Annotated in this window: 47 protein-coding genes (1 of these 47 running past the window's edge); 22 read left to right on the plus strand and 25 right to left on the minus strand. The window is 56.4% G+C overall.

The genetic code is table 11. From position 1 onward, the window contains the following. From R6U41_RS12670 to R6U41_RS12680, 3 genes are all read left to right on the plus strand, one after another. Positions 1-182: hypothetical protein (locus R6U41_RS12670; RefSeq protein ID WP_410270204.1), on the plus strand; the 182-nt coding region annotated here is incomplete at its 5' end. Between the two features lie 117 nt (positions 183-299). Then, complete coding sequence (locus R6U41_RS12675) at positions 300-1007, plus strand: TrmH family RNA methyltransferase (protein WP_410270205.1); 708 nt, start codon at positions 300-302, stop codon at positions 1005-1007. 128 nt (positions 1008-1135) lie between these two features. Further along, entirely contained in the window at positions 1136-2971 is a 1836-nt protein-coding gene (locus R6U41_RS12680) for a cation:proton antiporter (protein ID WP_410270252.1), read from the plus strand. Between the two features lie 15 nt (positions 2972-2986). Here the strand turns inward: R6U41_RS12680 and larB are convergent, their stop codons facing one another. From larB to guaA, 3 genes are read right to left on the minus strand one after another with little or no spacing between them, the layout of a single operon-like run. Beyond that, positions 2987-3736: a nickel pincer cofactor biosynthesis protein LarB gene (gene larB / locus R6U41_RS12685; RefSeq protein ID WP_410270206.1), complete on the minus strand. Its 750-nt coding sequence runs from the start codon at positions 3734-3736 to the stop codon at positions 2987-2989. Positions 3737-3742: 6 nt separating this feature from the next. Beyond that, positions 3743-4642, minus strand: coding sequence for a hypothetical protein (locus R6U41_RS12690; RefSeq protein WP_410270207.1), 900 nt, complete (start codon positions 4640-4642; stop codon positions 3743-3745). A gap of 7 nt (positions 4643-4649) precedes the next feature. Next, positions 4650-6179: a glutamine-hydrolyzing GMP synthase gene (guaA, locus tag R6U41_RS12695; protein WP_410270208.1), complete on the minus strand. Its 1530-nt coding sequence runs from the start codon at positions 6177-6179 to the stop codon at positions 4650-4652. 155 nt (positions 6180-6334) lie between these two features. On the opposite strand from guaA, the gene R6U41_RS12700 reads away from it, so the two are divergent. The 7 genes from R6U41_RS12700 to R6U41_RS12730 all read left to right on the plus strand — a co-directional run bounded on the left by R6U41_RS12700 (position 6335) and on the right by R6U41_RS12730 (position 14817). Beyond that, positions 6335-7096, plus strand: a complete 762-nt coding sequence (locus tag R6U41_RS12700) for a phosphoribosylanthranilate isomerase (protein ID WP_410270209.1) — start codon at positions 6335-6337, stop codon at positions 7094-7096. 138 nt (positions 7097-7234) lie between these two features. Further along, positions 7235-7798: an elongation factor P gene (gene efp / locus R6U41_RS12705; RefSeq protein ID WP_410270210.1), complete on the plus strand. Its 564-nt coding sequence runs from the start codon at positions 7235-7237 to the stop codon at positions 7796-7798. Between the two features lie 307 nt (positions 7799-8105). Continuing rightward, a complete protein-coding gene (locus R6U41_RS12710; RefSeq protein ID WP_410270211.1) occupies positions 8106-8729 on the plus strand; it encodes a TetR/AcrR family transcriptional regulator in 624 nt (207 codons plus the stop codon). Between the two features lie 98 nt (positions 8730-8827). Further along, a complete protein-coding gene (locus R6U41_RS12715; RefSeq protein ID WP_410270212.1) occupies positions 8828-10639 on the plus strand; it encodes an acyl-CoA dehydrogenase in 1812 nt (603 codons plus the stop codon). Between the two features lie 247 nt (positions 10640-10886). Then, complete coding sequence (locus R6U41_RS12720) at positions 10887-12965, plus strand: heterodisulfide reductase-related iron-sulfur binding cluster (protein ID WP_410270213.1); 2079 nt, start codon at positions 10887-10889, stop codon at positions 12963-12965. A 107-nt stretch (positions 12966-13072) separates the two neighbouring features. Beyond that, a complete protein-coding gene (locus tag R6U41_RS12725; RefSeq protein ID WP_410270214.1) occupies positions 13073-13861 on the plus strand; it encodes an electron transfer flavoprotein subunit beta/FixA family protein in 789 nt (262 codons plus the stop codon). Continuing rightward, positions 13861-14817, plus strand: coding sequence for an electron transfer flavoprotein subunit alpha/FixB family protein (locus R6U41_RS12730; protein WP_410270215.1), 957 nt, complete (start codon positions 13861-13863; stop codon positions 14815-14817). The genes R6U41_RS12725 and R6U41_RS12730 overlap by 1 nt, the downstream gene beginning before the upstream one ends. A gap of 105 nt (positions 14818-14922) precedes the next feature. On the opposite strand, the gene R6U41_RS12735 is transcribed toward R6U41_RS12730, so the two are convergent. The 4 genes from R6U41_RS12735 to R6U41_RS12750 form a co-directional block, all read right to left on the minus strand. Next, positions 14923-15132, minus strand: a complete 210-nt coding sequence (locus tag R6U41_RS12735) for a hypothetical protein (protein WP_410270216.1) — start codon at positions 15130-15132, stop codon at positions 14923-14925. Between the two features lie 661 nt (positions 15133-15793). Continuing rightward, a complete protein-coding gene (locus R6U41_RS12740) occupies positions 15794-17761 on the minus strand; it encodes a DUF3488 and DUF4129 domain-containing transglutaminase family protein (RefSeq protein WP_410270217.1) in 1968 nt (655 codons plus the stop codon). After that, entirely contained in the window at positions 17758-18720 is a 963-nt protein-coding gene (locus R6U41_RS12745) for a DUF58 domain-containing protein (RefSeq protein WP_410270218.1), read from the minus strand. The genes R6U41_RS12740 and R6U41_RS12745 overlap by 4 nt, the downstream gene beginning before the upstream one ends. Then, a complete protein-coding gene (locus R6U41_RS12750) occupies positions 18717-19667 on the minus strand; it encodes an AAA family ATPase (RefSeq protein WP_410270219.1) in 951 nt (316 codons plus the stop codon). The genes R6U41_RS12745 and R6U41_RS12750 overlap by 4 nt, the downstream gene beginning before the upstream one ends. Positions 19668-20172: 505 nt before the next feature. Between R6U41_RS12750 and R6U41_RS12755 the strand changes: the two genes are divergently transcribed. Beyond that, positions 20173-20769: a flavodoxin family protein gene (locus R6U41_RS12755; protein ID WP_410270220.1), complete on the plus strand. Its 597-nt coding sequence runs from the start codon at positions 20173-20175 to the stop codon at positions 20767-20769. A 161-nt stretch (positions 20770-20930) separates the two neighbouring features. After that, positions 20931-21635, plus strand: coding sequence for an AAA family ATPase (locus tag R6U41_RS12760; protein WP_410270221.1), 705 nt, complete (start codon positions 20931-20933; stop codon positions 21633-21635). Here R6U41_RS12760 and cobS read toward each other — a convergent pair. Both cobS and R6U41_RS12770 read right to left on the minus strand, forming a co-directional pair. Further along, on the minus strand, positions 21632-22396 hold the full coding sequence (cobS, locus tag R6U41_RS12765; protein ID WP_410270222.1) for an adenosylcobinamide-GDP ribazoletransferase: 765 nt from the start codon (positions 22394-22396) through the stop codon (positions 21632-21634). The two genes, R6U41_RS12760 and cobS, sit on opposite strands and share 4 nt — an antisense overlap. Positions 22397-22399: 3 nt before the next feature. Further along, positions 22400-22828, minus strand: coding sequence for a secondary thiamine-phosphate synthase enzyme YjbQ (locus R6U41_RS12770; RefSeq protein WP_410270223.1), 429 nt, complete (start codon positions 22826-22828; stop codon positions 22400-22402). 190 nt (positions 22829-23018) lie between these two features. Between R6U41_RS12770 and R6U41_RS12775 the strand changes: the two genes are divergently transcribed. From R6U41_RS12775 to R6U41_RS12795, 5 genes are read left to right on the plus strand one after another with little or no spacing between them, the layout of a single operon-like run. Then, positions 23019-23801: an AAA family ATPase gene (locus R6U41_RS12775; protein WP_410270224.1), complete on the plus strand. Its 783-nt coding sequence runs from the start codon at positions 23019-23021 to the stop codon at positions 23799-23801. Then, positions 23785-24603, plus strand: a complete 819-nt coding sequence (locus R6U41_RS12780) for a 50S ribosomal protein L11 methyltransferase (RefSeq protein WP_410270225.1) — start codon at positions 23785-23787, stop codon at positions 24601-24603. Before R6U41_RS12775 ends, R6U41_RS12780 begins: the two co-directional genes overlap by 17 nt. A gap of 20 nt (positions 24604-24623) precedes the next feature. Beyond that, entirely contained in the window at positions 24624-25463 is an 840-nt protein-coding gene (locus R6U41_RS12785) for an MBL fold metallo-hydrolase (protein WP_410270226.1), read from the plus strand. 17 nt (positions 25464-25480) lie between these two features. After that, positions 25481-26230: an SIR2 family NAD-dependent protein deacylase gene (locus R6U41_RS12790; RefSeq protein WP_410270227.1), complete on the plus strand. Its 750-nt coding sequence runs from the start codon at positions 25481-25483 to the stop codon at positions 26228-26230. Between the two features lie 34 nt (positions 26231-26264). After that, complete coding sequence (locus tag R6U41_RS12795; protein WP_410270228.1) at positions 26265-27812, plus strand: ASKHA domain-containing protein; 1548 nt, start codon at positions 26265-26267, stop codon at positions 27810-27812. A 22-nt stretch (positions 27813-27834) separates the two neighbouring features. Here the strand turns inward: R6U41_RS12795 and R6U41_RS12800 are convergent, their stop codons facing one another. Further along, positions 27835-27942 (minus strand): 30S ribosomal protein THX, encoded by a 108-nt coding sequence (locus R6U41_RS12800; RefSeq protein WP_410270229.1) that lies wholly within the window; start codon positions 27940-27942, stop codon positions 27835-27837. Between the two features lie 30 nt (positions 27943-27972). Further along, the gene (locus R6U41_RS12805; protein ID WP_410270230.1) at positions 27973-28587 is read right to left on the minus strand and encodes a hypothetical protein; all 615 of its coding nucleotides are present in this window, start codon (positions 28585-28587) and stop codon (positions 27973-27975) included. A gap of 272 nt (positions 28588-28859) precedes the next feature. Between R6U41_RS12805 and nuoE the strand changes: the two genes are divergently transcribed. Both nuoE and nuoF read left to right on the plus strand, forming a co-directional pair. Further along, positions 28860-29354, plus strand: coding sequence for an NADH-quinone oxidoreductase subunit NuoE (gene nuoE / locus R6U41_RS12810; RefSeq protein WP_410270231.1), 495 nt, complete (start codon positions 28860-28862; stop codon positions 29352-29354). Between the two features lie 87 nt (positions 29355-29441). Further along, entirely contained in the window at positions 29442-31229 is a 1788-nt protein-coding gene (nuoF, locus tag R6U41_RS12815; RefSeq protein WP_410270232.1) for an NADH-quinone oxidoreductase subunit NuoF, read from the plus strand. Between the two features lie 65 nt (positions 31230-31294). On the opposite strand, the gene cobA is transcribed toward nuoF, so the two are convergent. The 6 genes from cobA to ahcY all read right to left on the minus strand — a co-directional run bounded on the left by cobA (position 31295) and on the right by ahcY (position 38298). Beyond that, positions 31295-32824 carry a uroporphyrinogen-III C-methyltransferase gene (gene cobA, locus R6U41_RS12820; RefSeq protein WP_410270233.1) on the minus strand — a complete coding sequence of 510 codons (1530 nt, stop codon included), beginning with the start codon at positions 32822-32824 and terminating at the stop codon, positions 31295-31297. Next, the gene (hemC, locus tag R6U41_RS12825) at positions 32821-33762 is read right to left on the minus strand and encodes a hydroxymethylbilane synthase (RefSeq protein ID WP_410270234.1); all 942 of its coding nucleotides are present in this window, start codon (positions 33760-33762) and stop codon (positions 32821-32823) included. The genes cobA and hemC overlap by 4 nt, the downstream gene beginning before the upstream one ends. After that, positions 33759-33986 (minus strand): FmdB family zinc ribbon protein, encoded by a 228-nt coding sequence (locus R6U41_RS12830; protein ID WP_410270235.1) that lies wholly within the window; start codon positions 33984-33986, stop codon positions 33759-33761. Before R6U41_RS12830 ends, hemC begins: the two co-directional genes overlap by 4 nt. A 102-nt stretch (positions 33987-34088) precedes the next feature. Then, positions 34089-35447 carry a tetratricopeptide repeat protein gene (locus R6U41_RS12835; RefSeq protein WP_410270236.1) on the minus strand — a complete coding sequence of 453 codons (1359 nt, stop codon included), beginning with the start codon at positions 35445-35447 and terminating at the stop codon, positions 34089-34091. After that, positions 35444-36889, minus strand: coding sequence for an L-seryl-tRNA(Sec) selenium transferase (selA, locus tag R6U41_RS12840; RefSeq protein ID WP_410270237.1), 1446 nt, complete (start codon positions 36887-36889; stop codon positions 35444-35446). The genes R6U41_RS12835 and selA overlap by 4 nt, the downstream gene beginning before the upstream one ends. 146 nt (positions 36890-37035) lie before the next feature. Next, positions 37036-38298 carry an adenosylhomocysteinase gene (gene ahcY / locus R6U41_RS12845; protein ID WP_410270238.1) on the minus strand — a complete coding sequence of 421 codons (1263 nt, stop codon included), beginning with the start codon at positions 38296-38298 and terminating at the stop codon, positions 37036-37038. 1099 nt (positions 38299-39397) lie between these two features. Between ahcY and uvrA the strand changes: the two genes are divergently transcribed. Continuing rightward, entirely contained in the window at positions 39398-44695 is a 5298-nt protein-coding gene (uvrA, locus tag R6U41_RS12850) for an excinuclease ABC subunit UvrA (protein WP_410270239.1), read from the plus strand. Positions 44696-44760: 65 nt separating this feature from the next. Here the strand turns inward: uvrA and R6U41_RS12855 are convergent, their stop codons facing one another. From R6U41_RS12855 to R6U41_RS12865, 3 genes are all read right to left on the minus strand, one after another. Then, positions 44761-45063, minus strand: coding sequence for an Lpp/OprI family alanine-zipper lipoprotein (locus tag R6U41_RS12855; RefSeq protein WP_410270240.1), 303 nt, complete (start codon positions 45061-45063; stop codon positions 44761-44763). Positions 45064-45080: 17 nt separating this feature from the next. Then, a complete protein-coding gene (locus tag R6U41_RS12860) occupies positions 45081-45908 on the minus strand; it encodes a L,D-transpeptidase family protein (RefSeq protein ID WP_410270241.1) in 828 nt (275 codons plus the stop codon). A gap of 110 nt (positions 45909-46018) precedes the next feature. Further along, positions 46019-46513 (minus strand): metallophosphoesterase, encoded by a 495-nt coding sequence (locus tag R6U41_RS12865; RefSeq protein ID WP_410270242.1) that lies wholly within the window; start codon positions 46511-46513, stop codon positions 46019-46021. 151 nt (positions 46514-46664) lie between these two features. On the opposite strand from R6U41_RS12865, the gene R6U41_RS12870 reads away from it, so the two are divergent. After that, on the plus strand, positions 46665-47639 hold the full coding sequence (locus R6U41_RS12870; RefSeq protein ID WP_410270243.1) for a DMT family transporter: 975 nt from the start codon (positions 46665-46667) through the stop codon (positions 47637-47639). A 1-nt stretch (position 47640) separates the two neighbouring features. Beyond that, entirely contained in the window at positions 47641-50619 is a 2979-nt protein-coding gene (locus R6U41_RS12875) for a DEAD/DEAH box helicase (protein ID WP_410270244.1), read from the plus strand. Between the two features lie 488 nt (positions 50620-51107). Here the strand turns inward: R6U41_RS12875 and R6U41_RS12880 are convergent, their stop codons facing one another. The 5 genes from R6U41_RS12880 to R6U41_RS12900 all read right to left on the minus strand — a co-directional run. Continuing rightward, entirely contained in the window at positions 51108-51386 is a 279-nt protein-coding gene (locus R6U41_RS12880; RefSeq protein ID WP_410270245.1) for a type II toxin-antitoxin system YafQ family toxin, read from the minus strand. Continuing rightward, a complete protein-coding gene (locus tag R6U41_RS12885) occupies positions 51386-51643 on the minus strand; it encodes a CopG family ribbon-helix-helix protein (RefSeq protein ID WP_410270246.1) in 258 nt (85 codons plus the stop codon). The genes R6U41_RS12880 and R6U41_RS12885 overlap by 1 nt, the downstream gene beginning before the upstream one ends. Before the next feature lie 105 nt (positions 51644-51748). Next, complete coding sequence (locus tag R6U41_RS12890; protein ID WP_410270247.1) at positions 51749-52444, minus strand: lysoplasmalogenase; 696 nt, start codon at positions 52442-52444, stop codon at positions 51749-51751. Between the two features lie 16 nt (positions 52445-52460). Then, positions 52461-55220, minus strand: a complete 2760-nt coding sequence (gene bamA / locus R6U41_RS12895) for an outer membrane protein assembly factor BamA (protein WP_410270248.1) — start codon at positions 55218-55220, stop codon at positions 52461-52463. 85 nt (positions 55221-55305) lie between these two features. Beyond that, on the minus strand, positions 55306-57671 hold the 3' portion of the coding sequence (locus R6U41_RS12900; protein WP_410270249.1) for a translocation/assembly module TamB domain-containing protein. The gene runs 1549 nt beyond the window's last position; only the last 2366 of its 3915 coding nucleotides appear in the window; the start codon falls outside the window, past its right edge; it ends in the stop codon at positions 55306-55308.

The following is a 57671-nucleotide window of genomic DNA, read 5'->3' on the forward strand; positions in this document are numbered from 1 at the left end:
CTTCGTCGTGCAACGGGGCCGATCGACACCGCACTGTGGTCGCCGGAGGGATAGACGACCTTCACGGAAGGTTCAGGTTTACCGGAATAATTGTGACCCATGAGATTCACAGGGTCTTTGAGATAGTCGACCGGGTGGCCTTCCAAAATCCGAATATTGAATGTTCACAACCCGAACTGTGACGTGCTAATGTGTTTTGAAAATTCGAGTTTGGCTGGTTCGATATTGTTTCGCATTTCGGATTTCGTGCTTCGGATTTATGCTTGAATTTTTTTGGTCTCTGACGGATATCGAAGGTTGTGAATAGAAAGCACAAAAAGCAGCTGATCCAGTATCTCTCCGGATTTGCCACCCAAAGGCGCCTGGATACTTTCGAGCGGGTCCTGGCAAGCCGCACCCGGTACCTGGCTGTGGCCCTGGAAAATGTTTTTCAGGGCCACAACGCCAGTGCCGTGCTGCGGAGCATGGATTGCTTCGGCATCCAGGACGCCCATATTATTGAAAATGATTATGAATACCGGGTCAACCCGGATGTGGCCCTTGGCGCCTCCAAGTGGCTGACCCTGATTCGCCACAATGCCCGGGCCCATAACACCCTTGCGGCGGTATCGGCCCTGCGCGGGCGCGGATACCGGATCATTGCCACCACGCCCCACAGCCGTGATGTGGCCCTGCCGGATTTTGACATTTACCGCGGAAAAGCCGCCCTTTTTTTCGGCACCGAGCTGGAAGGCCTTTCTGATGTTTTGATGGAAAATGCTGATGAATTCCTGCGTATTCCCATGTACGGGTTTACGGAAAGTTTCAACATTTCTGTGTCTGCTGGCTTGGTCTTTTACGAGCTTGTGCGCCGTCTCCGGGCCTCGGAGATCAACTGGGGGCTTGCAGAAGAGCAAAAGCAGGATTTGCGCCTGGAATGGCTCAAACAGAGCGTCCGGCATTCGGATCTTTTGATTGCGCGCTTTATGAAAGAAAATGCCAAGAGTGTTGAACCGGCCGGCAAATAACCATGTGTCCGGGGGCGGTTTCGTGTTTATAATAGTGCCTGAACGAAAACCAGGATTTTTCGTTCGGGCACTATGTATCTGTCCAATGATTTGTTTTCATACCCGGAGGTGATGGTTACGTGGAACTCATGGCTGGCGTCACCCTTCTGCTTTTCCTTGGCGTGCTGGCCCAATGGCTGGCTTGGCGGCTTCAGCTGCCCTCGATCATGCTCTTGCTGGTCTTTGGTCTGCTGGCCGGGCCGGTGACCGGGCTGATGGACCCGGATGCCCTGTTTGGGGATATGCTGCCGGTGTTTGTGTCTTTGGGCGTGGCCGTGATTCTGTTTGAAGGCGGGATCAACCTGCGCCTTGAGGAGCTGAAATACACCGGGGATGTGGTGCGCAACCTCATTACCGCGGGCGTGCTGGTGACCTGGGTGGGCGGAAGCATCCTGGCTTTTATGTTTCTGGACCTGCCCTTGATGCTAAGCGTGCTGCTGGGCGCCATCATCGTGGTCAGCGGGCCCACGGTCATCGGCCCCCTGCTGCGGCACGTGCGGCTGCCCCACAATACCGATGCTACCCTGGAGTGGGAAAGCATCCTCATCGATCCCATCGGCGCCCTGCTGGCGGTGCTGGTTTTTGAGGTGATTGTCACCACTTCAAGCCCTGCTGCCGGCACCACCATTTTTCTGCTGGGCATGATCCGGATGATCATCGCCGGAGCAGTGCTGGGCCTGGCAGGCGCTTATTTTCTGATCCGCATGATCCGCAGGTTCTGGATTCCCGATTTTCTGCAAAATCCCTTTTCCCTTGCCCTTGTGATTACGGTTTTCACCCTTTCCAATTATATTGCCGAGGAATCCGGCCTGCTGGCGGTAACGGTTATGGGTATCGTGCTGGGCAATCAGAGGTCCGTTGCCCTGCGCGATATTATCGAATTCAAGGAAGACCTGCGGGTTTTGATCATCTCGCTGTTGTTTATCATTCTGACAGCAAGGCTGCGGATCTCAGATCTGACGGTTATTGATCCGGGAGCCGTAATCTTTATTGTTCTGCTCATTGTCCTGGTCCGGCCGGCTGCGGTGATGCTGTCGGCCATGGGCTCCAGGCTGCATCTCCGGGAAAAGCTGTTTATCGCCTTTATGGCCCCCCGGGGGATTGTGGCTGCGGCAGTGTCTTCGATTTTCGCCCTGCGCCTGTCCCAGAGCGGATACCCCATGGCTGACAAACTGGTGCCTTTGACCTTTTTTGTCATCATTGTCACAGTGTTTTTCTACAGCGCCCTGGCAGCGCCCATGGCAAGGATATTAAAAATCGCAGAACCCCGGCCGAGCGGGTTTCTCATCGTGGGCGCCCACCTGCTGGCCAGAAAAATCGGCATTGCCCTCCATGATGCCGGATGCCGCATTCTGCTGGTGGACAACCAGCGGGCCAATATCAAGGCCGCCCGCATGGCCGGGCTGCCCTGCAGATACACCAACGTGTTTACAGACAGTATCCGGCTCTGTGGTATCGGCCGGCTGCTGGCCCTGTCGCCCAATGATGAGTTAAACGCCCTGGCCGTGCTGCATTACCGCAAGATTTTCGATCACATGGAAGTGTTTCAGCTGCCGCCGGATGTTGAAGAGGTGCATGCCGAAGAAGTACTGCCGGGTCATCTGCGGGGGCGCTATCTGTTTGACAAGCGGGCGAGCTTTTCTTATCTCTACGGACGGATGCTGGGCACCGGGATTGTCAAAACCGTGAAACTCACGGAGAATTTCAAATACGAGGATTTTTCCAGGTATTATGACAACACCGATATTCCCTTGTTTGTCATTGACAGCAAGGGCTTGGTCACACCCGTGACCCTGGATGCATCCGTGAGCCTTTCCCCGGGCCATACCCTGATTGCCCTGGTGGCGGCAAAGGACAACGAGCAATCCCCGGCCACAGTCTCCCGGCCCCAGCAGCCGGATTACGAGTGCAAAAGCCCGTCGTAAGCCGGGGGCAAGTGTTTACGGGCGGTTGATCATGGCGGCCATGTAACCGGCTCCGAATCCATTGTCAATGTTGACCACAGCCACGTTGGAGCTGCAGGAGTTTAACATGGCAAACAGGGCGGTCATCCCGCCCAGGCTGGTGCCGTAGCCCACGCTGGTGGGCACCGCGATTATCGGCCGGTTGACCAGGCCGGCCACCACGCTTGGCAGGGCGCCTTCCATACCTGCTGCCACAATCAGAACGGATGCGCGTTCAATGGCTTCCTTATGGGAAAACAGCCGGTGGATGCCGGCCACGCCCACATCATAGACCGTTTCAACCTCGTTTCCCATGGCCCGGGCGGTCAGGCAGGCCTCTTTGGCCACCGGTATATCCGAGGTGCCCGCAGACATGACCAGAACAGGGCCTCTGCCGCAGATGGGGGGCGGGGTTTTTTCCAGCAGCAGAACCCGGGCGTCAGCATGATACACAGACTGTGGAAAAAGTGCCTGAATATGGGCGGCCTTTTGTTCAGAGAGCCGGGTGATCAGCACTCTGTCGTCCTGGGCGCTCATTTTCTCCATGATCCCGGCAATTTGTTCTGCAGTCTTGCCCTGGCCGAAAATGACTTCCGGAAACCCCTTTCTTAGGGTCCTGTGATGATCCACATGCGCGTATTCAATGTCTTCCACGAAAATATGCTGCAGGGAATCGGCGGCCGAGGCCACCGAGGTCTGCCCGCTGGCAACAGCCTGGAGAAGACGTTTTAAGGTATCGTTGTTCATGGGCGGCTACTGCAGTTCCTGTTCAATCATTTCTCCTGCGCCGGAACCGGTATTTTCCCCGGAGGTCTGCACCCTTTCCAGGGTTCGGATAATGGCTTCCAGGGACTGGATCTGTTGCTGCAAGTCCTGAATTTGTTTTCGCAGCCCGGCTCTATTATCGTTTATTTTGCGGTTCAGGGTGTTTTTAAGATCTGTCAACTGTTTTTCAAGCTCAGCCGTATCAGCTCCTGTTCGGGCTTGTTTTTGCACGGCATTGATTTTTTCTTCCAGGTTGGCAAACCGGTCGCTGAAAGCCGCAATGCGCTTTTCTGCTTCATTGATGCGCGGGCCGAATTTCCCGGCTTCGCCAAGGGTTTGTTCCAGGGCGGTGGTTGTTTCACGAAGCTTTTCCAGCTCCGCAGTGAGCCGGGACTCCAGGTCGCTGATCCCGGATTGTGAGGATTTTTTCTGGGCGGACACCTGCTTTTCCACTCCGGCGATCCTGTTTTTCGATTCCCGGCGGAATTCGGCAAGGGTTTTTTCAAGCTCGGAGTTGGCCGATGACAGGTTCTTTACCTGTTTTTCCAGTTCCAGAACCCGGGCCTTGAGTTGTCGGGTGGGTTCGCTGACCAGATCCGAGAGGGCGGAAAAGCGTTTCGCCGCCACCTCTTCGATGTTTTCTTCCACCTGCCGGGATTGGCGGTCCTGTTGGGCCTCTATTTGCCGGATTCTGTCGTCGAGAATAAAATAACCGAAAAACAGGAGGCCGGCCAGCAACCCGAAGAGCAGAAGTGAAATGATGCCGGCCTTGAGACCCGGGGCAGAGGACGGCTTTTTTTTGGGTGGCACGGCGGTTTTTTTTGCCCGCGGCTCGGTCTCATCTTCTGTAAAATCGATTTTAAAGCCCTTTGGATCCTGTTCTTCCATATTCTTCCTACTCCCATTCTATTGTGCTGGGGGGTTTGGAGCTGATGTCATAGACCACCCGGTTCACCCCGTTGACCTCGTTGATGATCCGGTTGGAGATGGTGCCCAGCAGCTTGTGGGGCAGTTTGGCCCAGTCGGCTGTCATGGCGTCCACGCTGGTTACCGCCCGCAGGGCCACGATGTTTTCATAGGTGCGTTTGTCGCCCATGACGCCCACGCTTTTGATGGGCAACAGGACCGCAAAGGATTGCCAGACTTTTTTGTAATAGCCCGCAGCCCGGATTTCTTCGAGCAGGATCGCATCCACCTTGCGAAGCACGCTCAGACGCTTGCGGGTGACTTCGCCAATGATCCGTATGGCCAGGCCCGGGCCTGGAAAAGGCTGGCGCCACACCAGTTCCTCGGGCAGTCCCAGGGTTTTGCCTAGTTTGCGCACTTCATCCTTGAACAGAAATTTCAAGGGCTCGATGAGTTTGAGCTTCATTTTTTTGGGAAGGCCGCCCACGTTGTGGTGGGACTTGATAATGGAAGTGGGCCCCCCAAAGGCGGACTGGGATTCGATGATGTCCGGATAAAGGGTTCCCTGGGCCAGAAATTCTGCGTCCTTGATTTTGCGGGCCTCTGCTTCAAACACGTCCATGAAGATTCTGCCGATGATCTTGCGTTTTTTTTCCGGGTCTGTCACCCCCTTGAGCGCATCTGTAAACTGCTTGCCGGCATTGACATAGTCAATGTTCATTTTGAGATGCTGGCTGAAGAGTTTTTTCAGGCGGGTGCCTTCATCCTGCCGCAGCAGCCCGTTGTCCACAAAAATGCAAGTGAGCTGCCTGCCGATAGCCTTGTGGATGAGCATGGCCGCCACAGATGAGTCCACGCCGCCGCTTAATCCAAGGATTACCTGTTTATCGCCTACTGCATCTCGGATTTGTTTTACCGCATCTTTTGCAAAGCTCTTCATGGTCCAGACGGCTTTGCACCCGCAAACGGAAAACAGGAAATTTTTGAGCATCTGTTTGCCCCCGGGTGTGTGCTCGACTTCCGGATGAAACTGCAGGCCGTAAAATTGCCGTTTATAATCTGCCACGGCGGCCATTGGGGTGTTTTCTGTCAGCGCAGTGGTGACAAAACCTTCCGGCAGTCCGGTGATGGCGTCTCCGTGACTCATCCAGCACCGGGCGGATTCTTCGATCCCGGCCATCAGGGGGTCCGGATTTTGAATATGGAGCCGGGCAAATCCGTATTCCCTTTTGTGTGCTTTTGAAACGTTTCCGCCCAGGGCGTGGACCATAAACTGCATGCCATAGCAAATGCCCAGGACAGGGATGCCGAGGTCAAAAATGGCCTCTGATACCCTTGGGCTGTTTTTTTCATATATGCTCGCCGGTCCTCCGGAAAGAATGATGCCTTCGGGATTCAATCCTTGCAGCCGCTCGATTTCAATATCCGGGGGTTCAATCTGGCAATAGACTTTCTGTTCCCGCACGCGTCTTGCAATCAGCTGATTGTACTGGGAGCCAAAATCAATGACAACTATCATTTGTGCCTCAAATCGGGGGTTTTTGTTGGCTGATCCGGCGGAAAAAGGGCTGCGGCATCCGCGCAAACCATTTGCTTAAACAAAATGAATATGTTAAAGCAACCCGCAAATGTCAACGCTATTTTTTCTATTCATGCGCAAAACGGAGCTTTTGGTTGATCGTCCAGATATATGAAATCCAGACGCCCCGGGAAGCCGCAGCAATGGCGGCCCTTGGGGTGGATCACATCGGCTCGGTTCTCACGGCCGCAGATGACTGGAAGCAGCCGCAGCTTTGGCAGACCATTCGGGAGGTGGCCGCTGCAGGGGCCAAAAGCAGCCTGATTTCGCTGTTTGACGATATGGATGCCATCAGCGCGGCCCTTGATTATTATCAGCCGGACATGATCCATTTCTGTCACACGGTGCTCGATGCCCTCGAAGGTTGGGAACCCTGGTGCGGGCGGCTGATGTCCATGCAGGCCACGGTAAAGCAGCGTTTCCCCCAGATTGCCGTCATCCGTTCCATCCCTGTACCGCCTCCGGGTATGGGCAGGGATTTTCCGGTTCTGGAACTGGCCAGGCATTTTGAGCCATTGTCTGATTTTTTCCTTACCGATACCCTGCTGCTGGAAAACAATGCCGTGCAACACCAGCCGGAAAATGGCTATGTGGGCATCACCGGCAGCATTTGCGACTGGGACACGGCCGCACACTTGGTTGCCCAGAGCGCCATTCCGGTAATTGCCGCCGGAGGGCTGTCGCCGGACAATGTCGGCGATGCGGTTAAAGCCATCCGGCCGGCTGGGGTGGACAGCTGCACCCAGACCAATGCCCGGGACGCATCCGGCCGGCCCATCCGTTTTTGCAAGGACCCGGAAAAAGTGGCCCGGTTTGTGACAGAAGCCAGAAAAGCCGCCGCTCAATTTGGTGTTTAATCCCCTGTCAAATAATAAAAAAATAACATCTTGATTTTACTTAACACTTAAAACTTAACACTGCCTGTAAAAAAGACTTTTTGCAGGCTTATCAATTTTAAAAAAACAAAAGATTTTTCAAATAGGAGAACAACAGTTATGTATGAAAGCGGAGATCTGCGCAAAGGGCTGAAAATTGAAATCGACGGTGACCCCTATGAGATCGTGGATTTTGAATTTGTCAAGCCCGGCAAGGGCCAGGCCCTTTACAAGTGCAAGCTTAAAAATATGATCACCGGGGTTCAGTTTGACAAAACCTACCGGTCCGGGGAAAAAATCAACAAGGCCGATCTCGAGGAACAGGAAATGGAATACCTGTATACGGACGGAGATCATTACCACTTCATGAACACCTCCACCTTTGAGCAGGATTCCATGTCAGCTGAGCAGCTCGGCGACTCGGTAAAGTTTTTAAAGGAAAACACGGTTTGCAATGTCTTGTTTTTCCAGGGCCGGCCCATCGGGCTTTCGCTGCCCAATTTTATCGAGCTGCGGGTGGTGCGCTCTGATCCCTGGGTCAAGGGGGATACGGCTTCGGGCAGTTATAAGCCGGCTGAACTGGAAACCGGACTGACCGTGCAGGTCCCCCCGTTTGTGGAAGAAGGCCAGAAACTGCGCATCGATACCCGCACAGGCCAGTACGTGGAACGGGTAAAGGAATGATGGCGCCGTAAAAGTCCAATATCTGCGTTACGCGCAATTTCTCAGAATTTCACGTACGGCTAAGTACGCTGCATTCTTCGAAATTGCGCAAGCCTTGATCTTGAACTTTTTACAGCGCCATCTGAAATCAGAATTTTTCCGGTGCCATCAAGGAATAACCGTCCTGATTTTTTGCCTGTCTGACCTGGAATCGTAATTTCCGCAAAAGAATTTTCCTTGACAGGTTTGTTTTTGTTTTGGTAATGAATGAATCTTCATTCAGTGAATGAGGGTTCATTCAATTTTTTGAGTCAAAACAAAGGCGGACATGGACAGGGAACAAGCAAGAACCGGGGCCATCAACTCCAAATACCATCTTATTCTGGATGCGGCAATCAAGGTGTTTGCCGAACAAGGCTTTCATCAGGCCACCATATCCCAGGTGGCCAGGGAAGCCGGCGTGGCCGACGGGACCATATACCTGTATTTCAAAAATAAGGCCGATATTCTGTCGAATTTTTTCAGCTACCGCAGTCGCCAGGTGTTTGACCGATTCCGCCAGGTGGTGGATCAAGCCGATAGTGCCGAAGAAAAGCTGAGAAATCTCATCCGGCTGCATTTAAGCGAGTTTCAGCGTGACCGGAACATGGCCGTGGTCTTCCAGCGCGAAGCCCTGCTGGCCAGGTATGTCAAGGATGAATACATCACCGAGGTCACCCGGATGTACATGGATATTTTAACCGAGATCATCCGCCTTGGCCAGGCGGAAGGCACCATTCGCAAGCAGCTGCCCCTGGGCCTGGCAAAGCGTTTTATTCTCGGGGCGGTCAACGAGGTGATCAATACCTGGGTGGTCACCGGCGGGGACAAGGACATGGTGAAAATGGCTGATCCGCTGGTGGATTTTTATTTTGACGGCATCGGCACCCGGAACAAGTCCGAAATGCGATAATACCGGGGCCGCCGATGCCGCAGATCATGTGTAGGGAAAACCGCATTGCCGGTTTGCCGGCAAATACAAATTAATATGTTAAAAAAGGGAGAAAACAGATGGCACAACAAATTTCGGATCGCCGGGACATAGATTTTGTCCTGCATGAACAATTGAAGGTCGGGGAGCTGAGCAAGAAGGAAAAATATGCAGAGTTCAACAAAAAAACCGTTGATCTGGTGATCAACGAGGCCCGTAATCTTGCTGTAAAGGAAATCCTGCCCACACGCCAGGAGGGCGATGAAAAGGGATGTGTGTTTGAAAAAGGCAAGGTGACCACTCCTGAGATTTTCAAACGTCCCTTTGAACTGCTCAAGGAAGGCGAGTGGGTGGCCATGACCGAAGATCCCGACTGGGGCGGCCAGGGCATGCCCAGAAGCGTTTCCATGGCTGCGGCCGAGTATTTCAACGGCGCCAACTATGCCTTTATGATGTATGCCGGTCTCACCCACGGCGCCGGCCGCTTGGTGGAAACCTTTGGCACGGACCGCCAGAAAAATCTTTTTCTCAAAAATATGTATACCGGTAAATGGACCGGTACCATGCTGTTGACCGAGCCGGTGGCCGGATCAGACGTGGGCCGCCTGGAAACCAAGGCCATTGCCCAGGGCGACGGCACTTACAAGATTGAAGGCCAGAAGATTTTTATCTCCAGCGGGGAGCATGACCTGGCTGAAAACATTGTCCATCCCGTGCTTGCCCGCATTGAGGGGGCCCCTGCCGGAACCAAGGGCATTTCCCTGTTTCTGGTGCCCAAGTACCGGGTCAAGGAAGACGGCAGCCTGGATCAGTTCAACGATGTCAATTGCGTGGGCATCGAAGAGAAAATGGGCATTCACGGAAACGCCACCTGTACCCTGAGCCTGGGAGACAAGGGCGAATGCGTGGGCGAACTGCTGGGCGAGGAAAACAAGGGCATGCGCGCGATGTTTCTGATGATGAATGAAGCGCGCCTCCTGGTGGGCATGCAGGGTTTTGCCTGCTCCACGGCCTCTTATATCAACTCGGTCAATTACGCCAAGGAACGCATCCAGGGCCGGCATCTCACCCAGATGCTGGAAAAGGATGCCCCTGCGGTCCCCATTATTCAGCATCCGGATGTTCGGCGCATGCTCATGACCATGAAAACCTATGTTGAAGGCATGCGCAGTCTTCTCTATTACGTGGGCTGGTGTGAGGACACGGCCGACGTGATCGACAGCGAGGAGGAAAAGGAAAAATACAAGGGCCTGGTGGATCTTCTGATTCCCATTGCCAAGGGTTATGTCACCGATCGCGCCTATGACGTGTGCAATCTGGGCATGCAGGTATACGGCGGCTACGGCTATACCAAGGAATACCCCCAGGAGCAGCTGGTGCGCGATTGCCGGATCACCATGATTTATGAGGGAACTAACGGAATCCAGGCCATGGACCTGATGGGCCGCAAGCTCGGCATGAAAAAGGGCAAGCTGGTCATGGATCTCATGGGTGAAATCACAGCCACCATCAATACCGCCAAGGGCCAGCAAAGGGTCCAGCCTCATGCCGAGACCCTGGAGCAGGTATTGAACAAGCTGGGCGAGGCGGCCATGCACCTTGGCAAAAGCGCCATGTCCGAGAAAATCCTGGACGCATTTGCCTATGCCTATCCGTTCATGGATGTGTGCGGGGATGTGTGCATGGCATGGATGCTGCTGTGGCGGGCCTCCATTGCGGAAAAAGCCCTGGAAAAAGCCAAGAAAAAAGATGTGGCCTTCTACGAGGGCCAGATCAAGAGCGCCCAGTTTTTCTGCAACACCGTGCTGCCCACAACCCTGGGCAAAATTCAGGCCATTCTGGCCACTGACGGCGCTGCCGTGGAAATGGAGGAAGCCTCCTTTAACGGATGATTCCGGGATTCGGTGATACCTGAACCATTTCGTTTTCATATGCAGGCACAAAAGCAGGGGGGCTTTAAGGTTGCAAGCCCCCCTGCTTTTGATGCAGGGAAATTTTTCTTGACTCCAACCCATTAATTAACTATTTATAAACGTTCATCTATAATATATCAAATGGCTTATGAGCAGATAACCTGCTGCTGCTATTGTAATAAGCAAATGCTCGAAATCACAAGATGAAAGGAGCAAGCGGCAAATCATGGAACATGTGCTGATCTCACCAGCAGCCTATACATTTTTCGGGATCCCCACGGTGATTTTCTCCGTGCTGATCCCCATTGTTGCGGTTGCCCTGTTTGCCTATATTATTGCCAAGCGCCTGGCACCCATTGTCAAGGCAAAACCCGACTTTCGATTTGACCGGCCCAAAGACCGCATTCTCAATGTGCTCAAAATCTGGCTGGCCCAGTGGAAGCACCCCCGGTACATGACTGCGGGCGTGATTCATATCGTGATTTTTTTCGGATTTCTCATCCTCTCGGTTCGATCCACGGAACTGGTGATCAAGGGGATATCCGCGGATTTCGTGTTTCCCGGGCTCAATACCTGGGTGGGCGATATTTATTATCTGCTCAAGGATTACGCGGCCACGGCCGTGTTTATCGCAGTGGTGGCCGCATTTGTCCGGCGGGTGTATTTCAAGCCCGAGCGCTATGCCTATCCTGAATCCTATGGTGAGGATCATACCTGGGAGGCGCTGCTGGTTCTGGGCTTTATTGCCACCCTGATGGTTACCGAGAGCCTGTTTGAAGCCGCCGAGGTGGCCGCCCAGGTCCAGGCCGGCGTTGATCCGGATTTCCTGGCTCCGGTGACGCTGGGATGGCTGTTTAAAAACATGCTGCTCAACGCCTCCCAGGAAACTCTTCAGGGCGCCCATGTGATTTCCTATTACATCCATGACATCGTGTTTTTTACCTTTCTGTGCTTTTTGCCCCTGGGAAAGCATTTCCATGTGCTCACATCGATTTTCAATGTTTATTTCATGCGCCTGGAGCGGGGCAATATCCGGCCTGTGAAATACGGGGTTGAAGATGATGATCTCGATTCCCTGGAATCCTTTGGCGTCAAGCGCTACGAGGATTTCACCTGGAAGGACATCCTGGATTTCTACACATGCGCCGACTGCGGCCGATGTTCGGACAACTGCCCGGCAAATGCTGTGGGCCGGCCGCTTTCGCCCCGTTTCATATCCCTGAAGGGCCGGGATTATGCATTTGAGCATTATCCCCTGCGGGGCGATTTCATCAAGACCGATGACAATATCATGGGCAGGATTTATTCCGAGGATGAGATCTGGTCGTGTACCACCTGCGGCGCCTGCGAGCAGGAATGTCCCATCGGCATCGAGTATATCAACAAGATCGTGGACCTGCGCCGGGGCATGGTTGATGAGGGCAATGTTCCCCAGTCCCTGCAAAAACCTCTGCAGTCCCTGGAAAAACGAGGCAATCCCTACGGCAAGATGGAAAAGAAGCGTGCCGAGTGGACCAAGGAACTGGCAGAAGAATTTGAGGTCAATGTCCTTGAGAAAAAAGGCGCTACTGCAGATACCCTGTATTTTGTCGACAGTGTGACTTCTTTTGATGAGCGCATGCAGGCCGTGGCCCGGGCAACAGCCCGGATCCTGCACAAGGCCGGGGTGAATTTCGGAGTGCTGGGCAAGGCGGAAAAAGATGCCGGAAACGAGGTCCGCCGCTTTGGCGAGGAAATGCTGTTTCAGGAATTGAAGAATCAGAACATCGACGCCATTGTCAATGCCGGGGCCAGACAGATTGTCACCGCAGACCCGCATGCCTACAATGTCATGAAAAACGATTATAACAGCAAGGACCTGCCGCCTGTGGAGCATATTGTCCATTTTCTGCTGCGCAGTATCCGAAACGGTCAAATAAAGCTCGGCAGCCTGTCCGAGGATCTGGCAGGCAAGACCTTTGTCTATCATGATCCCTGTTATCTGGGGCGGCACAATGATATCTATGATGAACCCAGGGCGGTGCTGGATGCCATTGCCGGCCTGCGGCGGGTGGAAATGGAAAGAAGCCGGGACCGCTCTTTCTGCTGCGGCGGCGGCGGCCTGATGCTGTTTTATGAACCGGAAGAAGATGAGCGCATGGGCGTGCGCCGGGTGAGAATGGCCCGGGATGCCGGCGCAAGCGTGATTGTTACGGCATGCCCCTTCTGCCTGACCAACATTGAAGACGGCATCAAGGTGGCCGGACTCGAAGGCCAGCTGGAAGCCATTGATCTGTGCGAACTGGTTGCCATGCACATGCAGTAGGAGAAATTCAGGTGTCATGGCTGCCTTCGGGAGGTCGGGCCCGGGATGGCAGCCGTTTATGGATTAAATAAATAGCGGAGTCTAACGAACAAGGTAGGGAGGAACATATGGAAATTTTGGTGTGTGTCAAACGCGTTCCTGATACCGCGGAAAACGAGATCGAGATCAACAGCGATGGAAACGACATTGAAAGAGACGATTTGGTTTACTCGGTAAATGAATGGGACAATTATGCAGTGGAGGAAGCCATCCAGCTCGTTGACGAGCACGGCGGTTCCGTGACCGTGATCACCGTGGGCGATGAGGAGTCCGAGGAAGTCCTGCGCCGGGAAATGGCCATGGGCGCTGAAAAAGGCATCCTGCTCGACGATGACGCCTTTGAGGGCTCAGACGGCCGGGGTATTGCCGCGATTCTGAAGGGGGCCGTAGCAAAGGGCAACTACGATCTGATTCTCACCGGCGCCCAGGCAGATGAAGGCTATGCCCAGGTGGGCGGCATGCTGGCAGCCATGCTGGATTATCCCTATGCATCCCTGGTCAACATGATTGAGCCCGGCGACGGCAAGCTCAAGGTCGGCCGGGAGATCGAGGGCGGCAACCAGGAAGTCAACGAGATCGAACTTCCCTGCGTGCTTTCAATCCAGACGGGTATCAATGAACCCCGATACGTGGGCATCCGCGGTATTCGCAAGGTGGCTTCAGTGGATATTCCCACCATGGGAGCCTCTGATCTGGGACTGGATGCCGGCTCCGTGGGCGCGGGCGCAGCCAAGGTCAAGCGCATCGACTACTTCGTGCCTGAAATGGGCGAAGGCGCTGAAATGCTTGAAGGCAGCACCGAAGAGATCATCGACAAACTCATTGAACTCTTAAAGTCCAAAGGAGGGATAAAGTAATGGCCCAGATTTTTGCCTATATTCTGCATTCAGACGGTGCGTTGGATGATACGGCCCTGGAACTGCTGGCAGCAGCCAAAAAAATCGATGCCAATGCCGATGTGACCGCTATTGTCACCGGCAGCGGTATTGACGACGCCTGCAGCAAAGCGGCCCAGGCCTACAAAACCGTATGGAAAATGGACAATGAAGCGCTTTCCTATCCCAACGCGGAAGTGGTGCGCAAAGCCCTGATCAACACCCTGCCCGCAGACGCCATTGTTTTAATGGCCCATGACACATTCGGCATGGACATGGGGCCCGGGCTTTCCATCAAGCTGGATTCGGCCTTTGCTGCCGACGTGGTGGATATCGAAGGCGTTGAGGGAAGCACCTTAAAACTTATCCGCCAGGAATTTTCCGGCCAGGTCAGCGCCCATGTGGATTGCGACATTTCCTCCGGTGCTGTGATCAACGTCCGGCCCGGGGTTTTCCAGGCCGCCGAGGGCCAGGCCGGTGAAGTGGTGGACAAATCCGGTGAAATCGGCGATGTTTCGGCCAAACGCAAGTTCATCGAGGTGCTGGAAGCAGAGGCCGGTGAAGTCGATATCACCAAGTCTGACGTGCTGGTATCGGTTGGCCGCGGCATCGAGGATGAAGACAATCTCGAGATCGTATTCGAACTCGCCGAGGCCATGGGCGCAGACGTTTCCTGCTCCCGGCCCATCGTGGACGCCAAGTGGCTGGAAAAAGCCCGTCAGGTGGGAACTTCCGGCAAGACCGTAAAACCCAAGGTTTACATGGCCATGGGCATCAGCGGCTCGTTCCAGCACCTGGGCGGCATCAAGGGCAATCCCTTTATCATTGCCGTGAACAAAAACCCCAAGGCCCCGATTTTCCAGGTGGCAGACGTGGGCGTGGAAGCCGATATTCTGGAGTTCATCCCCGAACTCACGGAAAAAATCCAGGAACTCTAGTTTCTGCTGCGGCTTTTCGCCAAAAGAGAAATAAAAACCGGCTGGTGCAGCATTTTTTGCACCAGCCGGTTTTTTTGTCTGAAACGCAGTTGAGATAACAGAAAATTACAGTTCTTCGGGCTCGCAGAGGTATTCTGCGCTGTTTGCCGCACGGCCGCAATTTTTGCAGACAAACTGCGGGTCGCGGACATATTTCTTGTAGTCTTCTGTATTGTTTTTCACAAACCCTACCGCACTTGCCACGCAAAGGTGGGATTCATGTCCGTAGTGCATGTCCGGGATCTCAAAGGGCAGCGGAAAAATATCCTTTGCCATTGTTGCCTCTCCTTTCTGGTTTTTGTCATCATCAGTGTGTAATTGCTGATTTCCACACTCAAAAACTATGTCTGATCCCGGGCAAAGTCAAATTCCGGTATCTTCTTGCGTTGCAGTCTTCGCATGCGGCAGGCCCGGGGCGGGTTGCTCCCTGCTGACCGCTTGCGCGCTCAATGCGACTCGCAACCCGCCCCGGACCTGCCGCATGGCCGGTCGCCGAAGAGTCGCGCAGGGACGTGGAAAACCAATGGCTTTCATCCTTGTTTTGGATTGGTTATTTAGTGCCTGAACGAAAACCGTTTTTTCCGCCAATCTCTGCGTCCGGCTCAAATTTTAATCCTCAAAATACGTCGAGTATTCCTGCGGTTAAAATTTTCGCCGTCCTTGACCTTGACGAAAAATCCTGGTTTTCGTTCGGGCACTATTTACAAGCATCAAAGAGGTTCCATGGGCTATGGGGTGGTGCCGCCCTGGCGGGCGCATTGCACGTTGGGCCGGCCAGCAGTTCTTGGCGAAGCGGAGCGGCCGCGGCCGAATTACTTCGGCCGCAGCGAAGCAAGCCTTAGAACTGCCCGGCCCGAGTGCGCGAACGCCAGGGCGGCACCACCCCATAGCCCACGCGCAAACGGTTGTTTTGGATTTTCGGGATTCGGACAAAACTTCAAACAGAAGGCCTGTCTTTTGCCGGGTCAAAGGCCCGGACTTTGGCGATAAACCGTTTGCGGGTGTTTTCTCCTGCTGTCTGTCGGTAACGAAGGGCGATATAAAGGCGGGTGATTTCATGCACGGGTTTTTCCAGATCCGAGCGTTTTTCCGCAACATAGCCGGCAAATTCCAGGGGGCCCATGTGGGCCGGCCGGACAATGCCGGCCCGGGCCATTTTTGTGCAGAATTTTTCATAATACCGGGCTTCGGGCGCTGTTTTCATCCCTGCAACCTGCTTGTGGAACCGGGTGTAGAGCAAAAACAGGCCTGCTGCCCCGGCTGCGCCTGCCAGAAGCATCAGCAGGGGGCCTTTCCAGGTCTGGGTGTCAATTCCCAGGGCTTTTAGCAGGGTCTGCTGCTGCTGTTTGGAATAAGCCGAAAACCAAGCCTCCCATTGAAGGCTCAGGGCGTCCCAGCCGAGCCGGACCTGGTCAATAAACGAGGTAATGGGTCTTAAGTATTTGCGGGCAAAATTTCCCCCCAGTTCTCCTTGCTGAAGCGAGCCGGCAGCTCCCTGGTCCAGGCGCTCCGGGGCCACTTCAAGGGTGGGATCAACCCGGGTCCATCCTTTCTCCGGATACCAGACCTCCACCCAGACATGGGCGTCAGACTGCCGGATGATCAGGTATTGCGCCCAGGGATTGATCTTCCCGCCCAAATATCCGCCCACAATGCGCGCCGGCACCCCGGCGGCCCGCATCACAAAAGCAAAGGCGGATGCATAATGCTCGCAATAGCCCTTGCGGGATTCAAACAGGAAATCGTCAACCGGGGCATCTCCCAAAAGCGGGGGCTGCAGGGTGTAGACAAAGTCGTTGTCCCTGAGATAAGAAAGCGCGCTGGCCACAATTTCCTGAAATCCCGTGGAATTTTCCGCCAGGTTTACGGCCAGATCCCGGGCCCGCGGGTTGGTTTTTTGCGGCAGCTGCAGGGCGTCTTGGACCCCGTAATCCACCACGGCGGTGTTATACCGGGTATAGGAGCGCATCTGGTATCTGCGCTTGCGGGTGATGCTGCGCCCGGACACAACCGTGAAATCCCGCTTCAGCGTTGTCCGGCGCGAAGGGGCCTTTGCGGGCAGATCCAGGGCAAATATCCATTGCTGGTTGTGGGGCTCAAGGGAAATGGTGTATTCCACCGCATCGGCGCCCTGGATGGATTGATCCAGTTCCGGGATTCGGTCGGCACTGTGCCAGGCCCGGCCGTCAAACCGCGAAAACACAACCCCTCGCCAGTATCTCTGCTCCGGGGGGGGCACAGGGCCGTCAAACTGCGCGCGAAAGGCCGCCTCGTTGTTTTGCACCAGGTTTGCCACTGATCCCGGGCTGAGCTGATCGGAAAATCCGGTTTGGCCCATATTGGTTTGTGAAAACCCCACCAGACTGCCTTCCAGGCGGGGAAAAAGCACAAACAGGAGGATCATCAGGGGCAATGCCTGGGCCATGACCACCCCTGCGCGCCGGGCGCTTGTTTTATACGTGCCAAGCGGATCATTGATGCGCACCAGGGCGGCTGTGGTCAGCAGCACAGAAAAAAACATGTACAGGGTAATGGCAAATGTCTCGGATCGCAGCAGGCTGCTGATGATGATAAAGTAAGCGATAAATACGGTGATCATCCGGTCCCGGTGGGTGCTGATTTCAAATGGCTTCAACGCTGCCATCACCGCCAGCAGGCCTACGAACGCATCAGATCCGAACCCGATGCCGTAGGTGGCCACAAGACCGGCAATGCCGGCCACAGAAAGCAGAATCCGCACCCTGCGCCCGGGCCGGGGCCAGCCGTATCTCATGCTCGCCAGCAGATATCCCCACATGACAGCGCACCACGCGGTTATCCAGGGGGCCATCTGCAGGGTGTGGGGCAGTGTGGCCGCGGCCACTGCGGCTATCAATGCAGGGAGGTATTTTTTTTCCGGATTCATTTGTCCCCGGGCTCCTGATTGATCCCAAACTGGGCAAGGGTTTTTAGGCACCTGTGGCGGTGTTCCCTGCCGCGGTCCGGTGCGATAAAGTAACCGGGCAGATTCAGGCCGTATTCCATGTTAGCGGCCGCGGCCCTGCGCACCAGGTCGCAGAGCTGAGACAATCGTGTTTCCGTGTCCCGGCCGGTCATTTGCTCATAGTCAAACACCGGGCGGTTGCCGCCGCGGCCGGCAAACTCCTTGGAAAACAGGCCCTGGCCCCGGGACAGGGTCTTCCATGAAATCCGGCGGACCGGATCACCCGGCTGATAGACTTTCAGGCCCAGAAAATCGTCTGTTCCGGACAGTACCGGTGCGGTATCCTGGTTTGTTCCCCCTTCGGTGATTTCATTGAATTCAAACGGCGCGGCAATGGGTTTGGGATAGACTGTGCAGAAACAGTTGAGCCCAACCCGGGTCCATGCGTAAAAAAGACCCAGGGGAAAGCAGGTGGACACAGTCAGGGGATCCGGGGCAAGCAGGCCCCGCTTTGGGGCGGCCGCCCTGACCAAAATGCGGGCCTCAGCATCCCCGGTGAGGTTTTCAATGGCGGAGCGCGGCCTTTCAAAAAAAAATTCCAGGCCGTTTCGCCGGTATCCTTCCGGCGATATCAGAAAAATAAACACGGCTGTTTCCCCCGCAAAAACTGGGCGGGCGGAAACGGATAAAATTTTTAACCCCATCAGGTTGCGGTGGGTGTGGACCATGGACACAACTGCCATGGACCCGAGCAGAAACACCAGCAAAAAACCCAGGTTGTTGTTATAATTAATGGAGCCGGCCAGCATGGCCGCCAACACCAGCAGAAACATCAGCCCGTGTCGGGTGGGCAGAATATAGGTGTTTTTCCGGGTCACGGTCCAGGGCAGGTGCCGGATGGAAGTGGGGTTTAAAAATTTTTCAAAAAAAGCCAATTTCAAAGCGGCACCGGGATTTCAGCCAGAATATCCATTAACCGGTTTCTGCCGATTTCCGTGCGGTCCTGTCCGGATCGCAGCCGGTGGCCGGCCACCCAGGGCAGGATCTGCTGGAGATCTTCGGGCAGGGCATAATCCCGGCCGTGCAGCCAGGCCCAGGAGCATGCAGCCCGGATCATGGCCAGCCCGGCCCGGGGTGAAAGACCCACATGAAAATGGTCGCTGGTGCGGGTGAAATGCAGGATTTCCCGGACGTAGTCCACAAAGGTGTCAGAGGTGTGCACGTTTCGGATTTTTTTCTGGATGGCCCGCACATCGTCTTTGTCCATACTTGCTTCGATGGTTTCCAGCATGTCCTGTGCGCCCTGGCCCTTGAGGATCTGTTTTTCCGCGGCCCGGTCGGGATATCCGATTTCAATCCGCATCAGGAATCGGTCGAGCTGGGATTCGGGCAGGGGGAACGTGCCCGCGTATTCCAGGGGATTCTGGGTGGCAATGACGAAAAAGGGCGGCTCCAGGCGCCGGGTTTTTCCCTCAAAGGAGACCTGGCCTTCTTCCATGGCTTCGAGCAGTGCGCTCTGGGTTTTCGGCGTGGTCCGGTTGATTTCGTCTGCCAGCAGCACCTGGGTGAAAACCGGGCCCCGGTGAAAATGAAACAGCCCGGTTTTCTGGTCGAATATGGATACCCCCAGGATGTCGCCGGGCAGCATGTCGCTTGTAAACTGCAGGCGCTGGAACTCCAGGCCCAGGCATTTGGCCAGGACCTTGGCCAGGGTGGTTTTGCCGATGCCCGGAAGGTCTTCTATCAAAAGGTGTCCTTCGGCAAAAAGGCAGGTCAGGGCCAGGCGCACCTGGGCTTCTTTGCCGAGCACCACCTGGCTGATTTGCGCCACAATGGCTTCAAACTGCTCATTCATCTGCCGGTGCTGTGCCGTTAATGGGTTTTTCATGCTGCAATCCTTGAAGGTTTCGTAAAAGTCGATTTTTCGCTCTGAGATCATTTGAGCGTAATTAAATCTAACAGAAACCATTTGCCAATGCCAGAACAGGTTGGACAAGCCCGCAATCTTTCAGCGTTGTTTTGCATCCGCCCCGGCGGTTTCCGGTGCAGCCAGGGCTTTTCAGCAGTCAGATGACTTCAGCAATTCCGGGGAAAGCGGGATTTTGTATTGAAAGGCGGGCGAGTTTCATTTTAGATAAGAAAGAACGGATGGAATAAGCTTTGATAAAAATGCAAAAAGCTTCTAAGTAACATCAAAAAAGTTGCTGATCGTGCTTGGTTCTGCAATTTTCGCATGATGCCGACCCGGTGGCGGTTTGCTCCCTGCTGACCGCTTGCGCGCTCAATGCGACTCGCAAACCACCCCCGGGCCGGCATCATGGCCGACTGTGTGCAAAGTTTCAAGGGGGGGCCGGAGCAACCCATCCGAACATTTAAAAGCAAGGGGCAAGCTTATGGGTCGAATTGTTGCCATTTACGGCAGCCCGCGGCGTGCGGGAAACACAGCAACCCTGCTGGCAGAAGCAGTGGCCGGGGCCAAAAGCCGGGGGGCGCTGGTGGACGAAATCGTTTTGCGGGACCGGAAGATATCGCCCTGCCTGGAGATTTACGGATGCAAAAAAACGGGCGAATGCGTGATCAAAGATGATTTTCAGGCCGTGCGCGACGCCATACTGGCAGCAGACGGGCTGATGCTGGCCACGCCCATTTTTTTCTATACGGTCAGCGCCCATGTCAAGGCGCTCATGGACCGATGCCAGTCCCTGTGGGTGAAAAAATACTGGATTGACAAGACCGAGCCCGGCCAACGGCTGCTCAGGCGTGAGGGCTTGTTGATCTCCGCGGGTGCAACAAAGGGAAAACGCCTGTTTGACGGGACTCTGCTGACGGTGAAGTATTTTTTCGACGTTCTCGACACCCGCTTGTGGGATAGTCTGCTGTACCGGGAACTGGAATTTGAAGGTGATGTTGAAAAACATCCCCTCTACCTTCAACAGGCCCGGGATGCCGGTTGCCGCTTGGCAGGCGCAATCTGCGCAGACAATGCATAAAAGCGCCGCGCCCCTTTGTATCCCGAAGCTGCAAACTCCGGCATATCCAGGTAGCCGGATTGACACGGCAGGGTTTCAAAATTATATAAAAACAAGGCAGTGTTAAAATCATTTTCGCAAGTGTTTGCCCATGTACTGTAATCCAATGGTAAGGAGGCTGAATGAAAATTCATCGGGGACGTTCTGTGGACAAGATAGTCGAGGAGCAGATTCAGCAGTGGCAGGCATCCAGGGGGGCTGCAAAAAAAGAGGAGCCCCTCAAAAGCTCCGTGATCACCGTTTCCCGGCAGCCCGGCAGCCGGGGCAACGAGATTGCCGTAAAACTGGCCAGGGCCTTTGAGTATGAGCTATTTGACCGGGAGATCATTCAGCAGATGGCACGGGATTCCAATATGAGCGCCAAGGTGCTGGAAACCCTGGACGAAAAGGGCTTGAACATGCTCGAGGACGTAATCGCCACAATTGTGGAACAGCGGCATCTGTGGCCGGATCAGTACATGAAGCATCTCATGAAGATCATCGGCACCATCGGCCGGCACGGAAAGGCTGTGATTGTGGGCCGGGGGGCAACCTTTATCATCCCCCGGGAGGAAAACATCCGGCTTCGCTTCATTGCTTCTCTGGAAAACCGGATCCAAAAGGTGGCAGAGGACTTAAATGTGTCATCAGAAGAGGCCCGCCGGCAGATTTATGACGTGGAGGCCCAACGCCGCTCCTTTACCCGCAGGTATTTTTATACCAATGTGGATGAGCCCACACATTACGATATGATCATCAACACCGATGACATCAGTGATGATCAGGCCGTGTCCATGATCCAGGCCCTGGTGGAAAACGGCTTCAAGCGCGGGCCGGCCCGGGGTTAAAGCCGGATTGCCGCGCAGAGCAGCAAAAGCGCCTCGGTGATTTCACACATGGCCCCGAGCATGTCACCGGTGATCCCGCCAATGCGCCGGCGGTAAAACCGGATAAGCCATGCGCATACGGCGAAAAACACGATGGTCAGCAGCAGGCCCTGCCAGCCCAGCAGCAGGCTGAGGACCACGCAGACCCCTATTCCCCAGAAATCGGCCGATGAAAGGGGCCGGCCGAACAGGTCTGCTGCCGTGCCCCCGCCGGGGCGGGCATAGGGCAAAAATCGTACCCCCAGCAGCATGGCGGATCTGGCATAGGCGGGCACGAGCATCAGGATCAAAAACCGTTCAAAGCCGGCCGTGCCATTGTCCGGCATCCCGCAAATCCCTCCGTACTTGGCCAGCAGCACGCAGATCAGCACTACGGCGCCCATGACCCCGATGCGGCTGTCTTTCATGATCGAAAGCGTGGCTTCCCGGTCCCTGTGGGAGAAAAAACCGTCAGCCGAGTCTGCCAGCCCGTCCAAGTGCAGGGCACCTGTGAGTACCACCAGGACAATAACGTCTGCCGCCCCGGCCGCAGACGGGGAAAAAAGGCGGAAAAAAAGCGCATCCGCCGCTGCCAGGATCAGGCCCAGGATCAGGCCCACGGCCGGGAAAAAAGGGATCATGGCCCTGGGGTGATAGGCATCTGCCGCTCCGGCCGGCAGGATGGTGATAAAGCGCAGGGCCGCGGCCAGGTGGGTCAGGTGGGTTTTTATCGCCGGTTTCATGGATTATTTTTCACCCATGAGGGTGACGGCCACGGTTCGGGTCCGGTCCCGGTTGTCATGGTTGATGGCCACCACCTGCTGCCAGGTGCCGCACTGCATTCTGCCGCTGCGCACGGGCATGGAGACCGACGGCCCGATGATTGCCGCCTGGACATGGCTGTGGCCGTTTCCGTCGTGCCAGGCCTTTTCATGCTCATATTCCATTTCCCTGGGGGCCATGCGGTCAATGGCCCGGCGCAGATCCTCAATAACCCCGGGTTCGTATTCAATTGTGGTCAACGAGCCGGTAGAGCCGATGATGGTGGCCGAAAGCCGGCCGTTTTGGATCCCCGATTCTTTGACCATGGCTTCGAGCGGCCCGGTGATATCCGCCATGCCCGTGTGCGCCCCGAGTTTGACTTCAATGTCTTTGCAATACACAGTTGTGCTCATGATGATGCCATTTTTCTGATTTTTGTGAATTTTTCCGCATCTGCCGCTTTTTGGGTAGCATATTCCGGGTGAAGAATCAAATCCAATGGGCTTGACCGGGAGTGCCGTGGCCAAAAGATACTTGACTGTTTTGGGTATGTGGCCTAATTTGTTTTCAATAATCGAAATTCTGGAGAAAGGATCTTTTTATATGGCTTATTCCATTGCACTGGCCGGCAAGGGCGGCACCGGCAAGACCACAACCGCCGGCCTGCTGATTAAATATTTGTTAAAAACCGATCGCAAACCTGTTCTGGCTGTTGATGCCGATTCCAATGCCAATTTAAACGAGGTGCTCGGTCTGGAGATCACCGATACACTGGGACAGGCCAGGGAAGACATGAAAAAGGGCAAGGTGCCCAGCGGCATGACAAAGGACGTTTTCATGTCCATGCGCCTGGAGCAGGCGGTCATGGAATCCGGTGACTGCGACCTGGTGGTCATGGGACAGCCCGAGGGACAGGGCTGCTATTGCGCGGCCAACACCCTGCTGACCAACTTCCTTGACCGGCTCCAGGATAACTACCCCTATATTGTGATCGACAATGAGGCGGGCATGGAACATATCAGCCGGATGACAACCCACAACGTGGATGTGCTGCTGATCGTCACCGACGCCTCCCGGCGGGGTCTGCAGGCCGCGCTTCGGATCCATGAGCTGGCCCAGAGCTTAAATATTGGTGTGGCCAGAAGTTACGTGATCATCAACCAGGTCAAGTCCGGGGCGCCGGATCAGGCCATGGAAATGTTAAACCAAGCGGGTATCGAACTTGGCGGCGTTTTGCCCGAGGACGATACGGTCTATGATTATGATTTTCAGGGCCGGCCCATGATCGAGCTGCCTGATGACAATCCGGTGGTCCTGGCTGCATATGAAATGTTTGACAAAATCATGGAAACCGAAACTGCAAAGGCCAGTGGACATACCGTATAACGATCTGCATATTTATTATCTCCGGGGCCGGGTGGCAAACGCGCCCCATGGATTCGGCCCGGAATTTATCGGCAACTGGCAGGAGTCTGACGCGGCCTTTCTTTTTTTCACCCAGCCAGCGGAAAGCCGGGTAAACGCGCTGCTGCGGCGGCAGCCGGAACTCGCGCTCGTGGACACCTTTCACATGTCCTATGCGGACTGGCATGGCGGGGAAATCAAACCGTTTGTGACAGACCGGTTTTACGTGGCCCCGCCGTGGGCGGCCTCAGGACGGGATGAAAACCGACTTCCCATTCTGCTCGATCCCGGGGTGGTATTTGGCGCGGGGACGCATCCCACTACCCAAAGCTGCCTGGAGGCCCTGGAAATCGTCTGGCAGCAGGGAGGTGCCGAGTCGGCCCTGGACCTGGGAACCGGCACGGGCCTGCTGGCTCTGGCCGCGGCCAGACTGGGCTGTCCCCGGGTGCTGGCAGTGGACAACAACGGCCTGGCCGTGCGCATCACCCGGGAAAATATCCATGCCAACAGCCTGGATGCCCGGGCACTGGCAGTCATCGCAGACGCCCGGGAGCTGATTGCATGCCCGGTGGATCTTGTCATAGCCAATATTCATTTTGACGTAATGCGACACCTGTTGGCAAGTCCTGAATTTTATGAAAAAAAATGGTTCATTCTTTCAGGTCTTTTGCGAAGCCAGGCCCGGCAGGTCGAAGAAATGATTCATTACGGACCGGGCCGCATTGTTCAGCGGTGGATCAACGACGGTGTCTGGTACACGTTTCTCGGAGCTTGTACCGGCTGAGCCTTTTTCAAGGGGTGTTCATGTATATCAAATGCTGGGGATCCCGCGGATCCATTCCGGTTTCAGGCCGCGAGTTTCAAAAATACGGAGGCGACACCACCTGCATTGAAATCCGCACCCGAAGCGATGACCTGATTATCGTGGATGCCGGAACCGGCATCCGCAGACTCGGCAACCAGCTGATCCGGGAAAACCGGCAGGTATACCACTTTATTTTCACCCATTCCCATTGGGATCACCTGATGGGGTTTCCCTTTTTCAAGCCGCTTTACGAGAAAACCTCCCGGATCATGATGCACCGATGCCCGTTTCCCGGAAAATACGTGGAAACCATTGTGACCAAGCTCATGCGGCCACCGCTTTTTCCGGTCCGGTATTCGGATCTGACCGCACAGGTGATTTACCGGGATGGATGCCCGGATGCCTTTGAAATCGGCTCTGTGACCGTGACGCCCATTTCCCTGAGCCATCCCAACGGCGGGTGCGGGTACAAATTCCAGGAAGACGGCAAAACGTTTGTTTTTCTCACCGATAATGAACTGGGTTTCGTGCACCCCGGCGGATGCCGGCATGCCGATTATGTACGCTTTTGTGAAGGCGTGGATCTGTTGATCCATGATGCGGAATTCAGCCCCGAGGAATACAGCAGAAGCATTGAATGGGGGCATTCCTCGTGTATGCATACCCTGCGCATGGCCATGGAGGCGCGGGTTAAATCTTTGGGGCTGTTTCATCTCAATCAGGACCGGACCGATGACCAGATGGATGAACTGGTGGCCGGATGCTGCAGGATGCTTTCAGACAATGGTTTGGATACGAGCTGTTTCGGTGTCAGCCGGGACATGATATTCGAATTATAGGCAGCAATGGGGTGCATATGAGAGAAGAGATCGCCAAAGCCGTCGAGTATTTGCTTTCATCCAGGCGTACAGTGGCACTGACAGGTGCGGGGATTTCCGTGGAAAGCGGAATTCCGCCTTTCCGCGGGCCGGGCAGCCTTTGGGAGAAATTCGATCCAATGGAATATGCCCATATCAACGCTTTTTTAAAGGATCCGGAAAAAATATGGAAAACCCTGATTGCCGAAATGCGGGATGTGCTCATGAATGCCGCGCCCAATGCCGGGCATTTCGGCCTGGCCCGGCTCGAGAAGCTGGGCCTGATGGGCACCGTGATCACCCAGAATATTGACGGACTGCACCAAAAGGCCGGCAGCACGGATGTGATCGAGTTTCACGGCAATTTCGCCTGGCTCAGCTGCCTGGAATGCGGCATCCGCAAGGAGATTGGCCAGGTAAACGCCGCTGATCTTCCCCCCAGATGTGACTGCGGCGGGATTTTCCGGCCGGACTGCGTGTTTTTCGGGGAACTCATTCCCCCCGAGGCCCTGGACCGCTCCCAGCAGGCCTCGGCCCAGTGCGACGTAATGCTCGTGGTGGGCACTTCAGCCACGGTTCAGCCGGCGGCCTACATGCCGGTCATCGCCCGGCAGCGGGGCGCGGCGATCATTGAAATCAATCCCGAACCCACGCCTTTGACCGGAACCACCAGCCAGGTCCTTGTCCAGGGTAAAGCCGGTGAAGTGATGAATGAACTGGTTTCCGCAGTGGAGTCGCTGAAAAAATAAAATCTCAAACCGGCAAGGATTCAATCGTTTTTATATGACAACCGAAATAAATGGATGGGTGGTGGACGTGGACATGCCGCCGCCGTCCCTTGAAGATAACACCGCGGATGCCGACCGCCTGGAAAAGGCCCTGGCCGCAAAAATCGGGGCCGGGCGGGTGGCCATCAATCTGGAACTGAGCCGGAAACTGCCTGAAAAACTCCGGTCATGGCAGTATGCCTGCAAATGCGTGGTTTTTGGCGCAGCCGGCAGATGGCAGCTCATTGATGTGCTCAACCCGCATGAGCAGTCTTCCGCCGCCGGCTTGGCCGTGGATCTGGGCACCACCCGGGTGGTGCTCCGGATAGTGGACCTGCAGACCGGTGAAAATCTCGGCCAGACCGCCTTTGACAACCCCCAGGTCGAAATCGGCCCGGATATCCTCACCCGGATTCATCACGCGGATAAGCCCGAGGGGCTCGGCCGGCTGCACAGCCTGATCATAGACGGCATCAATGCCGCGACCGCTGATCTTTGCCAAAGCGCCGGCATTGATCCAGGGCAGATTTTTTTAACCGCTGTGTCCGGCAACACCAGCATGGCCCACCTGTTTATGGGCCTGCCGGCCGGCGGGATCATCCGGGAGCCCTATATTCCGGCGGTCAATGCTCCTGGCGTGATGCGGGCAGCCGAACTGGGCTTAAAACTCAATGACGCAGCAGCAGTGTTTGTTTTTCCCAACGTGGGGTCCTATTTCGGCGGCGACCTGGTATCCGGCGCCTATTATGCAGGATTTCACGAAAACGAACAGGTGGCCATGCTCGTGGATGTGGGCACAAACGCCGAAGTGCTTCTGGGTAATCGCCAATGGCTGGTGGTGTGTGCCGGTGCGGCCGGCCCGGCCCTGGAAGGGGGCGTGTCTGAAATCGGCATGACCGCAGGTCCGGGGGTCATTGACAGCGTCCGCATTGACCCGGAAACCCGGGAGATTGAAATTCATACCATTGATGAAAAGCCGCCCAGGGGAATCTGCGGCTCGGGCATGATCGATCTGGCCGCCCAGCTGTTTGTTTCCGGGATGCTCGATATCCGGGGCCGCCTGGTGCCGGAGGCCTGCGGCAGCCGTCTTAAGGAACAAGACGATATGCGGCACCTGGTGGTGGCGTTTGCAGACCAGTCTGCCACCGGCGGAGATTTGACCATCAGTCAGGCCGACATTGACAGTCTGATCCGGTCAAAGGCGGCCATGTATACCATCCTGGAAACCATTATCGGCTACGTGGGCATTTCCTTTCAAGACATTGAGGCCTTTTATGTGGCCGGCACTTTTGGTTCCTTTATCCGTCCCCGTTCGGCCATTTCCATCGGCATGATCCCGGACCTGCCCGAGTCCACTTATTGTTCCCTGGGCAACAGTTCACTGGAAGGCGCCGTGCGTCTGCTCCAGTCCCGTAATGCCGTGGCAGCCATTGAATCGATCAAAGAACGGATGACCTACCTGGAGTTAAATGTCAACCAGGACTTCATGAACCGATTTTCCGCAGCCAAGTTTCTGCCCCACACGGATGCCGGCCGTTTTCCCTCGGTGCACCGGCCGGGATAAATCCCGGCCGGTGCACCGAGGGCTATTTCTTGTCGTGTTCCCGCTGGGAGTTGTTTTTTCTGGAGCGGGATTTGCCGAAGGTGCCACGCCAGATTTTTCCCTTTTTGGATCTTTGGTCTCCTTTGCCCATCTTCTTGTTCTCCTTTCTATCTATTTATAATTATAGAAATTTTCCATCCCAGTACAGACAGGGATGAAATTCATACCAAGCCAGTCCCTGCAGGGTTGAGCCCCGGGTACATGGATTCATGATACCGGCCGTTACGCAATTGTCAACAATATCATGGACGTCTGTTTCAATTCCCGCGCCCTGGGCCACAGCCGTCATGAGGCCGCCTTCGGCCATGCAGGATTTGGTGTGGGGCCGGATCTGCTTGAGAAAAATCAGGGAATGGTCAATGAATCGGGCCGGATGGTGGGAAAGCACCTTGCGCACCGCGGATTCCGAATCCAGGGCGCCGGTTTGCCGGGCGTTCTCAAATAAAATACGCGCCACATGGGGCATGAAAAACATTTCACCCACTGCAAATCGCAGCATCCGGTCCTCCCAGGCCCCGGTCTGCCGGCCCCGGACCGGAATCAGGATTCGCTCCTCAAAAGCCATGAGCAGGTAATCGTGTTTTTCCTCGTCAGACAGGGGGATCTGCTCGGTGTAAACATTTTCCGATTCCAGGGCGGCATCAATTAACACGGCCATCACCTGGCAATCCGGTTCTGAAAGCTTTACGGAAAGTGCCCCGGCAAGACGGTTGATCGGATTCTTATCAGTTTCCATGACAATAACCTCCCTTTCATGGTGAAATGACAGGCTGAAAACAGAAATCAGGGAATGGATAGCGGCGGAGGATTCGATTGTTTCATATACTTAACTTAATAATATAGGTATCATTCAAAATTGGCGCAAGGATAAAAAAACGGCAGGCCGTGGGCGCCGGTCCAAAAGGGGCGCCTGTTGCGCTTTCGTGCATTGACATTTGATTCGGGTTATGGAAGAGTAATTACTTTATTTGTAAACCGCATTGAATTCAATCGGCTGTGGAGGAAAAAATGGCGGCAACAGACAAGCTGCAGCACCCGGATGTCACACCTGAAATGATCCGGGAAATCGATGATATCATTGAATCCCAGAAAAACGCCCCGGGCGCGGTGATCCCGGTTTTGCGCATGAGCCAGGACGTGGTGGGCTATCTGCCTGTGGAGGTTATCGATTACATCAGCGCCGGGCTCAATATTCCCTCCAGTGATGTATACGGGGTGGCCACGTTTTATTCCCTGTTTTCCCTGACCCCCAAGGGCCGGCACAGGATCCGGGCCTGCCTGGGAACGGCCTGCTATGTCAAGGGTATCAAGGAGGTCATGGGCCGGATCAGCAAGGAGTTTGACCTGGAGGTGGGCGGCACCACCGAAGATCGGCGGTTTTCTCTGGAAGCGGTACGCTGTCTTGGGGCATGCGGGCTGGCGCCGGTTGTGGTGGTGGACCAGGATACCTATGGCGGGATTTCCGCAGATCAGATATCCGGGATTCTGGAAAAATATGAATAGTCGTCGGGCTGCGCATCAGGGAGTGGATGCGTTTTTCATCCGATTTTTGTATACTGACATGGACTGGAATATTTTCGGGAGATAATCATGGATCAGGCGAGACTTCATTTGATGCTTTGCGGCGGCACCGGCTGCCATGCCAGCGGCAGCAAAAGTTTTCATGAAGCGCTGGATGCGGAATTGAAAAATCAGGGGCTTGAAAAGGAAGTCCGGGTGATTGAGACCGGCTGCAACGGGTTTTGCGCCCTTGGGCCGGTTATGCTGGTACAGCCGGAGGGGATTTTTTATCAGCAGCTCAAGGCCGACGACGCTGCCGAGCTCGTGGAGTCCCATTTTTTAAAGGGCCGCCCGGTGCAGCGGCTGATGTACCGGGATCCTGTATCCAAAAAGACCATGGCCCACATGGACGAAATTCCTTTTTTCGCCCACCAGATGATCTGGGCCATGCGCAACAAGGGCCTGATCGACCCGGAAAGCATTGACGAATACATCGCCAGGGACGGCTATTTCGGCATGGCAAAAGCCCTGACCGAGATGAGCAGCCAGGATATCATCGAGGAGATCAAGGCATCCGGCCTGCGCGGCCGGGGCGGCGCAGGTTTTCCCACGGGCGTGAAGTGGGGGTTTGCGGCACAGGCCCAAAGCGATGTCAAGTTTGTTCTGTGCAATGCCGACGAGGGCGATCCGGGCGCGTTTATGGACCGCAGCATTCTGGAGGCAGATCCCCATGCAGTGCTTGAGGGCATGGTCATTGCCGCAAAAGCCATCAACGCCACCCAGGGCTATATTTACTGCCGCACGGAATATCCCCTGGCCATCCAGCGCCTGAGCATGGCCATTGAAAAAGCCCGGGACTACGGCCTGCTGGGCGAGGATATCCTGGGCAGCGGGTTTGGTTTTGACGTGGATATCTACCAGGGCGCGGGCGCATTTGTGTGCGGCGAGGAAACTGCCCTGATGCGTTCCATCGAGGGCAGGCGCGGCATGCCGCGTCCCCGGCCCCCGTTTCCGGCCAACAAGGGGCTCTGGGACAAGCCCACGGTTTTAAACAATGTGGAAACCCTGGCCAATGTCGGGCAGATCATCCTAAACGGCGGTCAGTGGTATGCCAGTGTGGGTACCGAGAGCAGCAAGGGAACCAAGGTGTTTGCCATTTCCGGCGATATCAACAATATCGGCCTGGTGGAAGTGCCCATGGGCATATCCTTGCGCAAAATGATTTATGATATCGGAGGCGGCATACCCAACAAGCGCAAGTTCAAGGCAGTGCAGCTCGGCGGCCCCTCGGGCGGATGCATTCCGGAAAAATATCTCGACACGCCGGTGGATTACGAGGAAATAGCCAAAGTCGGGGCCATCATGGGCTCCGGCGGCGTGATCGTCATGGATGAAAAAACCTGCATGGTGGACATGGCAAGGTTTTTCATGGATTTCATCCAGGAGGAGTCCTGCGGCAAGTGCACCCCCTGCCGGGAAGGCACCCGCCGGATCCTGGAGATCCTGGAAAAGATTTCCGAGGGCCGGGGCGAGCCCGGGGATATCGAAACCCTGGAGGAACTCTCGGAAGTGATCAAAAGCTCTTCATTGTGCGGCCTGGGCCAGACCGCGCCCAACCCGGTGCTCTCCACCCTGAATTATTTCCGGGACGAATACTACGCCCATGTCTATGAAAAACGGTGCCCGGCCAAGCGATGCGTGGCGCTGCTGAAATTTACCGTGGATCCGGACAAGTGCAAAAAATGCGGGCTTTGTTTCAAGGCCTGCCCCACCGGTGCGGTGCAGTGGGAGAAAAAACAGCCGGCCTCAATTGACAAAGAAAAATGCATCCAGTGCATGGCCTGCTATGACGCCTGCCGGTTTGATGCAATCGAATAAAACGGCAAATGCCGGCTTTTACCGCCGGCATTCATGAAATTGCGGGATACAGCGGCGGTCTTTTTTCAGACCGCCGTTTTTTTTTGGTAATAGGCGGCAATGGCTTTGCAGAGACCGTCAATGGTGTACTCGTCTGCAACCACGTCCATTTCAAGGCCCATATCAGAAGCGGTTTGGGCTGTAATCGGGCCGATTGCGGCCAGGGTGGCACCGGAAAGCAGCTGCTTTGCCCCGGATTCGGGCAAAAGGGCCATGAAGTTTTTCACCGTGGAGGAACTGGTAAAGGTGACCATATCCACCTGGCCGGATTTCAGGGCCTCGGCCAGTTCACCGGCTTCGGCCTGTCCCTGTACGGCGCGGTAGGAAAGGATTTCATCCACGCTGGCCCCCATTTTTGAAAGTTCTTCGGGCAGCACCGGACGCGCCCCTTCGGCCCGGGGCAGCAGAATTTTTTTGCCGGAAACATCCTGGCCGGCAAAGGCGCTGACCACGGACTCGGCCCGGTAGCTTTCGGGTATGATATCCGCGTTTAACCCGTTGTCATTCATGCGCTTTGCCGTGGCCGGACCGATGGCCGCAGTCCGGATACGGCCCAGGGCCCGGGTGTCGTATCCCAGGGCGTGCAGGCGATTGAAAAATGCATCCACTCCGTTGACACTGGTAAATACCAGCCAGTCGTATCCGCTGATGTTTTCAACGGCCGCATCCAGGGCAGACAAATCCTTTGCCGGCTCGATTTCAATCACCGGCATTTCCAGACAGGCCGCTCCCATTTGCGAAAGCCTTTCCACAAGGTCGCTTGCCTGTTTTCTGGCCCGGGTCACAACGATCCGCCGGCCAAACAAGGGCCTGTTTTCAAACCACTGCATTTTTTCGCGCAGGCTGACCACCTCGCCGATCACGATGATGCACGGTGCCTTCAGCCCGGCTGCGGCCACATTGCCGCAGATGGTCTCAAGGGTTCCGGAAACCGTCTGCTGGCCGGCAGTGGTGCCCCATCTCACCAGTGCTGCCGGGGTTTTGGGGTCTTTGTCGGACTGCCGGAGTTTTTCCACGATATTGGGCAGGTTCTTGACCCCCATGAAAAATACCAGGGTGCCCCCGGTGTCTGCCAGGGCCTGCCAGTTGAGCATGGATTCGGTCTTGTCCGGGTCTTCGTGGCCGGTGATAAAGGTCACGCACGAGGCAAACTGCCTGTGGGTCAGGGGGATGCCTGCATAGGCGGGTGCGGCTACTGCGGATGTCACCCCGGGCACCACCTCGAATGCCAGTCCGGCGGCCACCAGTTCCTCTATTTCCTCGCCGCCCCGGCCGAAAATAAACGGGTCCCCGCCCTTGAGCCGGGCCACCACGTTGCCGGCCCCAGCCTTTTTTACCAGCAGGGCGTTGATGCCGTCCTGGCTGAGGGTGTGATCCCCGCCCTTTTTGCCCACGTAGATCAGCTCTGCGTCAGCCCGGGCGTATTTGAGCAGTTCAGCAGACGCCAAGTAATCATATACCACCACGTCTGCCGCGGCAATGCAGTTGATTCCTTTCTGGGTGATCAGGCCCGGATCACCCGGGCCTGCGCCGATCAGATAAACCTTTCCGCTCATGTCTGCCGGGCCTCCTCTATGAGCCGTTGGACAATATCGCCGGCGCCGCGCTCAATTAAGCGCCCGGCCACGGCGAATCCCAGTTTTTCCGGATCATCGGCCGAACCCTGCATCTGCTCGCGGTACATCACCGAACCGTCGATTTCAGCCACCATGGCGTTGATTGTCAGTTCCCGGCCCATTTTTTGCGCATATGCGGCAATGGGCACCTGGCATCCGCCCTGGAGGCGCTTTAAAAAAGCGCGCTCTGCCAGCACGGTGCACGCCGTATCCGCATGATGAATGGCTGACAGCAGATCGGCTGTTTCAGCATCGTTTTTGCGGGCTTCGATGCACAAAGCCCCCTGGCCCACTGCAGGCATCAGGGTTTGGGGATCGATTTTTGCGGTGATTTGGTCGCCGAAGCCCAGGCGCATCATGCCCGCGGCAGCCAGTATCACGGCATCCAGGTTTTCGGTTTCCAGCTTTTTGATCCGGGTGTCAATGTTGCCCCGCAGCGGCCGGATATCCAGGTCCGGCCGGAGATAAAGCATTTGCGAGCCCCGGCGCAGGCTGCTGGTGCCGATGGAGGCTCCCTGGGGAAGATCTTCGATTTTTGTGACGTTTCTGGCGATCAAGGCGTCACAGGGATTTTCCCGGACCGGAATGGCGGCAATGCAGAGGCCTTCGGGGATTTCCCCGGGCATGTCCTTCATGCTGTGCACGGCCATGTGGATGTCTTCTGCCAGCAGGGCTTCCTCGATTTCCTTGACAAACAGGCCCTTGCCGCCCACTTTGGCCAGGGGCACATCCAGGATCTTGTCCCCGCTGGTCTTGATGACCGCAAGTTCCACGGAAATATCGGGAAGATGGGCCTGGATCTGATCCTTGACCCAGTTGGCCTGCCAGAGGGCAAGCTGGCTGCCGCGGGTGCCGATTCGTATGGTTCCGGAAGTCATATGCCGCAGCTGCCGCAGCTCGTGGATGCACATCCCCCGCAGGCCGAGCCCGCTGACGCGCTCACGGTCTGGCCGCCTTCGCCCTTGCTCACAAACCCGCAGGCCGAAAGCCGCCTTTGGACTTCTTCGGTGCCGCAGTCCGGGCAGGCCGGGGTTTCTTTTCCGAAAATCAGGGTTTCAAATGTGTTGTCGCATTTCTGACAATAATATTCATAAATGGGCATGACATGCCTCCTGTGGCAAATTTTGTCCGCTTTCATATCCCATGCAGGGCCGGATGTAAACAAGTTAACCATGCGTACCAACCAATCAAGGCCGGGGCTGCACTATGCCCGGGCCTGCCGGTCCGTGTCCGAGCCTTCGGTCATCTGTCCAATCCGGGCCATGTCTTCAGATGCGTCATATCCGCAGGCCCTTGCGGCTTCAAATTCGGCCAGGGCCTTTTCCAGCTCGTTTTGCTGAAAATAGATCCGCCCCAGCCGATACCGGAACAGCCCGTTATCCTGGGCCATTTCAGCCGCCCGGCGGCAGAACATCAGTGCGATATCAGCGTTTTTGCCCTGTTTGTCATAAAGCCAGCCCAGGGCCGACAGGGCCTCGGCGTCATCGGGCCGGAGCTTTAAGGCGGTTTTATAAGCGGCTGTAGCATCCGTGTCCCGCCCAAGACGCAGGTAACAGTCGGCCAGGTACCGGTAGGCAATCCCGGATTTTTCGTTTAAATCCACCGCCTTTTCCAGGTATTGCAGTGCCTTTTCCAGTTCATTGGCTTCCAGATGCACCCGGCCGATCTGAAACGCCACCTCAAAGACCTCCGGGTCGATCTGTTCCGCGGTGGAGAAATATTCCAGGGCTTTTTCATGATCGTTCCGGCACATATGCGCGTAGCCGGCATTATACAATGCCATTACCTCTCCGGGATCCAGCTCGGCTGCCCGGACAAAGCATTCCAGGGCCGCGTCCAGATCCTGTCTGACTCCGTAGCACACCCCCAGGCTGTTGTAGACGTTCACGTTGTCCGGGTCCAGGGCAAGGGCGCGTTTGAATTCAAAAACCGCCCCGTCAATATCACCGGCCTGGTAATACTTGTCCCCGGAGATGTTGAGGCTGACCGCGTCAAACGCCGTGGTGCTGCCCGGCCCGAAAAATTCCGCATGCTCCAGGGCTTTTTGGGCGTTGATCAGAATTTCCCGCCGTTCAAAATCCAGGGCGGGATAGGCGGCAATGCCGATGGTCAGGCTCCGGTTCTGCTGGCCGGCGATTTGGTCCTGCAGGCCGCGGGCCAGTTCAAGGGCGCCGGCTTCATCCACGCCCGGAAAAAAACAGGCCAGCTTGTCCTCGTCAAACACCCCCCAGAATCCCCTGTGCTGACGGCAGATCTGCCGCACGGCCGCGGCTGTGTCCAGGGCCAGGGTTTCCGGCTCCGGGTGTGCGGCAAAATCGTCCATGCGCAAAACCAGCACGGAAAATAAATCCGTGTCCGTCAGCCGGCCGGCGGCTGCTTCCATGAGCCGGCCTGGCGATATGGCGGCATCCGGCAGGCTGGTCAGGGTTTCAAGGGTCCGGGCAGCGGCCTGGTCTGTTGCCGGTCCGTGGGCGGGCCACGGTTCGCGCACCCCGCTCTGGGACAGCAGAAATGCGCTGCTCGAAGTCTGGCTGCGGTGTGCAAAGGCATTGGTGTCGGTCATGAAGGACTCCCTGACAGCAAAAGGTTCACGGCCTGTGAAATCATTTCAACTTCATCGGACAATACGGTTCGCAGGTCCACAATAAAAGTATCCGACCCGATCCGGCCGGTGACAGCGGGCCGCTGTTGGCGCAGGCGTTGATCCATCCGGGCCGCGGACATGCCCTGGATGGAAATGGCAACGCACCGGGTGGGCAACTCCAGCAGGGGGAGCGAGCCGCCCCCGGCCCTGGATGCCGAATCAATGATCCGGCAAGTGAGCCGGTCATCGTTGATCTGCCTCAGAAGCCCGGCAAGGCGCTCGGCCTTTTCCCGGATGTCGGCCAGGGGACAGGTGAGCATGTACAACGTGGGAATGGTCTGCATGGCCGAGGCTTCATCCCGGTAGGCGCGCAGGGTACTTTCCAGGGCGGCCAGGGTGAGCTTGTCAATGCGCAGGGCCCGGGTCAGGGGGTTTTTTTTGATTTTTTCCATGACCGGCCGGGAACCTACGATAATTCCGGCCTGGGGGCCGCCCAGGAGTTTGTCTCCGCTAAAGGTCACAATGTCGGCCCCGGCAGCCACAGATTGCTGGACCGTGGGTTCACGGCTGAGCCCGTATCTGGAAAAATCCACCAGGGTGCCGGAGCCCAGGTCCTCCATCACGGGCACCCCGGCCTGTTTGCCCATCTCAGCCATGTCCTTTAGGTTAACGCTTGCGGTAAAGCCCACAATGCCGTAGTTGCTGGTGTGCACCTTGAGCAGAAGGCCGGTGTTTTCGTTGATGGCCGATTCATAGTCCCGTGGGTGGGTGCGGTTGGTGGTGCCCACCTCCCGGAGGATGGCCCCGCTTTTGGCCATGACATCCGGAATCCGGAAGGCGCCGCCGATTTCCACCAGCTCTCCCCTGGATACCACCACCTCCCGGCCCCTTGCCACGGTGTCCAGGCATAAAAGCACGGCCCCGGCGTTGTTGTTGACCACCATGGCGGCCTCTGCCCCGGTGAGTTCGCAGATGAGATCCTCCACGATTTCGTAGCGGGAGCCCCGCCGTCCTTCGGCCAGGTTGAATTCCAGGTTGGAATACCGGCCGGCCGCGGCGGCCATGTGCGCCATGGCTTTTTGCGACAAAACGGAACGGCCCAGGTTGGTGTGCACCACCACGCCCGTGGCATTGATAACATGGGTGAGGTTTTCGGCCATGGCCGACTGGATTTCGTCCCGGATCTGCCGGAAAATGGCCTGTTCGGAAATACCGGGGTCATCGGCCGGAGGGGCCCGGGAAACAAGATCTTTGCGAATGGCATCCAGGACCCGGCGCACTGCAGATTTTACAACCGATCTGGGGGTATCGGTCAGCTGAGGATCTCCGGCTGCGGCTTCCAGCATGGATTCCACCGAGGGCAGGCGCCGCAGCAGGGCCTGCCGGTCATTGGGAAGGGCTTGGTCGTTTTTTCCGGACATACCTGGCAATGCTGTATGAGTGTGGATACGGTCAAATGGCCGGAGACCGGTTACGGCCTGTCCCCGGCCGGCGATTTTGCTGTTAAAATCAGAAATTATATACTCATATCATTTCAAAGGTGCCAGGTTCAAGGTTTTTTTCGGTATTAGGTGCCTTCTTCCCAGCTGTCAAGGTAATCTTTCTGCTCCTGGGTAAATTCGTCGATTTCCACGCCCATGGCCTTGAGCTGCAGGCCTGCGATCTGGTCGTCGAGTTCTTCGGGAAGTTTCAGGATTCGGGCTTCAAGTTTGTTTTTGTTCCTGACCCCGTATTCGCAGGCCAGGGCCTGGCCGCAGAAGGAGGTGGACATGACCTCGCTGGGATGGCCCTCGGCTGCCGCCAGATTCACCAGCCGGCCTTCTCCCAGCACGAAAAGCTTTTTGCCGTCTATCACGAATTCATCCATAAAGGGGCGCACCTGGCGGACGGAAGAAGCGGCTTTGCGCAGGGGGTCCAGCTGGAGTTCATTGTCAAAATGGCCGGAATTGGCTAGGATTGCGCCGTTTTTCATCTGCTTCATGTGCTCGATGTTGATGACATGCTTGTTTCCGGTCACCGTGCAGAAAACATCGCCGATTTTGGCGGCATCTGCCATCTTCATGACCCGGTAGCCGTCATAGTGCGCCTGCAGGGCCCGGAAGTTGTCCACCTCGGTGACAATCACGTTTGCGCCCAGGCCTTTGGCGCGTTCGGCCACTCCCTTGCCGCAGCTGCCGTAGCCGCAGGCCACAAAGGTCTTTCCGGCATACAGCAGGTTGGTTGCCCGCAGGATCCCGTCAATGCTGGATTGGCCCGTGCCGTAATAATTGTCCACCATGTGCTTGGTCTTGTTGTCGTTGACGGCAATCATGGGGTATTTTAAAATACCGGCTTGTTCCATGGCCTTGAGGCGGATGATGCCCGTGGTGGTTTCCTCGCAGCCGCAGATGATTTCCGGGACCAGGTGCGCGTGGTTTTTATGGATTTCTGATACCAGGTCGCAGCCGTCGTCAATGGTGATATGGGGCTTGAAATCAATGACATTGTTGATGTAGCGATAGTAATCCTCGGTGGTTTCTCCCTTGTAGGCCCGGACGCGGACGCCTTCCTCGGCCAGGGCCGCGGCCACGTCGTCCTGGGTGGAAAGGGGGTTGCACCCGGTGATGGCCACGTCTGCGCCCCCTGCGATCAGGGTACGTACCAGCACGCCGGTTTCCTTGGTCACGTGCAGGGCCAAGCCCACCCGGATGCCTGACAGGGGCTTTTCTTTGGAAAAACGTTTGCGCACTTCAAGAAGGGCGCCCATATTGAGTTCGGCCAGTTCCATGTTGCGGGCGCCCTGCCCCGCCAGGGAAATGTCTTTGACTTCATAATTTTTTCCGGTGTCCATTGGCTTCTCCTTTGGAAAAGTTGATTGGGTTAGACAAAACCGTAAAAAGCTTTTTACCGCGTCCGCTGCTTTTACAGGAAGAAAGCCCTGCGGCCGGGGTCGGCTTTTTCGCTCCTGACCGTTTTTGCGGATTTATCAAATGCCTTTGCTTAAAATTTACAAACCCGCCCTGCCTTGCTCGAACAGTTTGAAATCTTTATGCAAAAACGCTCAATGTCGCTTCAAAAGCCGACCCCGCCCTTGGACTTCCTTGGAAGTGCTCTCCCGGCCGCAGCCCGGGACCGAGCTATAACAGTAACTTATTCTGAAGTTACTTAGAATGGTTCCTGCCGGGCCAGCCCACGGGACCGGGTATGAAAACAACGCTTTTTAAGACTTGGATGTGTTGCTTTCGACCCCCTTGGTGAAATTTTGCACACAGTCGGCCATGATGCCGGCCCGGGGGTGGTTTTCGAGTCGCATTGAGCGCGCAGGCGGTCAGCAGGGAGAAAACCACCACCGGGTCGGCATCATGCGAAAATTATAGATCAAGCACGAACAACAACTTTTTTGATGTTATTTAGTGCCTGAACGAAAACCGTCTTTTTCGCCAATCTCTGCGTCCGGCTCAAATTTTAATCCTCAAAATACGTCGAGTATTCCTGCGGTTAAAATTTTCGCCGTCCTTGACCTTGACGAAAAATCCTGGTTTTCGTTCGGGCACTATTTAGAAGAAGATGTCGTTTTTATTCAGCCCATGGCAACAGGCTCTCCCGGAAAAAACAGCTGAATATGTCACATTAACAAAAATATAAAAATCAATCCGCCGGCTGTCAAATAGCAGGGACAGGCCCGGCCATCCAGGGAAATGCCCGGGGATAGATGGGGTGCTATTGTCACGGGGCCTGCAGGCGCACCCGGGGTGGGACAGGGTTTTGGTGATAGCTGGATGAGGCAAAAAATTGTTTAAAATCAAAATGTTGGATTCAGCCGCAGAGAAGTTCGGGTTGTATTGTGAAAAATAAGATATAAATTGATCTGCTGTGGCTTGTGAAAAAATGAGCTGAAACGCTGAGTTCAGGTGAAAAACAAATCGCATGACAGGAGTTTGATTCGATATATGGGCCGGGATGAAATCCGTGTGGTCAACGCACGGCAGAACAATCTTAAAAATATCAATGTGACCGTGCCCGTGGGCGCGGTGACGGTTGTCACCGGCGTGGCCGGGGCGGGAAAGTCGTCTCTGGCCTTTGACGTGCTTTATGCCGAAGGCTACCGCAGGTACGTGGAAACTTTTTCCCCCTATGCCCGCCAGTTTCTCGAGCGGCTGGACCGGCCCGAGGCAGACCGCATCGACGGCGTGCTGCCGGCCATATCCATTGCCCGTACCTCACCGGTGCAGACATCGCGTTCCACCGTGGGGACCATGACCTCCATTGACGATTACCTGCGCTCTTTGTTTGCCCGGGCAGCCGATCTTTACTGCCGGGGCTGCGGCCGGCCGGTGCAGCGGGAAAGTCCGGAGCACATTTTTGATACCCTGCTGGCCCGGGCCTGGGAGCGGGCCGCACTGATCTGTTTTGCCCGGCCCGTGGGGGATGCAGGCCCGGGTGATGTGCGTGAGACGCTGGAGCAGGCGGGTTTCTCCCGTGTGCTGGAGCAGGGATACGCCCTTCGCATTGAGGAGGCCGGCCTGGATTATGGCGGGATAGAGCCGGTGACCGTGGTGCTCGACCGGGTGAAAATCCGTCCTGATGCCCGAGCCCGGATCATTGATTCCATTGAGGCGGCTTTGCAGTTCGGCCATGGGCGGATCCAGGTGCAAATGGCAGACAGCCGCGAGACCCTGCATTTCAGCAACAGCCTCCATTGTCCGGTCTGCGATATCGACTATGCCGAACCCGCAGCCGCCCTGTTTTCCTTTAACAATCCAGTAGGCGCCTGCGAGACCTGCAACGGGTTTGGCCGGATCATCGACATCGACCCGGACCTGGTGATTCCGGATCCCGGGCAAAGCATTGCCGGCGGAGCGATCCGGCCCTTCCAGACCCAGACTTATTCTGCCTGCCAGAAGGATCTCATGGCCTGGATGCACAAAAAACGGCTGCCCGCAGACACGCCCTGGCAGGACCTGGATCCGGATCTGCGGGAGCGGATCTGGCAGGGGGACGGGTCATGGTACGGGATTGCCGATTTTTTTGACTGGCTCAAAAGCCGCAGGTACAAAAAGCACGCCCGGATCTTTCTGTCCCGGTTCCGCCGGTATCTCACCTGCCCGGACTGTCGGGGTGCCCGGTTAAAGCCCGGCTCCCTGTTGTTTCAGATAAAGGACAAAAATTTTGCCCAAATCCAGCAGATGGCTATCCAGGATGCCCGGGATTTTTTTCGTGATTCGGATCTGGCAGGCACTGACCGGGCAACGGAAATGCTGCTTGCCGAAATCCGGGACCGCCTGGGGTTTCTCTGCGACGTGGGCCTGGGTTATCTGTTCCTGGGCCGCCAGTCCAGAACCCTGTCCGGAGGAGAGACCCAGCGGGTGACGTTGGCCACGGCCCTGGGGGCGTCATTGACCAGCACCCTGTACGTGCTGGACGAGCCCTCGGTGGGGCTTCATCCCGGTGACAAGCAGCGCCTGGCCGGGGTGCTGTCAAAGCTGGCCGCAGCCGGAAACGCGGTTGTGGTGGTGGAGCATGATGCGGCGTTTATCAGGGGCGCGGACCGGATCATTGACCTGGGCCCCGGCCCGGGCATCCAGGGCGGCCATGTGGTGCACCAGGGAACCCCGGCCGGTCTGCTCAAGCGCAAAAACTCCAAAACCGCCGCATATTTCCGAGGGGATCTGCAGATTCCCCGGCCGGCGCATCCCCGGAAACCCGGGGCAAAAAAGCTGAAAATCACCGGTGCCCGGGAGCACAACCTCAAAAACATCGATCTTGAAATTCCCCTGGGCCTTCTGGTGTGTGTCACCGGGGTGAGCGGTTCGGGAAAATCCACCCTGGTGGATCATGTGGTGTATCGCAATCTCCGGCGGCAAAAGGGGCTGGAGATCATGGAGCCGGGCGCATGCAGCGGCATTTCCGGCCATCATCATGTTTCCGATGCCGTGCTGGTGGATCAGTCCCCGCTTTCCAGAAACACGCGAATGAATGCGGCCACCTACATGGGTGTACTGGATCCCATCCGCACCGCCTTTGCCGGCACCCGGGCGGCCAAACAGATGGGGCTGACAAAGTCGGCGTTTTCCTTTAACACCCCGGCCGGGGCCTGCCCCCACTGCCAGGGCGCGGGATACGAGCGGGTGGAACTGCAGTTTCTGCCAGACGTGTATGTGAGATGCCCGGGATGCGACGGCCGGCGATTCAGGCCTTATGTGCTTGACGTGCATTTCCGGGGCCATCACATTGCTGACGTGCTGTCTTTGCCGGCCAAGGACGTGGCTGATCTGTTTTCGGACCGGCCGGCCGTGGTGGACGCACTTGCGCCCATGATCGACATCGGCCTGGGATACCTGTCATTGTCCCAGTCCGCCCCCACCCTTTCCGGCGGCGAGGCCCAGCGCCTGAAGCTGGCCAGGCATCTGGCCCGGGCCCGGCACGCGGAAAACTTGCTGTTTCTCCTTGATGAGCCCACAACCGGCCTGCACCCGGACAACGTGGCTGATCTGGTGGGCTGTCTGCAGCAGCTTGCCGATCAGGGCCATTCAGTGGTGGTCATCGAGCATGACATGGACCTGGCCCGGTCTTCGGACTGGATCATTGACATGGGACCTGCGGGCGGAGATGAGGGAGGATGCATCACGGGCCAGGGCCCGCCGGAGCATATCACCGGCCTTGACACCCTCACGGCCCGGGCCATGCAAAACATTGCCCCGGATGTCTCACAATTTCCGGAATCCGCCGGCCGGCGGGGCAAAGCGGTTTCGGGCAAAAGCATTTCCATCCGCGGCGCCCGGGAGCATAACCTGGCCGATATTTCCGTGGAAATTCCCAAAAACCGGCTGGTTTGCGTCACCGGGGTAAGCGGTTCGGGCAAATCCACCCTTGCCTTTGATGTTTTGTATTCCGAGGGAAGGGAGCGGTTTCTGGATTGTCTGCCGGTCTACGCCCGCCAGTACATGCAGCCCCTTTCCCGGCCGGACGTGGACCGGGTGGATTCGCTGCCGCCCACCGTGGCCCTGGAGCAGAAAATTTCCCGGGCCGGGGCCATGTCCACGGCCGGCACCGCCTCTGAGGTGTATCATTACCTGCGCCTGCTGTTTTCCGCCCTGGGATCGCCATTTTGTCCCGGCTGCGGGGTGGCCGGCCAGACAGCGGATGCCGCGGAAATCACCCGCCAGATCCTGCAGCGGTTTCATGGCAAAAAAATCAGAATTCTGGCCCCCCTGGTGCGCAAGCGAAAGGGTTATCATGCAGACGTGATTGCCCGGGCTGCAGCAGACGGTTTTGCATTTGTGCGCATTGACGGAAAATTTTATGAATCCGCCGCCCCGCCGAAGCTGGACCGGTATGCCATCCATGACGTGGAGGCAGTGACAGCCGAGGTGATGGTGGACCCGGAGCAGCCGGAACAGATCCGCGCCGGGGTGAAAACCGGTCTGGAGGCCGGGGCCGGGGCGGTTATCGTCACCGAGCCGGGCCAGAAATCCGGCAGCCGGGATTATTTTTTTTCTACCCGCCGGGCCTGTCCCGAGTGCGGGGCCGGACTGCCCCAGGCCGATCCCCGGCTGTTTACCTGGAGCCAGCAGTTCGGGGCCTGCCAGGTGTGCCAGGGCACGGGCCGGGTCAAAACCGATGATTCCGACACAGACGCGCCCGTGTGCCCGGCCTGCAGCGGCACCCGGCTGCGGCCCGAGGCCCTGGCCGTGAAAATCAACAATAGAAATATCGGCGAAGTGGCCGCCATGACCATATCCGGAGTCCGGAAATGGCTCCATGGGCTTGACGCGGTTTCAGCAGAGGTCAGCCAGCGGGTTCTGCCGGAGATCAATGCCCGGCTGGAGTTATTGGAGCATCTGGGCGTGGGCTACCTGACCCTGGACCGGCCCTCCAACACGCTTTCCACGGGCGAAGCCCAGCGGGTTCGGATTGCAGCCGAGATTTCCTCCAACCTGCGCGGCGTCTGCTACGTGCTTGATGAACCCACTGTGGGGCTTCATCCCAAAAACGCCCAGGCTCTGGTTTCGGCCCTGTGCGAGCTTAGGGACCGCGGCAACACCGTGGTCGTGGTGGAGCACGAGGAGCCGGTGATCCGTGCGGCAGACCATGTCATTGACCTGGGCCCGGGCGCCGGGGTGGACGGGGGTCGGATAGTGGCTGCGGGAACCCCCCAATCCCTGGAAAAAAATCGCGCCTCTGTCACCGGGCAATGGCTTGGCAGCAGTGCTGCCGCAGATCTGTGGCGAAGAAGCCTTGAAAACTGCCCCTGCCTGACCATATCCGGGGCGAGCTGCCACAACCTGTCCAATGTGTCCGTGGATTTTCCCCTGGGCCGGCTGGTGTGCGTCACCGGGGTGAGCGGGTCGGGCAAGTCCACCCTGGTAAGGGATGTCACCTTCCGGGCTGTCCGGGCGGTCCTGTCCGGCCGGCCCCTGCCAAAGACCCTGGCCGGGCTTTCCGGTATGGAATGGATCAAAAGCGCCAAAGAAGTGGATGAATCGCCCATCGGCCGGACCCCCAGATCGGTTCCGGCCACTTACGTGGGGGTCATGGATGAAATCCGGCGGGTTTTCGCCATGATCCCCGAGGCCCGCGCACGGGGATACACAGCGGCCCGGTTTTCCTTTAACGTCTCCGGGGGGCGCTGCGAGGCCTGCGGCGGTCAGGGCCGGCACCGGGTGGAAATGCCGCTTCTGCCGGTGGTGCATATCCCGTGCGATGTTTGCGGCGGACGGCGGTACAACCCCGAAACCCTGGCGGTGCGATTCAAGAATCGGTCCATTGCCGGGGTGCTGGACATGACCGTTGACGAGGCCCTGGATTTTTTCAGCGCGTTTCCGAAGCTTGTGGGTTCGTTGCAGTTTTTATCCGATATCGGCCTGGGCTATGTGAAACTGGGCCAGCCCAGTCCCACTTTGTCCGGCGGCGAGGCCCAGCGCATGAAACTGGCGGCAGAGCTCACCACAAGGTCTGCCGGCGGCGGGTTTTACGTGCTTGACGAGCCCACCACCGGCCTGCACATGGCAGACGTGGCAAAGCTTGTTTCCGCGCTTCAGCAGATGGCGGACCGGGGCGATACAGTGGTGGTGATCGAACATGACATGGATTTGATTGCCGCGGCCGATTGTGTCATTGACATGGGCCCCGGCGGCGGGGAAACGGGCGGAAAAGTGGTGGCCCGGGGCACTCCCGAGACGGTGGCCGCCTCGGCTGATTCCTTGACCGCCGCGTATTTGCGGGAAAAACTGGCTGCCCAAAAATGATGCGAGAAACAGCCCCCGGCAGCTCACCTGCAGGGGTGTGTCTGCCGGGGGTGTTGTGAAAATAACTACTTCTTCATTTGCTGGTTGAAAAGGGCTTCGCTCTTCTGGGCGGCCTGCTCGGCCTCGTCAGCAGCCATTTTGGCTTCGTTTGCGAGCTTTTCGGCCTCCGATAAGGATTTGCCGGCCTCTGCCTTGGCTTCCTCGGCGTCTGCTGCGGCCTGGTCAATCTTTTCCGTGTTGGCGTTGACCTGCTCCTGGAGTTCATTGAACTGGGCCGTTGTGGCACAGCCCGACACCATGAGGGCGACCACTGCAATAAATGCGGCCATCAGGGTCCAGACAGTCTTTTTCCGGTTGTTTTTTGCCATGTTGCTACCTCCTTTTTTTATGGTTGGTTCAGATCGGTGACACTGCCCACGGCTTCGGGTACGCCGCGCCGGGCTGTCACCACTCGTTGCATCCGCTGCTGGTCAATGCCTGAAAACAAGCCCCTTTGTCTTAACAGGGCCTCGGCATGAGCATGCATATCCGGGATTATATCATGAATATCCGGGTGTACCTCCAGAAAAATTTTATTTCCCTGTATCCCTACCTTAACCGGGGCGTAGATGATTTCCACCCGGTCGCCCACAGCCACTTCATTGAAAAAGATCTCAACATGCTCCGGATACATCCGGATGCATCCGTGGCTGACCCTTCTGCCGATGCCCCAGGCAAAATTGGTGCCGTGGATCCCGATCTGATCGTCGTCCAGGCCGATCCAGTAGTCTCCAAGGGGGTTGTCCGGCCCAGGGGGCACCACGGCCCGGCCCACTTTTTGTCTGGAGCCCTCGGGCACGGTCCATTCCGGATTTTTCACACGGGAAACAACCCGGGTGTCTCCCGTCGGGGTGGCCGCCCCCTGCCTGCCGATACCCACAGGGTAGGTCTTGACCAGATTGTGCTCCGGAAAAAAACGGTATAGCCGCATTTCCGGGATATTGACCACCACTTGCTGGTATCGCGTGGGCGGCAGCACCCAGGTTCTGGGAATGACAATTTCCTGTCCCCGGGGAGGCAGCCAGGGGTCCATGTCCGGATACATAAGTTCCAATTCATTGTATCCGAGCTCATAGTTCCGGGCAATATCGAGCAGGGTTTCCCCGGACCTGACAACATGGACCTGTTCATAGCCCACCCGGTTCATGACCGGTGTTTGAACATCTGCCATCATTTGTATCTCATAGCGGAAAGCCGCACCAAACGCAGTACCAGTGCAGATTATGCAAAAAAGGGCGGCCACACAGGCAGCCCGCAGGCAATCCATCTTCATGGCGGCGCCCTTCAGGAGATGGTCAGTCGGGTTATGGAATGCCGGCGGGTATCCACCATGCAGAATCCGGGATTGCCCTCTTTTCCCATCACATCACCCGGGTTGAGCAGAATGGTTTTTCCGCTCTGTTCCTGCCGGGGCATGTGGGTGTGGCCGAAGCAGACCAGGTCGTATTTGCCCGTGGCAGCCAGGCCCTCGGCCATCAGGGGTTCATGGGTGAAGCCGATAGAAAATCCCTGAAAATCGATTTCCCCGAGTATCCCGTAAAGGGTGATCAGGCCGTCTGAGGCTACCGCGGTTTTTGTGAGCAGGTATTTGTCCCCGTCATTGTTGCCAAACACGCAGTGAAGGGGTATCTGCGCCTGCTGAAATTGCTTTAGCATAAACGGGGCAATGATGTCTCCGCAGTGAATAATGGCGTCGGTCTGCTGTTTGCCGATAATTTCCAACGCCTTTCCGGCGTTTTGGATATGGTCGTGGGTGTCGCTGAGTACCGCGAGTTTCATAAGCGTATTTTTTTCTCCGCCGGTCCGGTTACAGGGTCGTTTTGTAAAAGCTTTTCACGATTCTATCAAATCTTTATTTTTTCGTCTTCATGTGTCAATGATAATGGCTTTAAAGGAAAATTTCAACACAGGGTGCTTGTTTGAAAAGACCATGAAACCGGATTCTTCCAGAAATATTGCCGAAAACAAGTCCCGGCAGGCTTCTGCTGATGCGCCTTACGACAGGCGTCAGGCCTCCCGGTCTCTGCAGTTGACGGGTAGTTTGAGCGTTCTGGCGTCGGCTTTTTTATTTTACCTGGCCACGGCTGTGATTCGTTGGGCGCAGCAGGACGTGGTGATCGCGGCCTCGTATTTCGTGTTTGCCCGGTTTCTGCTGGGCTTTTTTGTGATCTGCGGCCTGCTGGCTGTCCGGCGAAAGGGCCCCCGGGTTGTCCGGCTGCATTTGCTTGTGGGGCGCACGGTGTTTAACTGCCTGGCGGTGTACTGCTTCTACCAGGCTGTTTCCGTGACCTCCCTGGCAGAAGGCAATATTTTAAACATGACCTATCCGGTGTTTCTGGCCCTGTTTTCCTGGATACTGCTCAAACACCAGCGGGATCACGTGGCAGCGGCCATGGTGGTGGTGGCCTTTGCCGGCATCTGGCTGATTTTGTCTCCGGGAAAACTGGAGTTGCGGTTGGAGAGCCTGTGGGGGCTGGCTTCGGGTGTCAGCGCGTCTTTTGCCATTATTTATCTCAACATCAGCCGGCTGCACCATGATTCAGATACCATTTTGTTTTATATGTTTGGCCTGGGCGCGATTATCATCTATGCCATGTTTTTCCGGGAGATTTCCGTGCCCGACGCCAAACAGTTGTATTACCTGGCCCTCTGCTCGGTGCTCGGCGTGGGCGGCCAGTACCTGTTGACCCTGGGGTTTAAGTATGTCACGGCCGTGGAGGGCGGGATTCTGTCATCCACCCGGATTCTGCTGGCTGCCGTGCTCGGACCGGTGGTGGCCGCGGATCCGGCCCTTTCGTCGGCCGGCTGGCTGGGTGCCCTGCTGATTTTCACCGCCAACGTGGTGCTGACCCTGCGCAAATTCAGACAGCCGGCTATTTTGGAAAAACAGCAGGGAGAACATTGACATGACCGCTGAAGACTTGTTTGCATATCTGCCCGCACACCGGCTGGAACACCACAGAAACGCCCTTGCCCTGGTGCCGGAAAAAAATGATCCGGATCCGGGGGTGGCGGTTTTTCTCATGGATCCCAAAACCGGATATCATACGTTGACCTGCAGTTGCAAAGCCGCCGCTGGCAAAAAACGAAAATCAAGATGTCCGCATATCAAACAGTTGTCAGAAGCCCTGCGAAAGGTCCCGGATCCGGCCTCCCGGTCCTGGCTGGATACCTTTTTCCGGAAAACCCCGTGGTATGAGACCGCCGCAGCCCTTCACCAGGCCTGCCCGGTCAGTTCCGGGTCCCTGAAAATCAGTCCGGACACATCTTCTGATACCGGTGAAATCCGGGTATGGGGTCCGGACACAGAGCTTTTGGCCGCATTTTCACCCGACCCGGAAGACTCCGAAAAGGCGGCCCTGGAAAAGCAGCTGCTCCTGGAACGCACCAATCTTTGCCCCCAAAAGGACAATCCCTTTCACCGGGGCCGGGTCATGGATATGCTGGCCCGGTTGACCCTTACGGAAACCGAGCGGCTCATGGCCCTCCAGGAGGTGATCAACCGCCGTCAGGCCCTTGAGCAGAGTTTCTGGTTTCGCCTGCTTTATCATTTTCGAAACGTGTCTGCAGATGCAGGGCCGGGTTTGGCCACTGAACTGGAACAGGAAACCGGCCGGTATATCATCGCCTGTACAGACCGCAGCCGGGCGCTTCGCATTGTTGTTCCCCGAAAAGGGGTGATGCGCGTGCAAAAGCAGCTCCAGAATATTTTTCCCGGCACCGGCCAGGTGGTGTGGCCCGAATCCCTGGAATCCATTGTCAAGGTTTCGGCGGATGAGAACAATTATCTGCGCCTGACCCTCTGTCTGTTGCTGCATTTGCCGGACGGCGCCACTGAGGCCATTGAACGCAGCCGCCTGAAAAAATACTGGTACGGGGATGCGGTTTATATCCCGGACAAAAATGTGCTGGCCACATGGAAGGCAACCGACAGGTTCGGCCCGGTCTTTGGCCGGCAGTACACAAAAAGGATCAAACCCGAACGGGTCCCGGAAATCATCGATAAAATGGGAGATATTTTTTCACCTCCCAATATCATTGATCCCAGCGCAAAACGGCTCAGGCTGCACCGGCAATGGGACCGCATGGAGATTGCGGCCGAGGCCGTGGACCGGGACTGGTGCTGGCTGGCTGTGTCCTATGGGTTCGGGGAAAACGTGACCGTCCGCCTGGCCGATATTTACGCGGCCCGCAGGGCGGGGAAGAAATATCTTCCCGTGGATGACGGATGGGTGGAAATCCGGGATCTGGACCTGGGGCCGGTTGTAAAACTGCCGGGAAGCCCGGTTTCCGCCCAGCTTGCAGACGGCAGAAAAACCCTGCAATTGTCACGGATGGATCTTTTGCGGATCCAGGCCGCATCCGGCGGAAATCTCCGGGTCCGACCTCAGGGGGATGCACCTTCCAAAAGCCTTTCGGCAATCCTGGACATGCAGCCGGCAACCCCCGTCACCCGGCCGGCCGGAATGGCCACCGGTCTGCGCGGTTACCAGGAAAACGGGCTTCAGTGGCTAAGTTTTCTTGCGGAAAACCGCATGGGCGGGCTTTTGTGCGATGAAATGGGTCTGGGCAAAACCCACCAGGTCATGGCGCTCATGGCATGGCTTGCGGAAAACCGGCAAAAGCCGGCGCCCTGTCTGGTGGTGTGCCCCACCACGGTGATCTCTCATTGGGAGCGCAAAATCCGGGAGCATGCACCGGGCCTGCAGGCATCGGTTTACTATGGTGCCGGCCGGGAGATGGCCGACCTTTCGGTTCCGGGCATGGTGATGATTACCTCCTACGGCATACTGTTGCGGGATGCGGCGGTTTTGCAGGGTATCGGGTTTGCTGCGGCGGCATTTGACGAAGCCCATTTGATCAAAAACCCGGACACCAAATCCCATGCCGCGGCACACGCGATCCGGGCGGATCTGAAAATTGCGGTCACGGGCACCCCGGTGGAAAACCGGCTAACGGATTTAAAGGCCCTCATGGATCTGGTGCTGCCCGGATGCCTGGGAACAGACCAGGAGTTTGCCCGTCGCTATGAAAACGCAGGCAGGCACCGGCGCAAAGAGCTGCAGCGGCTGATCCGGCCTTTTACCCTTCGCCGGACAAAGGATGCGGTGCTCCACGAACTTCCGGAAAAAATAGAGGACATCCGATACTGCCGGCTCACAGATACCCAGGTGCGGCTTTACCGGGATGCGGTGGCCGGCCGGGGCAAAAAGCTGCAACAACAGCTGGCGCGCGGAGATGCCGATATTCCCTATATTCATATTTTCGCCCTGCTCTCTCTGTTAAAGCAGATCTGCAATCATCCGGCTTCGGTGGACCGGGGGTCAGTCCCCAAAAACTTCAAAACGGATCAGGCAGCCATGGATTCCGGAAAATGGGAGCTTTTTGTGGAACTGCTGGATGCCTGCCTTCAAAACGGGCAGAAGGTGGTGGTCTTCAGCCAGTTTCTGCCCATGATCCGCATGATCATCGCTCACCTTCAATCCATTGGCGTGGAATCGGCCGGCATCACCGGTCAAACCCGGGCCCGGGGCCGTCAGATCGATCGGTTCAATAATGATCCGGAATGCCGGGTGTTTGTGGGCAGTCTCAGGGCCGGCGGCAGCGGGATTGATCTCACCGGCGGATCCGTGGTGATTCATTACGACCGGTGGTGGAATGCCGCCAAGGAGGATCAGGCCACAGACCGGGTCCACAGAATCGGTCAGAACCGGGGGGTGCAGGTGTTTAAACTGGTTACCGAAGGAACCCTGGAAGAAAAGATTTCAGCCATCATTGACCGCAAGAAAAACCTCATGGCCGACGTGATTGCAGAAGATGATCCGGGCCTGCTCAAGACCTTTTCCCGGGACGAACTCATGGACCTGATCTCTTTGCCGGAATAGGTCTGTTATGTTTTTGATAAGCCTGTAAAAAGTCTGATTTCAGATGGCGCCATCAGTGCTTGGTTCTATAATTTTCGCATGATGCCGACCCGGTGGCGGTTTGCTCCCTGCTGACCGCTTGCGCGCTCAATGCGACTTGCAAACCACCTCCGGGCCGGCATCATGGCCGACTGTGTGCAAAGTTTCACACCAAGGGAGTCCGGAGCAACACATTCAAGTCTTGGAAGTAACATCAAAAAAAGTTGCCGTTAATGCTGGATCCCGGGGTTTGGACCGGGAAGAACGCCTCCAAGGAAGTCCAAGGGCGGGGTCGGCTTTTGAAGCGACATTGAGCGTTTTTGCGTGAAAAATTCAAACTGTTTGAGCAAGGCAGAGCGGGTCTGTCAATTTTAAGCAAAGGCATTTGATCAATCCGCAAAAACGGTCAGGAGCGAAAAAGCCGACGCCGGCCGCAGGGCTTCCTTCCTGCAAAACATCAGACATGGATGTCAGGTCCCAAACAGGTCCGCATGGGTGCCGGTGCGCACCAGCCAGAGGTTTTCTTCATCGACCCTGTAAATTAATATCCAGTCCGGTTCCAGGTGCAGATCCCGATACCCTTTCCAGTTTCCTTTGAGGCGATGATCTTTAAATTGCCCGGGAAGCGGCTGTTTTTCAACAAGCCTCTCAATTGCGGCTCTGAGCTTTCTGGTATCTTTGCCCCTGCGTACCGCCAGGGCCGTATCCTTTTCAAACCGGGTTGATGTATGGATTTTGCGCGGAGCCATCAAATACCAAGCTGATGGTAAAGATCCGTGGTGTTGTCATAAGTTTTGACATCTCCGTTTTCAACGGCTTCAATGGCTGCAATGGTTTCTGCGTTGGGCATTTTTCGGCAGGCGATAAAAGAGCGCATCAATTCCCGGATAATCTGGGCTGCCGGCCGATCCATGCTTTCCGCCAATTCCATGAACTGATTGCGCAATTCCGGATCCATTTTGATGGATATCTGGACGTCTTTATTTTTTTTTTTTGTTTGTTTCATTGTGTTTATCCCTTTTTCAATGATTTAAGAAAATATTAGTGCGTGGCAGATGGATTGTCAATCAATGCCGGAAAAATATTCTTTGAATATCTTTAGAATGTTTTTTTAATTGACGCGCCGGGAGGGTTTCCATATGGCCCGGGCTGCGGCGATGATGATGTACTGGGCGGTGAAATACAGGGTGATGTTGATGCTCCGGCCGGCCGGGATGGTGATGAGAAACTTGTTGACTGCAAGGACCACGTCCGAGGCGATAAATATTAAAGCCCCGTAAAAAAGGAGCCGGTCTGCGGCCGGCACCAGTAGCGCGCCGATACTCATGGCCACAATCACCACAATGTAGAGCACCACGGGCTTGAAAAGCGCCTGCTCAATGCCGGAAAACAGCCATATCATGGCCGCGGCAAAGATCACCATTGCCGCGGTCACGGCGGTTTCAAACCCGCCGGGCAGCCGGGCATACCGGAAAAACAGCAGGGTGTAAAACAGGTGTCCGGCCAGAAACGCGGCCAGGCCGAAGACAAACAAGGCATCATAAGGCAGGTCCAGCAGGATGTCGCCGGCCACTGATCCCAGCAGGGCCCCGGCAAGGCAGAACCGGACAAAGCCGCCCATATCCCGGAGGACCAGCACCAGCAGGGTGGCCACGGGTACCGCCTTTGCCGCGGTCCGGGCAGGGCCGCTGATGCCGGCTGCCAGCATCACAAGAAAGGCGGCCGCGCCCAGCGCAAAAACCAGGCTGTATCCGTTGAAATTAAATTTTTGAAGGTTGCCGCCGCCAAATTCCGGCTCTGACTGCATAAGGCCTTCTCCTGTGCTAAAATGTATATCCAATGGCAAAATGAAACGCGCCCGGGCTTTCGCCTTCCCGGCGGTCGAGCTTCCAGCCGTACATGGCGCCCACCGGGCCGATGGGGGTGATATAGCGCAGACCCAGGCCGGCAGAGGTCCGGAAATCATCATTTCCGGCATCTGAAAGGGGGTTTCGCACGGCACCGGTATCCAGGAAAACCGCGGCTTCCAGGTTTAACCCCAGATCAAAGCGAGCCTCTGTGCTGCCCAGGATTGCGGTGCGGCCGCCCACCGGGTCGCTGTTTTCGTCAATGCGCAGCTTGTTTTCGGAAAATCCCCGCACGTCAGCGGTCCCGCCCAGGAAAAACAATTGATCCTCCGGGACCCGGTCATTGTCCCCGTAGGGGTCAATATGGCCGATGCGGCCGTGAAACGCCAGGGTCAGCCGCTTTGTCGGGGAGTAATACCAGCGCGTGTCAAGCCGGTACTTGAAAAAGTGGTCCAGGTCGTTGTCAAGGCCCCGGGATGCGTCCACGGATGCTGAGACCCGCACCCCACGGGTGGGGCGAAGAAACGAGTCAGTGGTGTTGTATGTCAGGTTGGGCGAAGCTGTGATAATGGAGCGGGACCTGTATTCTTCGGCTTCGTCTTCAGGTATGGGCTGGTCATCGGTTCTGTACTGCTCCCGGGATTCGTAGCGAAAGTTGAGCCCTGCGTTTAAATCCGGTGTCAGTATCCTCGAAAACCCCAGGGACGTGCCGTACATCCGGGTTCCGAAATCCTTGTTGAGTTCCTCTGTTTCCTCCGCGAACAGGCTGGCCCCCGCTGAAATCCGGGTGCCGAAAAATCGCGGCTCGATCAGGTCCAGGTCCGCCCGGTAGCCGATCTGGGAAAATTCCAGTTCCGCGCGCAAGGTTTTGTTTAAACCCAGCAGGTTCCGGTTTCCGGCCGCAGCATTGACATAGAGCTGCCGGCGCGTGTCATATCCCAGGGCCAGTTCTGCAAAATAAGGCTTTACCTCCTGGATTTCGGCAATCATATGGATCTTCTCCGCCTTTTCCTCCAGGCCGAAGGTTTTAAAACGGGCGGTGTCCACGGCGTTTAAGCTGCGGATATTGCGCTGGGAGGCCAGAAGATCTGACAGGGAAAAGGGATCGCCTTGCTTGATATCCATTTCCCGGTCCAGGATCCGGCGCCGGGTGTGAAAATTGCCTGTAAAAAAGGTCTCACCCATTTTTGTTGCCGGGCCCGGGTCAATAATGTAGGCAATGTCTGCCCCGGTTTTGTCCTGGCTTATGGAAACCCGGGGCTCAACTGCCACATGGGGATACCCCTGCTCGGAAACCGCTTCTGCCAGAGCGGTTTGATCCTCCTTGACCAGATACCGGCGAAACGGGGTCCCGGGCTTCATCTCCAGCATGTCCACGGCCCGGTCGTTGTCAATAATGCCTCTGTCTTCCACGCTGACTTGGCTGACCATGGTCCTGGGGCCTTCATCAATATGGATCTGCACCGGGACAAGGTTGGTGTCCTGTTTGTCCGGTGCCTTGCGGGTGTCCACGCTGTAATTGATTTCTGCGTTTCTGTAGCCGGCCTCCACGTACAGGGCATTGATCGCCAGCAGATCCTCCCTGAGCACATCTTCTGAGTAGGCGCCGGAATAAAGCAGTCCCGGCAGTGCAGTCAGCATCTGCGCCTTTATGCGTTTGTCGGAAAAGTGGTTGTTGCCGGAAACGGAAACAGAATCCACCATGTGAAAAGGTCCTTCGGTGATTTCAAAGACAACGGGTTTGACTGGCGGCCGGTTCTGCCGGGTTTGCTTTTCTTCGGTCCGGATTTGGACCTCCGGATACCCGCGGGACCTGTAGCGGTTTTTTATGTTCCGGACGCTTTTTCGCAGGCCCATGCCGTTTTTGTTGCCCTCTGTGAAAAGCACCACCTCCTTTTTCAGGGTCATGTTCCAGAAGGCTTGATTTCCCTTAAACGAAACCTCGTACAACGGGCCCTCATGGATTGTAAACCGCACCCGCACATTGCCGTTTTTCTGTTTTTTTTCCACTTTGGCGTCAATTTCGGCTTCAGCAAAACCTTTGCCGCGGTAAAAGTGTTCAAGGGCTTTGATATCCTCCCGGAGCTTTTGCTCCACAAACCGCGACGGCCCGCCCAGCAGCAGGGAAGACTGCCAGGTGGAAAGCCGCATCTTGAGCCGGGCGGATGAAAAGGCTTGGTTTCCCTCGAAGCGGACCGCTTCCACATGGTAAAACGGCCCCTTGTCAATTGTCAGATCAAGTATGCAATGATTGCTGTCCGGATCCTTTTTCACCGAAATAGAAGCTTTGGGCCGGATATAGCCCTCCCTGGCAAACAAGGATTCCACCCGGGATTGCTGGTCCGGTAGATTTTCCGGAACACAGGGGTCTCCTTCGACAATGGTCATGGCGTTTCGGATTTCGCGCTCCAGCAGGGGAAAGCCCCCCTTGATCCGGATGTTCTGGATCCGTTCACGCGGGGTCAGCCGGAAGACCACTTCCATGGGATCGGCTGTCCAGTCCGGGTCCGGGATGTTGATGGCGGCAAAAAGCCCGGAGCGTTTGAGCGACTCTAGGGACCGGGACAGGCGCTGGTCTGAAAACGGCTTTCCCGCCTTGATCGATATGATGCGCCGGGCAATGCCGGAGAGTCTTTGCGCATCTTCCGGATCTCCGGTGATTTCAATTCTGACTGCATCCACCACCGGTTCCGGCAGGACAGTCTGTTGAGCCCAAAGCGCCGATGTTCCCGTCATCCAGATCGTCAGGCCGCAAATGCCGCATATAAAAAAAACCGAAAAATACCGGCGCAGAAATTGTGTCATTGCGATTTTTTCACCTTTACCGGAATTCCAGCCGATAGCGCATTTCTCCGCCGAAATCGCCTTCAGTGTCCTGGAAGGCGTTGACCGAGAGGTTTTCCAGAAGCTTGTAGATACCCGTGCTCTGCTGCACCAGTTCGCCGCTTTTGCGCTCCACTCCGTATTTGACAGTCAGGCGCCGGGAAAGCTCCTTTCCCAGGGTCACCCGCATTTGTTCGCTTTCCTCGGCTTCTGTAGCGTTTCGTTTGTATTCCACCTCCACTATATCAAGGCCGGTGCCCCGCCTCAGGCGGTTTTCCAGGGGGCCGGTGATCAGGCGGGCCAGCATTTGCTCAGGCGCGGTCGCACCCCCGGAGCCGCTGCCGATTTCCCGGGTGGTTCTGCCGGTGGCCAGCAGGGAAATGATATCCTCGTCTTCCTCGGGCGGAGTGGAGGAAAGCGCAAAGTCGAGATTTTCAGGTGTTCCCGTGATTTCCAGGACAATGGTCCACTGTCTTATTTCGGACTCGGCCCGGATGTCGACCTCCGGTTCGATCCGGTAGGGGTCCACAAAGTCGATGACGCCCTTTTGCACGTCAAACTCGGTGTTGCGGTAAGACACTGTGCCCTGTGTAACCTCGGCCCGGCCCGTGAGAACAGGATTTTTCAGACTCCCGCCCAGGGAAAGCTGGGGGCGCACGGTGAGCAGGGCCACGTTGTTGTCCACCATAAAGGAATTTCTGTGTTCGAGGGAGATGTCAAAGGACAGGTTTTTGAAAAAAGGCATCTCAATTTCCGGCATCCGGCTGGGGACCGGGCTCTGGCGTCTTCGCTTGCCCAGTTCGCCTGCTGCATGAAGCAGGTTGAGGTTGAAGTCCCTGTAATAGAGGCCTTCGAGCAGCACCACATCGCCGGTCAGGGCCGCCTGGTTCGGGGTGCCGGAAAAGTTGAGATCCGCATTGAGCTGCAGGTCAAGGGTGTCCGGCACTTCCACGGGCAGCGCCCGGGCCCGGATGTCCATGTTTGTCCTGACAGGTGCGTAGTTTTCAAGATCGGCTGTTCCGTTTACGGAAAACTCGCCCTGGTTGATCCGGCCTGAGAGCCCGGAGACAGTGAGGGCTTTTTGTGTCAGCCGGATGCGGCCGTTCAGGGAATGTACACGCTGTGCTGTTTGCGCAATCGTAAAGCCTGCATCCTGCAGATTGATTTCCGCAAAAATTTCCGGATCGGCAATGCTGCCGCTGATTTCAGCCGAAAGCCGGGCCTGCCCCTCAGGCGCCTCGATTTCAGGGTAGAGTTGCGCGGCAAGCTTTGCCGGCAAAACGCCTTGCGCGGAGATGCGCATGTTCCGCTCCAGCCCGCCGGTGCCCCGGATTGTCAGGGAACCTTCCTGAAACAGGGTGATGCGGTTTTCCGGCAGGGTTATTTCCCTGTTTTCAAATGAGGCGGTAAGACCTACGGCGGAAATGATTTCTTTTTCATGGAAAAACAGATCAAGGGCGGGCAGGTCCAGGTCTGCGCGCGCATTTTCAATATTTGCGGCGTTTCCCTCTGCCCGCAAACTGCCGGTGACAGCCCCGGAAAAACCGCCCATGCCGGCCAGCTTGAAAAAGGGTGCCAGCTGTGTGCCGGAAAATTGTGCTTGAGCCGAAAAATCCCGGGTGGAAAGCGTGTAGGTCCCGTTTAAGGAAAAGGGTTCGGAAATGTTCACCCTTGCTTTTGTGCCTTCCAGCCCGGCGCTGATGTTCATGTCCGGAATCTGCCGGCCTTCTGCAGACAGATCCGATAGGCTGATCAGGGCGTCGATGCCGGGTGCATCCAGGGTGCCCACACCCTGTGCGGAAATTTCGGCTTTGCCCTGGATGCCTGAGTTCGAGAGCCGTTTCAGGGAGGCAAGATCTATGGCGTCGGACCGGATTTCCAGTTCATATTCCCGGTCCATGGAGATCCAGCCCCGGGCCTGCAGGGACTGCTCCTGTGTGATAAAGATTTCAAGCGGGGCTAAATTTATCCGCCGGTCTTTGATGACCGATTGGAGATCAATTGCATCAATGTCCTGCACAGGGGTTTTGAGATTCCGGGCCGCTGCAGTGATTTGGCCTTCGGGATTTTTCAGGCTTCCCCTGATATCCGCCGATACCTGCGCCAGCCCGGAGACCTGCGGGACAAAGTCGCTGATCTGTGCTTCGTTTGTGCGGACGGAAAGATCCAATGCCGGATCCGGCTCGGGCAGAAATGTCTCCGGATCCAGGAGCTGGATCCGGCCGGAAAGCTCGGCCCTTGAAGAAAGGCTTTCCACCAGCACCCGGGGCAGATCCAGGCGGCCTTCGGAAAATTCCACTTTTGCCTCCAGGCGGTCAATGGCGGTATCCATGAAACCCGGGGCAAGGGCGGTGATTTCGGCGT

Origin of the sequence: Desulfosalsimonas sp., from assembly GCF_046483245.1 — a bacterium.
GTDB lineage: Bacteria > Desulfobacterota > Desulfobacteria > Desulfobacterales > Desulfosalsimonadaceae > Desulfosalsimonas.

Bases quoted from the DNA above. Each gene is read 5' to 3' on its own strand.
- R6U41_RS12680 (WP_410270252.1), top strand. From the start codon at position 1,136: ATGGCTGGCGTCACCCTTCTGCTTTTCCTTGGCGTGCTGGCCCAATGG.
- larB (WP_410270206.1), bottom strand. From the start codon at position 3,736: ATGAACAACGATACCTTAAAACGTCTTCTCCAGGCTGTTGCCAGCGGG.
- R6U41_RS12690 (WP_410270207.1), bottom strand. From the start codon at position 4,642: ATGGAAGAACAGGATCCAAAGGGCTTTAAAATCGATTTTACAGAAGAT.
- guaA (WP_410270208.1), bottom strand. From the start codon at position 6,179: ATGATAGTTGTCATTGATTTTGGCTCCCAGTACAATCAGCTGATTGCA.
- efp (WP_410270210.1), top strand. From the start codon at position 7,235: ATGTATGAAAGCGGAGATCTGCGCAAAGGGCTGAAAATTGAAATCGAC.
- R6U41_RS12710 (WP_410270211.1), top strand. From the start codon at position 8,106: ATGGACAGGGAACAAGCAAGAACCGGGGCCATCAACTCCAAATACCAT.
- R6U41_RS12715 (WP_410270212.1), top strand. From the start codon at position 8,828: ATGGCACAACAAATTTCGGATCGCCGGGACATAGATTTTGTCCTGCAT.
- R6U41_RS12720 (WP_410270213.1), top strand. From the start codon at position 10,887: ATGGAACATGTGCTGATCTCACCAGCAGCCTATACATTTTTCGGGATC.
- R6U41_RS12725 (WP_410270214.1), top strand. From the start codon at position 13,073: ATGGAAATTTTGGTGTGTGTCAAACGCGTTCCTGATACCGCGGAAAAC.
- R6U41_RS12730 (WP_410270215.1), top strand. From the start codon at position 13,861: ATGGCCCAGATTTTTGCCTATATTCTGCATTCAGACGGTGCGTTGGAT.
- R6U41_RS12735 (WP_410270216.1), bottom strand. From the start codon at position 15,132: ATGGCAAAGGATATTTTTCCGCTGCCCTTTGAGATCCCGGACATGCAC.
- R6U41_RS12740 (WP_410270217.1), bottom strand. From the start codon at position 17,761: ATGAATCCGGAAAAAAAATACCTCCCTGCATTGATAGCCGCAGTGGCC.
- R6U41_RS12750 (WP_410270219.1), bottom strand. From the start codon at position 19,667: ATGAAAAACCCATTAACGGCACAGCACCGGCAGATGAATGAGCAGTTT.
- R6U41_RS12755 (WP_410270220.1), top strand. From the start codon at position 20,173: ATGGGTCGAATTGTTGCCATTTACGGCAGCCCGCGGCGTGCGGGAAAC.
- R6U41_RS12760 (WP_410270221.1), top strand. From the start codon at position 20,931: ATGAAAATTCATCGGGGACGTTCTGTGGACAAGATAGTCGAGGAGCAG.
- cobS (WP_410270222.1), bottom strand. From the start codon at position 22,396: ATGAAACCGGCGATAAAAACCCACCTGACCCACCTGGCCGCGGCCCTG.
- R6U41_RS12770 (WP_410270223.1), bottom strand. From the start codon at position 22,828: ATGAGCACAACTGTGTATTGCAAAGACATTGAAGTCAAACTCGGGGCG.
- R6U41_RS12775 (WP_410270224.1), top strand. From the start codon at position 23,019: ATGGCTTATTCCATTGCACTGGCCGGCAAGGGCGGCACCGGCAAGACC.
- R6U41_RS12785 (WP_410270226.1), top strand. From the start codon at position 24,624: ATGTATATCAAATGCTGGGGATCCCGCGGATCCATTCCGGTTTCAGGC.
- R6U41_RS12790 (WP_410270227.1), top strand. From the start codon at position 25,481: ATGAGAGAAGAGATCGCCAAAGCCGTCGAGTATTTGCTTTCATCCAGG.
- R6U41_RS12795 (WP_410270228.1), top strand. From the start codon at position 26,265: ATGACAACCGAAATAAATGGATGGGTGGTGGACGTGGACATGCCGCCG.
- R6U41_RS12800 (WP_410270229.1), bottom strand. From the start codon at position 27,942: ATGGGCAAAGGAGACCAAAGATCCAAAAAGGGAAAAATCTGGCGTGGC.
- R6U41_RS12805 (WP_410270230.1), bottom strand. From the start codon at position 28,587: ATGGAAACTGATAAGAATCCGATCAACCGTCTTGCCGGGGCACTTTCC.
- nuoE (WP_410270231.1), top strand. From the start codon at position 28,860: ATGGCGGCAACAGACAAGCTGCAGCACCCGGATGTCACACCTGAAATG.
- nuoF (WP_410270232.1), top strand. From the start codon at position 29,442: ATGGATCAGGCGAGACTTCATTTGATGCTTTGCGGCGGCACCGGCTGC.
- cobA (WP_410270233.1), bottom strand. From the start codon at position 32,824: ATGAGCGGAAAGGTTTATCTGATCGGCGCAGGCCCGGGTGATCCGGGC.
- hemC (WP_410270234.1), bottom strand. From the start codon at position 33,762: ATGACTTCCGGAACCATACGAATCGGCACCCGCGGCAGCCAGCTTGCC.
- R6U41_RS12830 (WP_410270235.1), bottom strand. From the start codon at position 33,986: ATGCCCATTTATGAATATTATTGTCAGAAATGCGACAACACATTTGAA.
- R6U41_RS12835 (WP_410270236.1), bottom strand. From the start codon at position 35,447: ATGACCGACACCAATGCCTTTGCACACCGCAGCCAGACTTCGAGCAGC.
- selA (WP_410270237.1), bottom strand. From the start codon at position 36,889: ATGTCCGGAAAAAACGACCAAGCCCTTCCCAATGACCGGCAGGCCCTG.
- ahcY (WP_410270238.1), bottom strand. From the start codon at position 38,298: ATGGACACCGGAAAAAATTATGAAGTCAAAGACATTTCCCTGGCGGGG.
- uvrA (WP_410270239.1), top strand. From the start codon at position 39,398: ATGGGCCGGGATGAAATCCGTGTGGTCAACGCACGGCAGAACAATCTT.
- R6U41_RS12855 (WP_410270240.1), bottom strand. From the start codon at position 45,063: ATGGCAAAAAACAACCGGAAAAAGACTGTCTGGACCCTGATGGCCGCA.
- R6U41_RS12860 (WP_410270241.1), bottom strand. From the start codon at position 45,908: ATGATGGCAGATGTTCAAACACCGGTCATGAACCGGGTGGGCTATGAA.
- R6U41_RS12865 (WP_410270242.1), bottom strand. From the start codon at position 46,513: ATGAAACTCGCGGTACTCAGCGACACCCACGACCATATCCAAAACGCC.
- R6U41_RS12870 (WP_410270243.1), top strand. From the start codon at position 46,665: ATGAAACCGGATTCTTCCAGAAATATTGCCGAAAACAAGTCCCGGCAG.
- R6U41_RS12875 (WP_410270244.1), top strand. From the start codon at position 47,641: ATGACCGCTGAAGACTTGTTTGCATATCTGCCCGCACACCGGCTGGAA.
- R6U41_RS12880 (WP_410270245.1), bottom strand. From the start codon at position 51,386: ATGGCTCCGCGCAAAATCCATACATCAACCCGGTTTGAAAAGGATACG.
- R6U41_RS12885 (WP_410270246.1), bottom strand. From the start codon at position 51,643: ATGAAACAAACAAAAAAAAAAAATAAAGACGTCCAGATATCCATCAAA.
- R6U41_RS12890 (WP_410270247.1), bottom strand. From the start codon at position 52,444: ATGCAGTCAGAGCCGGAATTTGGCGGCGGCAACCTTCAAAAATTTAAT.
- bamA (WP_410270248.1), bottom strand. From the start codon at position 55,220: ATGACGGGAACATCGGCGCTTTGGGCTCAACAGACTGTCCTGCCGGAA.